This window comes from Pseudomonas sp. WS 5071 (assembly GCF_012985765.1).
Taxonomy (GTDB): domain Bacteria; phylum Pseudomonadota; class Gammaproteobacteria; order Pseudomonadales; family Pseudomonadaceae; genus Aquipseudomonas; species Aquipseudomonas lundensis_A.
Map to the genome: position 1 here is coordinate 1 of NZ_JAAQWY010000017.1, position 57,671 is coordinate 57,671.

General features: G+C 54.9%; 50 protein-coding genes and 1 pseudogene (1 of these 51 running past the window's edge). 34 read left to right on the top strand and 17 right to left on the bottom strand.

Going from position 1 to position 57,671, the window contains the following annotated elements; all coding sequences use genetic code 11:
• Positions 1 to 122 precede the first annotated feature (122 nt).
• The 7 genes from HBN61_RS22980 to dnaA all read right to left on the bottom strand — a co-directional run bounded on the left by HBN61_RS22980 (position 123) and on the right by dnaA (position 10,041).
• On the bottom strand, positions 123 to 503 hold the full coding sequence (locus HBN61_RS22980; RefSeq protein WP_170046866.1) for a TniB family NTP-binding protein: 381 nt from the start codon (positions 501 to 503) through the stop codon (positions 123 to 125).
• Positions 500 to 2,458 carry a TnsB C-terminal domain-containing protein gene (locus HBN61_RS12130; RefSeq protein ID WP_170046867.1) on the bottom strand — a complete coding sequence of 653 codons (1,959 nt, stop codon included), beginning with the start codon at positions 2,456 to 2,458 and terminating at the stop codon, positions 500 to 502. The genes HBN61_RS22980 and HBN61_RS12130 overlap by 4 nt, the downstream gene beginning before the upstream one ends.
• On the bottom strand, positions 2,439 to 3,077 hold the full coding sequence (locus tag HBN61_RS12135) for a TnsA endonuclease N-terminal domain-containing protein (protein ID WP_170046868.1): 639 nt from the start codon (positions 3,075 to 3,077) through the stop codon (positions 2,439 to 2,441). Before HBN61_RS12135 ends, HBN61_RS12130 begins: the two co-directional genes overlap by 20 nt.
• 756 nt (positions 3,078 to 3,833) lie before the next feature.
• A complete protein-coding gene (gene gyrB, locus HBN61_RS12140; RefSeq protein ID WP_094995133.1) occupies positions 3,834 to 6,251 on the bottom strand; it encodes a DNA topoisomerase (ATP-hydrolyzing) subunit B in 2,418 nt (805 codons plus the stop codon).
• A gap of 5 nt (positions 6,252 to 6,256) precedes the next feature.
• Positions 6,257 to 7,360: a DNA replication/repair protein RecF gene (recF, locus tag HBN61_RS12145; protein ID WP_094995129.1), complete on the bottom strand. Its 1,104-nt coding sequence runs from the start codon at positions 7,358 to 7,360 to the stop codon at positions 6,257 to 6,259.
• Positions 7,361 to 7,381: 21 nt separating this feature from the next.
• On the bottom strand, positions 7,382 to 8,485 hold the full coding sequence (dnaN, locus tag HBN61_RS12150; protein WP_047278985.1) for a DNA polymerase III subunit beta: 1,104 nt from the start codon (positions 8,483 to 8,485) through the stop codon (positions 7,382 to 7,384).
• A 38-nt stretch (positions 8,486 to 8,523) separates the two neighbouring features.
• Complete coding sequence (dnaA, locus tag HBN61_RS12155; protein ID WP_094995128.1) at positions 8,524 to 10,041, bottom strand: chromosomal replication initiator protein DnaA; 1,518 nt, start codon at positions 10,039 to 10,041, stop codon at positions 8,524 to 8,526.
• A gap of 563 nt (positions 10,042 to 10,604) precedes the next feature.
• On the opposite strand from dnaA, the gene rpmH reads away from it, so the two are divergent.
• The 21 genes from rpmH to glmS all read left to right on the top strand — a co-directional run bounded on the left by rpmH (position 10,605) and on the right by glmS (position 31,148).
• Positions 10,605 to 10,739 (top strand): 50S ribosomal protein L34, encoded by a 135-nt coding sequence (gene rpmH / locus HBN61_RS12160; protein WP_003213577.1) that lies wholly within the window; start codon positions 10,605 to 10,607, stop codon positions 10,737 to 10,739.
• 16 nt (positions 10,740 to 10,755) lie between these two features.
• The gene (gene rnpA, locus HBN61_RS12165) at positions 10,756 to 11,157 is read left to right on the top strand and encodes a ribonuclease P protein component (protein ID WP_202969404.1); all 402 of its coding nucleotides are present in this window, start codon (positions 10,756 to 10,758) and stop codon (positions 11,155 to 11,157) included.
• Positions 11,150 to 11,395 (top strand): membrane protein insertion efficiency factor YidD, encoded by a 246-nt coding sequence (yidD, locus tag HBN61_RS12170; protein ID WP_094995127.1) that lies wholly within the window; start codon positions 11,150 to 11,152, stop codon positions 11,393 to 11,395. Before rnpA ends, yidD begins: the two co-directional genes overlap by 8 nt.
• Positions 11,396 to 11,397: 2 nt before the next feature.
• Positions 11,398 to 13,083, top strand: a complete 1,686-nt coding sequence (yidC, locus tag HBN61_RS12175; RefSeq protein ID WP_094995126.1) for a membrane protein insertase YidC — start codon at positions 11,398 to 11,400, stop codon at positions 13,081 to 13,083.
• Between the two features lie 81 nt (positions 13,084 to 13,164).
• On the top strand, positions 13,165 to 14,532 hold the full coding sequence (mnmE, locus tag HBN61_RS12180; RefSeq protein ID WP_170046869.1) for a tRNA uridine-5-carboxymethylaminomethyl(34) synthesis GTPase MnmE: 1,368 nt from the start codon (positions 13,165 to 13,167) through the stop codon (positions 14,530 to 14,532).
• A gap of 778 nt (positions 14,533 to 15,310) precedes the next feature.
• On the top strand, positions 15,311 to 17,203 hold the full coding sequence (gene mnmG, locus HBN61_RS12185) for a tRNA uridine-5-carboxymethylaminomethyl(34) synthesis enzyme MnmG (RefSeq protein ID WP_094995132.1): 1,893 nt from the start codon (positions 15,311 to 15,313) through the stop codon (positions 17,201 to 17,203).
• Positions 17,200 to 17,844: a 16S rRNA (guanine(527)-N(7))-methyltransferase RsmG gene (gene rsmG / locus HBN61_RS12190; RefSeq protein WP_094995124.1), complete on the top strand. Its 645-nt coding sequence runs from the start codon at positions 17,200 to 17,202 to the stop codon at positions 17,842 to 17,844. The genes mnmG and rsmG overlap by 4 nt, the downstream gene beginning before the upstream one ends.
• Before the next feature lie 18 nt (positions 17,845 to 17,862).
• Positions 17,863 to 18,654 (top strand): ParA family protein, encoded by a 792-nt coding sequence (locus tag HBN61_RS12195; RefSeq protein WP_094995123.1) that lies wholly within the window; start codon positions 17,863 to 17,865, stop codon positions 18,652 to 18,654.
• A gap of 9 nt (positions 18,655 to 18,663) precedes the next feature.
• Positions 18,664 to 19,536: a ParB/RepB/Spo0J family partition protein gene (locus tag HBN61_RS12200; RefSeq protein WP_094995122.1), complete on the top strand. Its 873-nt coding sequence runs from the start codon at positions 18,664 to 18,666 to the stop codon at positions 19,534 to 19,536.
• Positions 19,537 to 19,683: 147 nt separating this feature from the next.
• Positions 19,684 to 20,091 carry a F0F1 ATP synthase subunit I gene (locus HBN61_RS12205; RefSeq protein WP_003437994.1) on the top strand — a complete coding sequence of 136 codons (408 nt, stop codon included), beginning with the start codon at positions 19,684 to 19,686 and terminating at the stop codon, positions 20,089 to 20,091.
• 16 nt (positions 20,092 to 20,107) lie between these two features.
• Positions 20,108 to 20,977 carry a F0F1 ATP synthase subunit A gene (gene atpB, locus HBN61_RS12210; protein WP_047279004.1) on the top strand — a complete coding sequence of 290 codons (870 nt, stop codon included), beginning with the start codon at positions 20,108 to 20,110 and terminating at the stop codon, positions 20,975 to 20,977.
• A gap of 120 nt (positions 20,978 to 21,097) precedes the next feature.
• The gene (gene atpE, locus HBN61_RS12215; protein WP_002555987.1) at positions 21,098 to 21,355 is read left to right on the top strand and encodes a F0F1 ATP synthase subunit C; all 258 of its coding nucleotides are present in this window, start codon (positions 21,098 to 21,100) and stop codon (positions 21,353 to 21,355) included.
• A 57-nt stretch (positions 21,356 to 21,412) separates the two neighbouring features.
• Positions 21,413 to 21,883 (top strand): F0F1 ATP synthase subunit B, encoded by a 471-nt coding sequence (locus HBN61_RS12220; protein ID WP_047279006.1) that lies wholly within the window; start codon positions 21,413 to 21,415, stop codon positions 21,881 to 21,883.
• Between the two features lie 12 nt (positions 21,884 to 21,895).
• Entirely contained in the window at positions 21,896 to 22,432 is a 537-nt protein-coding gene (locus tag HBN61_RS12225) for a F0F1 ATP synthase subunit delta (RefSeq protein WP_047279008.1), read from the top strand.
• A gap of 21 nt (positions 22,433 to 22,453) precedes the next feature.
• A complete protein-coding gene (gene atpA, locus HBN61_RS12230; protein WP_094995121.1) occupies positions 22,454 to 23,998 on the top strand; it encodes a F0F1 ATP synthase subunit alpha in 1,545 nt (514 codons plus the stop codon).
• A gap of 50 nt (positions 23,999 to 24,048) precedes the next feature.
• Entirely contained in the window at positions 24,049 to 24,909 is an 861-nt protein-coding gene (gene atpG / locus HBN61_RS12235; RefSeq protein ID WP_019409117.1) for a F0F1 ATP synthase subunit gamma, read from the top strand.
• A 27-nt stretch (positions 24,910 to 24,936) separates the two neighbouring features.
• Positions 24,937 to 26,313 carry a F0F1 ATP synthase subunit beta gene (atpD, locus tag HBN61_RS12240; RefSeq protein WP_047279012.1) on the top strand — a complete coding sequence of 459 codons (1,377 nt, stop codon included), beginning with the start codon at positions 24,937 to 24,939 and terminating at the stop codon, positions 26,311 to 26,313.
• Positions 26,314 to 26,366: 53 nt separating this feature from the next.
• Positions 26,367 to 26,786, top strand: a complete 420-nt coding sequence (locus tag HBN61_RS12245) for a F0F1 ATP synthase subunit epsilon (RefSeq protein ID WP_432760263.1) — start codon at positions 26,367 to 26,369, stop codon at positions 26,784 to 26,786.
• Positions 26,787 to 26,900: 114 nt separating this feature from the next.
• Entirely contained in the window at positions 26,901 to 28,268 is a 1,368-nt protein-coding gene (gene glmU / locus HBN61_RS12250) for a bifunctional UDP-N-acetylglucosamine diphosphorylase/glucosamine-1-phosphate N-acetyltransferase GlmU (RefSeq protein ID WP_170046870.1), read from the top strand.
• A gap of 267 nt (positions 28,269 to 28,535) precedes the next feature.
• Complete coding sequence (locus HBN61_RS12255) at positions 28,536 to 29,303, top strand: DeoR/GlpR family DNA-binding transcription regulator (protein WP_094995118.1); 768 nt, start codon at positions 28,536 to 28,538, stop codon at positions 29,301 to 29,303.
• 9 nt (positions 29,304 to 29,312) lie between these two features.
• Positions 29,313 to 31,148: a glutamine--fructose-6-phosphate transaminase (isomerizing) gene (glmS, locus tag HBN61_RS12260; protein WP_170046871.1), complete on the top strand. Its 1,836-nt coding sequence runs from the start codon at positions 29,313 to 29,315 to the stop codon at positions 31,146 to 31,148.
• 198 nt (positions 31,149 to 31,346) lie between these two features.
• Here the strand turns inward: glmS and HBN61_RS12265 are convergent, their stop codons facing one another.
• Entirely contained in the window at positions 31,347 to 32,309 is a 963-nt protein-coding gene (locus HBN61_RS12265) for a bifunctional GNAT family N-acetyltransferase/nucleoside diphosphate kinase regulator (RefSeq protein WP_169962480.1), read from the bottom strand.
• A 490-nt stretch (positions 32,310 to 32,799) separates the two neighbouring features.
• Between HBN61_RS12265 and HBN61_RS12270 the strand changes: the two genes are divergently transcribed.
• Positions 32,800 to 34,125, top strand: a complete 1,326-nt coding sequence (locus tag HBN61_RS12270; protein ID WP_094994083.1) for a serine hydrolase domain-containing protein — start codon at positions 32,800 to 32,802, stop codon at positions 34,123 to 34,125.
• Between the two features lie 181 nt (positions 34,126 to 34,306).
• Positions 34,307 to 35,494: a C17 cyclopropane fatty acid synthase CfaB gene (gene cfaB, locus HBN61_RS12275; protein ID WP_094994084.1), complete on the top strand. Its 1,188-nt coding sequence runs from the start codon at positions 34,307 to 34,309 to the stop codon at positions 35,492 to 35,494.
• A gap of 55 nt (positions 35,495 to 35,549) precedes the next feature.
• Here the strand turns inward: cfaB and cls are convergent, their stop codons facing one another.
• The gene (gene cls, locus HBN61_RS12280; RefSeq protein ID WP_094994085.1) at positions 35,550 to 36,989 is read right to left on the bottom strand and encodes a cardiolipin synthase; all 1,440 of its coding nucleotides are present in this window, start codon (positions 36,987 to 36,989) and stop codon (positions 35,550 to 35,552) included.
• Between the two features lie 137 nt (positions 36,990 to 37,126).
• Here cls and HBN61_RS12285 point away from each other — a divergent pair, with 137 nt between their 5' ends.
• Complete coding sequence (locus tag HBN61_RS12285) at positions 37,127 to 37,648, top strand: DUF3617 domain-containing protein (RefSeq protein ID WP_170046872.1); 522 nt, start codon at positions 37,127 to 37,129, stop codon at positions 37,646 to 37,648.
• Between the two features lie 41 nt (positions 37,649 to 37,689).
• On the opposite strand, the gene folE2 is transcribed toward HBN61_RS12285, so the two are convergent.
• Positions 37,690 to 38,592 carry a GTP cyclohydrolase FolE2 gene (gene folE2 / locus HBN61_RS12290; RefSeq protein WP_170046873.1) on the bottom strand — a complete coding sequence of 301 codons (903 nt, stop codon included), beginning with the start codon at positions 38,590 to 38,592 and terminating at the stop codon, positions 37,690 to 37,692.
• 141 nt (positions 38,593 to 38,733) lie between these two features.
• Between folE2 and zigA the strand changes: the two genes are divergently transcribed.
• The 3 genes from zigA to HBN61_RS12305 are packed head-to-tail and all read left to right on the top strand — an operon-like array spanning position 38,734 to position 41,586.
• Positions 38,734 to 39,942, top strand: a complete 1,209-nt coding sequence (zigA, locus tag HBN61_RS12295; protein ID WP_170046874.1) for a zinc metallochaperone GTPase ZigA — start codon at positions 38,734 to 38,736, stop codon at positions 39,940 to 39,942.
• On the top strand, positions 39,942 to 40,580 hold the full coding sequence (locus HBN61_RS12300; RefSeq protein WP_170046875.1) for a DUF1826 domain-containing protein: 639 nt from the start codon (positions 39,942 to 39,944) through the stop codon (positions 40,578 to 40,580). The genes zigA and HBN61_RS12300 overlap by 1 nt, the downstream gene beginning before the upstream one ends.
• 40 nt (positions 40,581 to 40,620) lie before the next feature.
• Complete coding sequence (locus HBN61_RS12305) at positions 40,621 to 41,586, top strand: CobW family GTP-binding protein (RefSeq protein ID WP_170046892.1); 966 nt, start codon at positions 40,621 to 40,623, stop codon at positions 41,584 to 41,586.
• 219 nt (positions 41,587 to 41,805) lie between these two features.
• On the opposite strand, the gene HBN61_RS12310 is transcribed toward HBN61_RS12305, so the two are convergent.
• Positions 41,806 to 42,213: a DUF3301 domain-containing protein gene (locus HBN61_RS12310; protein ID WP_170046876.1), complete on the bottom strand. Its 408-nt coding sequence runs from the start codon at positions 42,211 to 42,213 to the stop codon at positions 41,806 to 41,808.
• 114 nt (positions 42,214 to 42,327) lie between these two features.
• Here HBN61_RS12310 and pdxY point away from each other — a divergent pair, with 114 nt between their 5' ends.
• Complete coding sequence (pdxY, locus tag HBN61_RS12315) at positions 42,328 to 43,200, top strand: pyridoxal kinase PdxY (RefSeq protein WP_170046877.1); 873 nt, start codon at positions 42,328 to 42,330, stop codon at positions 43,198 to 43,200.
• A gap of 93 nt (positions 43,201 to 43,293) precedes the next feature.
• On the opposite strand, the gene HBN61_RS12320 is transcribed toward pdxY, so the two are convergent.
• Entirely contained in the window at positions 43,294 to 43,779 is a 486-nt protein-coding gene (locus HBN61_RS12320; RefSeq protein ID WP_047279223.1) for an acyl-CoA thioesterase, read from the bottom strand.
• 289 nt (positions 43,780 to 44,068) lie between these two features.
• Between HBN61_RS12320 and HBN61_RS12325 the strand changes: the two genes are divergently transcribed.
• Positions 44,069 to 45,829: a cation:proton antiporter gene (locus tag HBN61_RS12325; RefSeq protein WP_169962488.1), complete on the top strand. Its 1,761-nt coding sequence runs from the start codon at positions 44,069 to 44,071 to the stop codon at positions 45,827 to 45,829.
• Positions 45,830 to 45,933: 104 nt separating this feature from the next.
• On the opposite strand, the gene HBN61_RS12330 is transcribed toward HBN61_RS12325, so the two are convergent.
• The 4 genes from HBN61_RS12330 to uvrD form a co-directional block, all read right to left on the bottom strand.
• Positions 45,934 to 46,341, bottom strand: coding sequence for an SMI1/KNR4 family protein (locus HBN61_RS12330; RefSeq protein WP_034129154.1), 408 nt, complete (start codon positions 46,339 to 46,341; stop codon positions 45,934 to 45,936).
• A 135-nt stretch (positions 46,342 to 46,476) separates the two neighbouring features.
• Positions 46,477 to 47,325: a Tim44 domain-containing protein gene (locus HBN61_RS12335; RefSeq protein ID WP_094994092.1), complete on the bottom strand. Its 849-nt coding sequence runs from the start codon at positions 47,323 to 47,325 to the stop codon at positions 46,477 to 46,479.
• A gap of 178 nt (positions 47,326 to 47,503) precedes the next feature.
• Complete coding sequence (locus HBN61_RS12340; RefSeq protein WP_170046878.1) at positions 47,504 to 47,944, bottom strand: EamA family transporter; 441 nt, start codon at positions 47,942 to 47,944, stop codon at positions 47,504 to 47,506.
• A 38-nt stretch (positions 47,945 to 47,982) separates the two neighbouring features.
• Positions 47,983 to 50,166 carry a DNA helicase II gene (gene uvrD, locus HBN61_RS12345; protein ID WP_094994093.1) on the bottom strand — a complete coding sequence of 728 codons (2,184 nt, stop codon included), beginning with the start codon at positions 50,164 to 50,166 and terminating at the stop codon, positions 47,983 to 47,985.
• 397 nt (positions 50,167 to 50,563) lie between these two features.
• Between uvrD and HBN61_RS12350 the strand changes: the two are divergent.
• The 3 genes and pseudogenes from HBN61_RS12350 to HBN61_RS12360 form a co-directional block, all read left to right on the top strand.
• Positions 50,564 to 52,240 (top strand): annotated as a pseudogene (locus HBN61_RS12350) (putative bifunctional diguanylate cyclase/phosphodiesterase); the annotation flags it as partial.
• A gap of 156 nt (positions 52,241 to 52,396) precedes the next feature.
• Positions 52,397 to 53,263 carry a transcriptional regulator HexR gene (locus HBN61_RS12355; protein ID WP_047279049.1) on the top strand — a complete coding sequence of 289 codons (867 nt, stop codon included), beginning with the start codon at positions 52,397 to 52,399 and terminating at the stop codon, positions 53,261 to 53,263.
• Between the two features lie 135 nt (positions 53,264 to 53,398).
• On the top strand, positions 53,399 to 53,611 hold the full coding sequence (locus tag HBN61_RS12360; protein WP_094994095.1) for a PA3496 family putative envelope integrity protein: 213 nt from the start codon (positions 53,399 to 53,401) through the stop codon (positions 53,609 to 53,611).
• Here HBN61_RS12360 and HBN61_RS12365 read toward each other — a convergent pair.
• Positions 53,553 to 54,515 (bottom strand): LysR family transcriptional regulator, encoded by a 963-nt coding sequence (locus HBN61_RS12365; protein WP_094994096.1) that lies wholly within the window; start codon positions 54,513 to 54,515, stop codon positions 53,553 to 53,555. The genes HBN61_RS12360 and HBN61_RS12365 overlap by 59 nt on opposite strands.
• Positions 54,516 to 54,705: 190 nt before the next feature.
• On the opposite strand from HBN61_RS12365, the gene HBN61_RS12370 reads away from it, so the two are divergent.
• Together HBN61_RS12370 and oadA are read left to right on the top strand one after the other, a co-directional pair.
• The gene (locus HBN61_RS12370) at positions 54,706 to 56,121 is read left to right on the top strand and encodes an acetyl-CoA carboxylase biotin carboxylase subunit (RefSeq protein ID WP_094994097.1); all 1,416 of its coding nucleotides are present in this window, start codon (positions 54,706 to 54,708) and stop codon (positions 56,119 to 56,121) included.
• 11 nt (positions 56,122 to 56,132) lie between these two features.
• Positions 56,133 to 57,671 carry the 5' portion of a sodium-extruding oxaloacetate decarboxylase subunit alpha gene (gene oadA, locus HBN61_RS12375; RefSeq protein ID WP_094991127.1) on the top strand. The gene runs 270 nt beyond the window's last position, so the window shows 1,539 of its 1,809 coding nt (coding positions 1-1,539); the start codon lies at positions 56,133 to 56,135; its stop codon lies off the right edge, out of view.

The following is a 57,671-nucleotide window of genomic DNA, read 5'->3' on the forward strand; positions in this document are numbered from 1 at the left end:
GCGATATCAGCCACTTCTTGATGCATCGGTACAACTGGGTTCGACCCCACCAATTCAACGGTGGGTTGGCGCCAGCCCGGGCCGAAGAAAAACTTAACGTCGTGTCCGGGATTAGTTGACCACTACATCATGAGTAGAATGATGCGAGCGAACTTGACCTCTGCAGAATGACCGCGAGCATCCGCGTACGGGTCCTTTAGTGCTGTCAGCATCGCTGTTGCCAAGTTTTTCTTGGTGGGTGACGAGGGAATCTCAACTACCAAGACCGTCCGCTTCCCGGACCCCGAAGGTTCCGCTGCCTCCAATTCCCTCACGTACTCCTTGATCAAAGTGCTTTTTCCCACCCCGCTCGGACCTTGGATGACCAAGCCTTTGCTCGCCCCGGTACGCCGGGTATCACCGTGCACCTCACCCAAGCGTGTCAAGGCTAGCTCGGCCTGGGGGCTGTGAATGAAGTGATGACGCAGAGAGAAGGGGGGAAAGCTTTGTACTAAAGCGTTCATGGTCGATCACCTGCTGGCGGACGGTAGGAAACCTTGAAAGTGGAGGGGGCAGTTGGCGGTGTGGATGACCTATCCACCCACTCCATCTCAGCTACGACTACCGGAGGAGGATTCGCCTCGGCCTTACGACCCTCCCTATCCAACTTGGCCCGCGCTGCCTCCCGACGCACTCGCAGCTTTTGAGAGCGACGAGCTTCGTCAATGTCTTCTCGCAGCTCTTGATAGCATCGGTGAAGCTCGTCAAAGCTTGGTTGCTCTCCTCCAGCATCTCTAAGCGCTTTCTGGGCCGCCTTCCACATTTCGCGGCTCTTACCGATCATCCGCTTGTCCTTCACCGGCACCAGTAGGAATACGTTTCGAAACCGATCATGAACCCAGACATGTCCAGCTTCGTCTCGATAACGAACATTGACTTTCTCATCAGGCTTTAAGAGCAGTCTTAACTGCGCGAGCTCAGCCGAGTGGTAACCGATACTGTCAACTTCAATTCCGTAGTGATGAACCTTAACGGAGGTTCGTCGAGCAAGAATGCATTCAAGGGCATCAAGATCCACGGGCAGTCTGACCAAAGTCTGAGCCTCATCAATTGCCCAGGCTTGGGCGGGGGTCATCTTCTTGAGGCCTCGGTGCGGCGTTTGGTGGTAGCCATCCACGATCCATTTAACGACTACGGCTTCCAGCTGCGACAAGGTGAAGCAGGCATGCTTTTCTGACTTGTAATCTCCTTTCTCCTGGATATTGGAGAATGTTGTACCCGGGAGGTTGTGGATAAGTCCCAGATTCTGAGTGCTAAAAAAGCGCTCGACCGCGCCCTTCATTTCAGGTGCCCTGGAGGCGGGATACATAATCTCGATGCCTAGATCGTTGAACCCCAAAATCAAATCATCAGCATGAAATTCGGCAGCATTGTCCGGAACGATCCGCGCCGGCATACCATGGGCTCGCCACTCATTCTTTACTTTCGGAAAGCGTTGTAACAGTTCTGCTTTGGGACGGATCGAACGCTCAATGACTCGTAGAACAGATTCAGTGTTTGGCGCAGACAGGTGTAGGAGGTACCCCATGATCATTCGAGAGTACCTATCTAACACTATCGTCAGATAGGGTCGTCCGATAACCAAACCAGTCTCTTCGTCCACAAGCAGCACATCCAATAGGGTGTGATCGATCTCCCACCTCTCGAGGATCTGATTTACCTGGAGCACACCCGCAGCCACACGGTGCTTTTTATTAGCGGCATGCTTAGCGAGACGAGCAACATCCACCAAGAAGGGATCTAGCCTGGCAATGTATCTGCGGACGCTCATCCCACTGGGGAGGATGAACTGTTCAGAGGGCAACCGTTCCCGATTAAGGCCCTCAAGTCTGAGATGGTATTCACCTATGACCTTTGAAACTTTTGGCCGAGTCTCTTTTAGATAAAGTTCATCAATGACACTCGCTAGTATGCCTTCAAGCTCACCTGTAATGGCGGCTGTCCGGCCTTTTTTATTATGTTTAGGTACCAACCTTATTATGTTGTTTCCAATGTACCTCGATGCCCAACGCCTGACAGTTGATATTGAAGGCGCACATACATCACCTATTATTTTTGCTATTTTTTTCAATTCTTCCAACATGATTTCTTCACTCGGCAATTTTGATTGGTCCTTCCCCATTACCCCCTCAAGATACCGGCGCCGACGTAAGGCTTCTTGACTGTGATTGGCTGGAAAGCACGTAAGATCAGGGGCTACGTTCCGTACGAATGGCACTTCTCCGAGAAATGGTTGATCCGCGCAAATTTCAATTTCACGCTTTTCATACCCAACGTAGAACTCGGCCTCTGTCAACTTTGTGGGTTCACCTAACTCATCAAAAAAGAGTAGTCGTCGATCAACTAATCTCCGTTGGAGAACCATCAAAACGCCTTTTACGGATACGGCTAATTTTGCTTTAAGCGAAAAAATCTGCATGGCGATGCCCTCCTGTTAAGAAGACTTCAGAGTTGCTGCTAATAGTCTCACCGAGACTGATACCAACAATGCCTAAGCCCAATAAACGCCATGCCTCCATATCACCAAAAGTCGTGATAAGTGCGCTCAAAGTCTTCGGCTCATGAGTATGAAGAAGCTCGCGAACCTCATCGACTTGGGAAGTCGAAAGCATAGGCCCGCGACGGTGATACATAAGCTTTTGAAGGTTCCTAGCCAACGGTTCGCTATGAATCAGATCATTCGTGACGACAGTAAAGTTGCGATTACTGGCGGCAAAGTGTGCCTTAGCAGCTTCCAGCCGTTGATCGATACTGGCGATCAAAAGGCGCTTTTTCGGCTTCACTTCGAACCACCACTCCCTGCCATCCGTGAGAAATACATGGAGGTCAGGAAAATATTTTATGGTTGCCGAGTCGAGCGATACGATCTCTCGGCTGGGCTGAATGGTGTAGCTGTGAACCTGAGGTGACAGCTCCAGAAGCCGGAAAAACCCACCTTCCAGCTGGGATTCCCAAGGGGTAGGTTTGCCATTTTTCAGGGAGGGAAAGTAGCCTCTGAAATGGCAAGACCGCCGGGTTACAACCTTTCGCACTGACATCGAACACCTCCATCAATTCAGAGACGAGCGTCGTCGCTGCACCTAAAAATGCTGGTGCAGAGTAGGGCTCTGGGAGGTCTTTCAACGGGCAACACTGTGCCCTCGAGAAACCTCGCTAAAGTCGAAATTTTGGGAGAGGATTGACAAGCGCCAAAAAAAGGCAGAGATTGCGCGGGATCGTACGCAAGATGTACCTGGTTGTGGCGCTGTCAGAGCCCCTGGTTTTGCAGTATCTACATTTCTCGATACCTCCTTTGGGAGTCGTCGACGAAAGCAGCCATACTTCTGGACCTCTATTTCGAGATAGATGTCCAAAGCAGAAGCTGTTACCGGTGGCCGTTAAGAACTTGCTTCAACAAGTTTACGTAACCGGCTGATTTATTTGGCACGCTATTACTGCGTAATAGCGTGCCAAATTCTACTCCAGCCATTCGTCTTTCTCCACGAAATTATTCATCCAGCCTCTTGACATTTTTCTAATCTCATTATTCGTACGCGTATAGAATCTGTTTCTATCCCGCTAGTATTATTCGAGCGTGTTCTCCTTCTTCGCTCTCCCCACCGTTCAGTTCACCAACGTCCGCGCCTGCCTTTTAGCGGCCCTCAAATCTAGCACTCCCCGAACCTTGCCAGCAGAACCGCAGACCAAATTTCTTGCGCACAAAAAAGGCCAATTCAAAGAATTGGCCTTTTCTGCTGAAGTCGTCGAATCATCTATTTGTGAAAATGTTCAACTATTTTGTGAACCTACACGCATCAGAAGTCCAGGTTGGACACTGCCAATGCGTTGCTCTCGATGAACTCACGACGAGGTTCTACGGCGTCGCCCATCAAGGTATTGAAGATCTGATCGGCGCCGATCGCATCTTCAATAGTGACCTTCAACATGCGACGCACGCTTGGGTCCATTGTGGTTTCCCAGAGCTGATCGGGGTTCATTTCACCCAGACCTTTGTAGCGCTGAATGGTGTGACGCTTGGTGCTTTCAGCCATCAACCAGTCCAGTGCTTCCTTGAACTCGGTGACTTGCTTGCGGCGTTCGCCACGCTGAATGTAGGCACCCTCATCCAGCAAAGTACTCAGTTGCGCACCAAGGGTCACAACGGTTTTGTAGTCGTTGCTGCCGAAGAAATCACGGTTGAAGGTGATGAACGTCGAGTGGCCGTGGGAAATCAGTTCGACTTCCGGCAGCCATACGTTGCGCTCTGTGTCTTCGCGCAGGCTGGCCTTGTACACCAGGCCCGATTTCTCAACCAGACGCAGACGCTCTTCAAACTTGGCCATCCACGCCTGCATGGCTGCGTGGTCACCCAGTTGCTCAAGCGAAACAGCCGGCAGGTAGATGAAGTGCTCGGTCAGCTCCTGAGGGTACAGGCGCGAGAGACGCTTGAGGGTTTTCATCACCATGCGGAAATCGTAGACCAAACGCTCCAGCGCTTCGCCAGAGATGCCCGGGGCGTCTTCGTTCAAGTGCAGACTGGCGTCTTCAAGGGCCGACTGCGTCATGTACTCTTCCATGGCGTCGTCGTCTTTGATGTATTGCTCTTGCTTGCCCTTTTTCACTTTGTACAACGGCGGCTGAGCGATGTAGATGTAGCCACGCTCGATCAGCTCCGGCAACTGACGGAAGAAGAAGGTCAGCAACAGGGTACGGATGTGCGAACCGTCGACGTCAGCATCGGTCATGATGATGATGTTGTGATAACGCAGTTTGTCGATGTTGTACTCTTCGCGGCCAATACCGCAGCCCAGCGCTGTGATCAAGGTGCCAACTTCTTGCGAAGAAATCATCTTGTCGAAGCGGGCTTTCTCAACGTTGAGAATTTTACCTTTCAACGGCAGGATCGCTTGGGTACGGCGGTTACGTCCCTGCTTGGCGGAGCCGCCAGCAGAGTCACCTTCCACCAGGTACAGTTCGGACAGCGCCGGGTCTTTTTCTTGGCAGTCAGCCAGCTTGCCAGGTAAGCCTGCGATATCCAGCGCGCCTTTACGGCGGGTCATTTCACGGGCTTTACGGGCCGCTTCACGGGCACGCGCGGCGTCGATCATCTTGCCGACAACCAACTTGGCTTCGTTCGGGTTTTCCAACAGGAAGTCCGAGAAGTACTTGCCCATTTCCTGTTCAACAGCGGTCTTCACTTCGGAAGACACCAGCTTGTCTTTAGTCTGGGAGCTGAACTTCGGATCTGGCACTTTCACCGAAATAATCGCAGTCAACCCTTCACGGGCATCATCGCCAGTGGTGGCGACCTTGTGCTTCTTGGCCAAACCTTCGGCTTCGATGTACGTGTTGAGGTTACGCGTCAAGGCAGAGCGGAAGCCCACCAAGTGCGTACCGCCATCGCGCTGCGGAATGTTGTTGGTGAAGCACAGCAGATTTTCGTTGAAGCTGTCGTTCCACTGCAGAGCAATCTCTACGCCGATACCGTCTTCACGTTGTACGTTGAAGTGGAACACCTGGTTGACTGGCGTCTTGTTGGTGTTCAAGTAGTCAACGAATGCACGCAGGCCACCTTCGTACTTGAAGAGCTCTTCCTTGCCACTGCGCTCATCCTTAAGGACGATACCAACACCGGAGTTCAGGAAGGACAGTTCGCGAATACGCTTGGCCAGAATGTCCCAGCTAAAGTGAATATTCTTGAAGGTTTCTGCAGACGGTTTGAAATGGATCTGGGTACCGGTGGTTTCGCTTTCGCCCACGATCGCCATCGGTGCCTGAGGCACACCGTGGACATAAGTCTGTTCCCAGATCTTGCCGCTGCGGCGTACGGTCAGCACTAGAATTTCGGACAGGGCGTTAACAACCGACACACCTACACCGTGCAGACCGCCGGAAACTTTATAGGAGTTGTCGTCGAATTTACCGCCAGCGTGCAGCACCGTCATGATGACTTCAGCTGCGGAAACGCCTTCTTCTTTGTGCACATCAACCGGAATGCCACGACCGTTGTCGCGAACGGTGATGGATTCATCCGGATGAATGATGATGGTGATGTCGTCGCAATGGCCAGCCAGTGCTTCGTCGATGGAGTTATCGACCACCTCGAACACCATGTGGTGCAGACCGCTGCCATCGTCGGTGTCACCAATGTACATACCGGGACGTTTGCGTACGGCATCCAGGCCTTTCAGCACTTTAATGCTCGTTGAGTCGTACGTATTTTCTTCGCTCAATGCCTTCACTCCCGATGGTCGTGGGTCTGGGTGATACAGCCCTGTTCCACGTGGAACAGAGCAACTGGCGTTTCCGTCTGCCAGCCTTCCCTCAATAATTCGTGATCTACACAGGTGATAAACACCTGGCAGCGTAAGTCTTCCAACAAGCGACACAGTGCGTGGCGATGTTGCTCGTCGAGTTCAGACGGCAAATCATCCACCAGATAAATACATTGGCCGCGCCGTGCCTGGCTGACCAAATGCCCCTGAGCAATCCGCAAGGCGCAGACCACTAACTTTTGCTGTCCACGCGAAAGGATTTCTGCGGCATTGTGTCCGCCCAGCTTCAGACGTAAATCAGCACGTTGCGGTCCCGCTTGGGTATGACCCATTTGCTGATCGCGGTGGACGGACCCGGCGAGCACTGCGCTCAGCTCACGGTCTTTGTCCCACCCACGGTAATAACTCAGCGTTAACCCTTCGAGCTCCAACAATTCGCTCAGGGTCTGCTCAAAGACTGGTTTCAAGGCTTTGATGTAGGCGCGTCGGTATTCATCGATTTCATCACTGGCCAAGCACAGTTCCCGGTCCCAGGCCGCTTGTGAAACGGCGTCGAGTGTACCATGCCGCAGCCATGAGTTCCGCTGCCGCAGGGCCTTCTGTAGCCGCTGCCAGGTCGACATGAAGCGCGGTTCGACGTGGAACACGCCCCAATCCAGAAACTGCCTACGGATCTTAGGTGCGCCTTCCAATAGACGAAAGCTGTCCGGGTTGATCAATTGCAGCGGTAATATTTCTGCCAGTTGCGCAGCACTGCGCGCATTCTGACCGTCGATGCGAATCTGAAACTCCCCCTGCCGGTCCCGTGAGATACCCAGCGCACTGTGCCCGCCTTCAGCCAACTCAACCTGACCGAACACGGTGCACGTCTGTTGTTCATGCTGAATAACGGGGTTTAGCCGCACGCTACGAAACGAACGGGCCAGCCCCAGCAAGTGGATAGCTTCCAGCACACTGGTTTTTCCGCTGCCGTTGGCGCCGTACAAGATATTGATGCGGGGGGAGGGGGAGAACGTCACCGGGTGCAGGTTACGCACCGCGGTGACTGTGACACGACTGAGGGACATCTAGCGCAGGCTGTGCATAAGTTACAGGCGCATCGGCATGACAACGTAGGCCGAGTCGTCGTTGTCCGACTCTTGCACCAGCGCACTGCTGTTAGAGTCCGACAGGATCAGACGCACTTGCTCAGTGGTCATTACGCCCAATACGTCCAACAGATAGCTCACGTTGAAGCCGATCTCCAACGAACCACCGTTGTAGTCAACACCCACTTCTTCTTCCGCTTCTTCCTGTTCCGGGTTGTTGGCCTGGATTTTCAGCTGACCATTAGCCAGCTGTAGACGGATACCGCGGTATTTCTCGTTGGACAGAATCGCCGTGCGGCTGAACGCTTCACGCAGCGCCTGACGATCACCGATGACCGTTTTGTCGCCACCTTTAGGCAGCACGCGCTCGTAGTCCGGGAATTTGCCGTCTACCAGTTTGGAGGTGAAGGTGAATTCGCCTGTTGTTGCGCGGATGTGATGAGCCCCCAACACAATGCTGACTTCACCATCCGGCTCTGTCAGCAGGCGAGCCAGCTCCAGGATACCCTTACGCGGCACAATGACCTGGTGACGATCCGGCTGACCGATATCGGCTTTCATCGAACACATGGCCAGACGGTGACCATCGGTGGCGACGGCACGGATGATCCCGGCCGAAACTTCGAGCAACATACCGTTGAGGTAGTAGCGCACGTCTTGCTGCGCCATAGCGAAGCTGGTGCGCTCGATCAAGCGACGCAGCTTGCTCTGCTGCAGGTTGCACGTCAGTGAGCCTGGGCCTTCTTCGACGGTCGGGAAGTCATTGGCAGGCAGTGTAGACAGCGTAAAGCGGCTACGCCCGGCTTTGACCACCAGCTTTTGATCATCAAGCTTGATGTCGATCAGCGCATCGTTGGGCAAACTTTTGCAGATATCCATCAGCTTGCGCGCAGGTACGGTGATTTCGCCGGGCTCGGCCGGCTCTTCCAATTGCACGCGACCAACCAGCTCGACTTCCAGGTCGGTACCGGTCAGCGACAGTTGCTGGCCTTCGACAACCAACAGCACGTTGGACAATACCGGCAAGGTCTGGCGGCGTTCAACAACGCCTGCGACCAGTTGCAGGGGTTTCAACAGGGCTTCGCGTTGAATGGTGAAATGCATGGTCTAGTCCCTTGCCTTAATAAGCTGCGCTGGTGTCATCAGGTGGTCAGAGTTCGCAGCAGGTTCTTGTAGTCCTCGCGGATGTCCGCGTCGGATTCCTTGAGTTCGTTGATCTTGCGGCACGCATGCAAGACCGTCGTGTGGTCGCGGCCACCAAACACGTCACCGATTTCCGGCAAACTGTGGTTAGTCAGCTCTTTGGACAATGCCATGGCGACCTGACGGGGACGCGCCACCGAGCGCGAACGGCGCTTGGATAGCAAATCCGAGATCTTGATCTTGTAGTACTCCGCGACCGTGCGCTGGATGTTATCCACAGAGACCAGTTTGTCTTGCAGCGCAAGCAAGTCTTTAAGGGATTCACGAATCAGCTCGATGGTGATGTCGCGGCCCATAAAGTGCGAGTGAGCAATCACCCGCTTGAGCGCACCTTCAAGCTCACGCACGTTGGAGCGAATGCGTTGAGCAATAAAGAAAGCGGCATCGTGGGGCAAATCGACTTTGGCCTGATCGGCCTTTTTCATCAGGATCGCCACACGTGTTTCCAGTTCCGGCGGCTCGACGGCCACGGTCAGGCCCCAGCCAAAACGTGATTTAAGACGTTCTTCCAGGCCTTCAATTTCTTTCGGGTAACGGTCGCTGGTGAGAATCACTTGCTGACCGCCTTCAAGCAGGGCGTTGAAGGTATGGAAAAACTCTTCCTGAGACCGCTCCTTGCGCGCAAAGAACTGAATGTCATCGATGAGCAATGCATCCACCGAGCGGTAGAAGCGCTTGAACTCATTGATTGCGTTGAGCTGCAGGGCTTTGACCATGTCCGCTACAAAACGCTCGGAATGCAGGTACACCACCTTGGCATTCGGGTTCTTCTTCAGCAGGTGGTTGCCCACCGCATGCATCAAGTGAGTCTTACCCAGACCTACACCGCCATACAGGAACAGCGGGTTGTAACCGTGTTTGGGGTTATCCGCCACTTGCCACGCCGCAGCGCGGGCCAGTTGGTTGGATTTACCCTCGACAAAGTTTTCAAAGGTGAACGTGCGGTTCAGGTAACTGGTGTGCTTGAGCGCACCTTCAACTTGAACGGTACGTTGTTCGGCGCGTACCGGCGCTTGTTGCGAACTGGCGCCAGCCATTGGATCGAAGCTGTCTCGCGACGGCTCTTCACTCGTCTGGGTAGCAGGCTTGTGCACAGGCGCAGGTGCTACAGCTGACTGGGCAGGAGCACTCGGGGCCACGGAGGGTGCGGCCACCTGTTGCGAGGCAGCAGCAGCCAACGGCGCATTGGGGGCCGCACGAGGTGCCGAACTGCGCTTGCTGCCTATTAATAAGGACAGCGCAGGGGCCATGCCATTGCTGTGCTCATTCAACAGCTCAAGCAAACGGCTCAGGTATTTTTCGTTCACCCAGTCGAGGACAAAACGGTTGGGTGCATACACGCGCAACTCGTCGCCTTCGGCTTCGACCTGTAGTGGACGGATCCAGGTGTTGAATTGCTGGGCAGGCAGTTCTTCGCGCAAAAGCTCTACGCACTGCTGCCAAAGTTCCACTGACACGGATATCCCCTAAGTTGAAAGCCGGTGAGGCAAAAACAGGCGCCATTGTAGCGAGCACGCGTTCACTTATCCACATGTAGGTTGCCTGTCTATAAGGAGGGAATGCGGTTTTATCCCTGAACAAAGCGACAAATGGTAGGTGCATAAGCTCTGTGGATAAGCGGGCCTAAGCCCGTTGTACAAGTGGGGGCGAAACTCTGTGCATAAGTCGACTGTGGATAAGTGGCCCTTTCATACACAGCTTTTCCGAAGGAGCAGCACAGGCAGAGCACCGCTTGTGGACAACCTTTTGAATCGCTGGAAGCTCGAATTTATAAGGCCTGTAGCGTTTTATCCACAGATTTTGTGCTCAGTAAGAGTAGTAAGTTCTTTAAAAGAGCTTTAAATAAACCGTTCTTTAATTTCTATAGCTGCGCAGAGAAAGGTCTGTGTAAAAAAGCCCACATCTATTTACCAGGAAAGGTTGGTTGGAAATTGACCTATTGGCTTGCATTCTCTAGAATCGCCGGTCTCTTAAAACGGGGGCCATTCCGGCCCGTTGTGGACGAACCAGGTAGCACGACATGAAACGTACTTTCCAACCAAGCACTATCAAACGCGCCCGCACTCACGGTTTCCGTGCACGCATGGCTACTAAAAACGGCCGTGCCGTCCTGTCGCGTCGCCGCGCCAAAGGCCGTGCGCGTCTGGCAGTTTGATAATCAGACAATGGTGGTGAGTCAGGACTTCAGTCGGGAAAAGCGGTTACTCACTCCCCGGCATTTCAAGGCAGTCTTTGACTCCCCCACCGGCAAGGTACCGGGGAAAAATCTCCTGCTCCTTGCGCGCAGTAACGGTCTCGATCACCCCCGCTTGGGGTTAGTGATCGGTAAAAAGAGCGTAAAGCTCTCCGTTCAGCGCAATCGCCTTAAGCGTTTGATGCGTGAATCGTTTCGTCTCCACCAGGATTCACTGGTCGGTTGGGATATCGTTATCGTCGCGCGCAAAGGTTTGGGTGACGTAGAGAACCCCGAATTGATTCAGCATTTCGGCAAACTCTGGAAGCGCCTGGCGCGTAATTCGCCAGTTCCAGCGGTTAATTCCGAAACTGTAGGGGTAGGCAGTCCTGATGCGTAAACTGGCACTCGTTCCGATCCAGTTTTATCGTTATGCCATTAGTCCTTTGATGGCCAGCCACTGCCGTTTCTACCCCAGTTGTTCCTGCTACGCGTTGGAAGCCATCGAAAATTATGGCGTTCTTCGCGGCGGCTGGCTGACCTTTCGTCGTTTAGGTCGCTGTCACCCGTGGAATCCCGGTGGTTATGACCCGGTTCCACCTATCCCTACCTCCCGTTCTTCTTCGATGGCCGAGTAATCATGGATATTAAACGCACGATCCTGATCGTCGCCCTGGCAGTCGTGTCCTACGTTATGGTTCTCAAATGGAACCAGGACTATGGTCAGGCTGCTCTGCCGACTCAGAATGTTGCCGCCAGCAGTACCACCGCGCCGGCTTTGCCCGACACGGTTCCAGGTAACAACGCTTCCAACAGTGCTGATGTCCCTAGCGCCACTGCTGATACCAGCACGCCGACCGAAACCCCGGTTGCTGCTAGCAAAGACTTGATTCACGTAAAAACTGACGTGCTGGATATCGCAATTGATCCACAGGGCGGTGACATTGCCCAATTGCGTTTGCCGCTGTACCCGCGCCGCCAGGATCACCCGGATGTTCCATTCCAGTTGTTCGATAACGGCAACGAACGTACCTACCTGGCGCAAAGCGGCCTGACAGGCGTGGATGGCCCGGATGCTCGTTCTTCCGGTCGCCCGGTTTTCAGCACTGAGAAAAAAACCTATGAGCTGGCCCCAGGCCAGGATCAATTGGTTGTTGACCTCAAGTTCAGCGAAAACGGCGTCAACTACATCAAGCGCTTCACACTCAAGCGTGGCCTCTACGATGTACAAGTCACGTATTTGATTGATAACGAGAGCGGCAAGCCGTGGAACGGCAACCTGTTCGCGCAATTGAAGCGTGACGCCAGCTCCGACCCATCTTCCAGCACCGCTACCGGTACTGCTACCTACCTGGGCGCCGCCCTGTGGACAAGTGCAGAACCGTACAAAAAAGTGTCGATGAAAGATATCGACAAGGGTCAGCTGAAAGAGACCGTTCAAGGGGGTTGGGTAGCCTGGCTGCAACACTACTTTGTGACCGCGTGGATTCCTCAGAAAGGCGATAACAACGTCGTTCAGACCCGCAAAGACAACCAGGGCAACTACATCATCGGTTTCACCGGCCCAACGTTGACCGTTGAACCGGGTAAAACTGCTGAAACCAGCGCAACCCTGTATGCAGGTCCAAAGAGCCAGGGTGTACTCAAAGAGTTATCCCCAGGCCTGGAACTGACAGTTGACTACGGCATCCTGTGGTTCATTGCCCAGCCGATTTTCTGGCTGCTGCAACATATCCACAGCATTGTGGGTAACTGGGGTTGGTCGATTATCTTCCTGACCATGCTGATCAAAGGGATCTTCTTCCCTCTGTCGGCCGCCAGCTACAAGTCGATGGCTCGCATGCGCGCCGTGGCGCCAAAACTGGCCGCTCTGAAAGAGCAGTTCGGTGATGACCGTCAAAAAATGTCGCAAGCCATGATGGAGCTGTACAAGAAAGAGAAGATCAATCCACTGGGCGGTTGCTTGCCGATTCTGGTGCAGATGCCGGTCTTCCTGTCCTTGTACTGGGTACTTCTGGAAAGTGTTGAAATGCGCCAGGCGCCGTTCATGCTCTGGATTACTGACCTGTCGATCAAAGATCCGTTCTTCATTCTGCCGATCATCATGGGCGCAACCATGTTCATCCAGCAGCGTCTGAACCCGACACCGCCGGATCCGATGCAGGCCAAGGTGATGAAGCTGATGCCAATCATCTTCACCTTCTTCTTCCTGTGGTTCCCGGCAGGTCTGGTGCTGTACTGGGTTGTGAACAACTGCCTGTCCATCGCTCAACAGTGGTACATCACGCGTAAAGTTGAAGCTGCTACCAAAAAAGCAGCCGAGTAACTTACTCTGGTGAGCACCACTCAAAACGCCCCCTAGTGGGGCGTTTTGCTATCTGTCACTTTTGTTTTCGAGGCCTGTTTTATGAGTGTTCCGGCTGAAACCATTGCCGCTGTGGCAACCGCCCAAGGGCGAGGTGGCGTGGGGATCGTGCGCATTTCCGGTCCGCTCGCGAGCAAGGCTGCGCAGGCGTTCAGTGCTCGCGAGCTCAAACCGCGTTATGCCCATTACGGGCCGTTCTTCGGTGAAAACCGGGAAGTGCTGGATGAAGGGATCGCGCTGTATTTCCCCGGCCCCAACTCTTTTACTGGCGAAGACGTCCTGGAATTGCAAGGTCATGGCGGCCCTATCGTGCTCGACATGCTGCTGCAACGCTGCATTGAGTTGGGTTGCCGCCTGGCGCGTCCGGGCGAATTCAGCGAGCGCGCGTTTTTGAACGACAAACTCGACCTGGCCCAGGCCGAAGCTATTGCTGACCTGATTGAGGCGAGTTCTGCACAGGCCGCACGCAATGCACTGCGATCATTGCAGGGCGCCTTTTCACAGCGTGTGCATAACTTGACTGAGCAACTGATCAGTTTGCGTATCTACGTAGAAGCCGCGATCGATTTCCCGGAAGAAGAAATCGACTTTCTCGCCGATGGTCATGTGCTTGGCATGCTGGATAAGGTCCGCGAAGAGTTATCCACCGTTCAACGGGAAGCGGGTCAGGGTGCCTTGTTGCGCGATGGGATGACAGTCGTGATTGCCGGTCGGCCAAACGCAGGAAAATCCAGCTTGCTCAACGCGCTGGCCGGGCGTGAAGCGGCCATCGTTACCGAAATCGCAGGGACTACACGTGATGTGTTACGCGAACATATCCACATTGATGGCATGCCACTGCATGTGGTCGACACCGCGGGATTGCGCGACACCGAAGACCACGTCGAGAAGATCGGTGTACAACGTGCCCTCAAAGCCATTGGCGAGGCCGACCGTGTGTTGCTGGTCGTCGATGCGACGGCTCCGGAAGCTGATAACCCGTTTGCACTGTGGCCAGAGTTTCTGGAGCAGCGTCCTGATCCGTCAAAGGTCACGTTGATTCGTAACAAAGCTGATCTGACCGGGGAAGCCATTGCATTGGAAGTCAGCGCTGATGGCCATGTCACCATCAGCCTGAGCGCCCGCTCCACTGAAGGTCTGGATTTACTGCGTGACCATCTCAAAGCCTGCATGGGGTACGAACAAACCTCTGAAAGCAGTTTCAGCGCTCGCAGGCGACACCTTGAAGCCTTGGGGCATGCCAGTGCTGCGTTGGAGCATGGTCGGTCGCAACTGACCTTGGCCGGCGCAGGAGAACTGCTGGCTGAGGACTTGCGACAGGCCCAACACGCATTGGGAGAAATCACAGGCGCATTTAGCTCAGATGATTTGCTGGGCCGAATTTTCTCCAGTTTTTGTATCGGCAAATGATCTGAAAAGCTGCTGGTTAAATTCGCGGCTGTGTCCATTTGCGCAGCCGCCGCAGTCCCCGTTACTGATAGGCACCCTGTACCTTTTCAGCTGCTAGGGGTCCTTCATTCCCCCAGAGGTATTAGTCCAGTCCGCCATTGATCCCGCCACGATGTGTGCGCCAGTTCTTGCTTCCCTCACAGCAGGGGTAGTTCTGGGCATCTTTGGAATGCGTAAGACTTACCCCACCTATGTGACGATGGGAGGCGTTCTTTTCATTTGCCTGCTGGCAAAACACGTCTGCTTGATGAACCGTTCATCGTCAAAATCGCCCTTGGATTCAAATAACGTCTGCCCCTGATGGGGGCAGGCGTTTTTTTTGCTGCCTGAAATGCAGGCACAGGGCTATTTTCTGTGGTTTAAGCCCTGTGTATAACTGGCCTTCAGGTCAGTGGGTAAGTAGGGGTCAAAACTGAAGATAACCCCACCTGTGGATAAGTGGCGTTAATATCCACAGGCTTAAGGCAGTTATCCAAACACCTCATTGCTACATGACCACAGACTTTTGATCCTCTGTACAGTACGAGAAATAAGGCTCTTATGGATCTATCCACAGAAAAGTGGCTGTATAGAAATAAACATAAAAACAAAGCTTTAATAAATTTCTTCTTTATTTATTTTTCTATCTTGCCTTATCCACAGCTGGTTAAATTTTGTGCAAAGGGTTCTTTAAGAAGGGCGAAGTCCCTATACTTCGCGGTCTATCCAAAACTCCCTAGAAACAGGCACGAGGTGCGTGGTGAATTTCCCTTCCCGTTTTGCAGTGATCGTCATCGGTGGCGGTCACGCCGGAACCGAGGCTGCACTTGCTTCAGCACGCATGGGCGTAAAAACCCTGTTGCTGACCCACAACGTGGAAACCCTCGGGCAAATGAGCTGCAATCCTGCAATCGGCGGGATCGGCAAAAGTCATCTGGTTAAGGAAATCGACGCCCTCGGCGGCGCGATGGCAACGGCTACCGATAAAGGCGGAATCCAGTTCCGCGTACTCAATGGCCGCAAAGGGCCTGCGGTACGGGCAACACGTGCTCAGGCTGACCGCATTCTCTACAAGGCCGCAGTACGAGAAATCCTCGAAAACCAGCCCAACCTGTGGATATTTCAACAGGCTGCTGATGATTTGATCGTCGAACAGGATCAAGTGCGTGGCGTCGTGACCCAAATGGGTCTGCGTTTCATGGCCGATGCCGTGGTGTTGACCACCGGTACATTCCTGGGCGGACTTATCCACATCGGTATGCAGAACTATTCGGGCGGACGAGCCGGTGATCCACCGTCTATCGCCTTGGCTCAACGCCTGCGTGAATTGCCTTTACGGGTTGGACGATTGAAAACCGGTACGCCACCGCGTATCGATGGCCGCTCTGTCGATTTTTCGGTCATGACAGAACAACCCGGGGATACGCCGATTCCGGTGATGTCGTTCATGGGCAATAAGCAACAGCACCCGGCCCAGGTCAGTTGCTGGATTACCCATACCAACGCGCGGACCCACGAAATCATTGCTTCCAACCTGGATCGCTCGCCGATGTATTCGGGTGTAATCGAAGGTATCGGGCCACGTTATTGCCCATCCATCGAAGACAAGATTCATCGCTTTGCCGACAAAGAGAGCCATCAGGTCTTCATCGAACCGGAAGGTTTGACCACGCACGAGTTGTACCCGAATGGCATTTCCACATCCTTGCCGTTCGATGTGCAAATCCAGATTGTGCAATCGATCCGTGGTATGGAAAACGCACACATCGTGCGTCCGGGTTATGCCATCGAGTACGACTATTTCGATCCACGTGACCTGAAATACAGCCTTGAAACCAAGGTGATCGGCGGCTTGTTCTTCGCCGGTCAAATCAACGGTACTACCGGTTACGAAGAGGCTGGCGCCCAAGGTTTACTGGCGGGAACCAACGCCGCGTTGCTTGCACAAGGCAAAGAAAGCTGGTGCCCGCGCCGCGACGAAGCCTACATCGGCGTGTTGGTAGATGACCTGATTACCTTGGGCACTCAGGAACCGTACCGGATGTTTACATCCCGCGCGGAATACCGTTTGATCCTGCGTGAAGACAACGCCGACATGCGCTTGACTGAAAAAGGCCGTGAACTTGGGCTGGTTGATGACGCTCGTTGGGCAGCCTTTTGTGACAAGCGCGAAAGCATTGAGCGCGAAGAACAACGCTTGAAAAGCACGTGGGTTCGGCCGGGCACGGAACAAGGTGATGCAATTGCTGCCAAATTCGGTACGCCGCTAACCCACGAGTACAACTTGCTGAATTTGCTGACCCGTCCTGAGATCGACTATGCCGGCTTGGTGGAAGTGACCGGGCAGGGGGCAATTGATCCGCTGGTCGCTGAGCAAGTTGAAATCAAAACCAAATACGCCGGCTACATTGATCGCCAACAAGATGAAATTGCCCGGTTACGGGCCAGTGAAAATACCAAATTGCCTGTGGATATCGATTACACGACCATTTCCGGTCTGTCGAAAGAGATCCAGAGCAAGCTGGGTGCCACGCGCCCCGAGACACTGGGTCAGGCTTCGCGTATCCCCGGCGTCACCCCGGCTGCGATTTCCCTGTTGATGATTCACCTGAAAAAACGCGGCGCAGGCCGCACGTTGGAGCTAAACGCTTGAGTTCGCTGGTCACTGCACAACACGCCGAAGAGTTATCCACAGGTGCACGCCAACTGGGCGTAAATCTGACAGAAATCCAGCATCAGCAACTGCTGGGTTATCTGGCCCTGTTGATCAAATGGAACAAGGCCTACAACCTCACGGCTGTGCGTAATCCTGACGAGATGGTGTCGCGCCATTTGCTCGACAGCTTGAGCGTCATGTCTTTCATCGAGAACGGCCGTTGGCTGGATGTTGGCAGTGGCGGAGGCATGCCTGGCATCCCTCTGGCGATTCTGTTTCCTGGCTCGCAAGTCACTTGTCTGGACAGCAACGGCAAGAAAACCCGTTTTCTGACCCAAGTGAAACTTGAGCTCAAGTTAGACAATCTTCAAGTTATCCACAGTCGGGTTGAAGAGTATCAACCTGAGCTGCCGTTCACTGGAATTGTGTCTCGAGCTTTCAGCAGCATGGAGAACTTCACCCACTGGACCCGTCATCTGGGCGACAGCGATACACGCTGGTTAGCCATGAAGGGCGTTCATCCTGCTGATGAGCTGGTAGCATTGCCCACTGATTTTCGTCTAGATAGCGAACATGCCTTGACCGTTCCGGGTTGCCAAGGCCAACGCCATCTGCTGATACTGCGCCGCACGGCATGATTGGGAACGCACGCAAGAATGGCTAAGGTATTCGCAATAGCGAACCAAAAAGGGGGGGTGGGTAAAACCACCACCTGTATCAACCTCGCGGCATCGCTGGTCGCTACCAAGCGTCGAGTGTTGTTGATCGACCTTGATCCACAAGGCAACGCCACCATGGGTAGCGGTGTGGATAAACACGGTCTTGAGAATTCGGTCTACGACCTGTTGATCGGTGAGTGCGATTTGGCGCAGGCCATGCACTACTCCGAGCACGGTGGTTACCAACTACTGCCGGCCAACCGGGATCTCACGGCTGCAGAAGTCGTGCTGCTTGAGATGCAGATGAAAGAAAGCCGTCTGCGTACAGCACTAGCGCCGGTTCGAGAAAGTTACGATTACATCCTGATCGATTGCCCCCCGTCATTGTCGATGCTGACCTTGAACGCGCTGGTGGCCGCCGATGGCGTCATCATCCCGATGCAGTGCGAATACTTTGCGCTGGAAGGGCTGAGCGACCTTGTGGATAACATCAAACGCATCGCGGAACTGCTGAACCCTAACTTGAAGGTCGAAGGCTTGCTTCGGACCATGTACGATCCGCGCCTGAGCCTGATGAACGATGTTTCGGCGCAGCTCAAGGAGCATTTCGGCGGTCAGCTCTATGACACGGTGATCCCGCGCAACATTCGTTTGGCCGAAGCACCGAGTTACGGTATGCCGGCGCTGGCGTATGACAAAAATTCTCGTGGCGCGATTGCTTACCTGGCCCTGGCGGGCGAGCTGGTTCGTCGTCAACGTCGTAGCCCCCGCACAGTTCAGCCAACTTAAGGAAATCCCATGGCCGTCAAGAAACGAGGTCTAGGACGCGGACTGGATGCACTGCTCAGTGGTCCTACGGTCAGCTCGCTGGAAGAGCAAGCGGTCAAGGTTGATCAAAGTGAATTGCAGCATTTGCCCCTGGACCTGATCCAGCGCGGCAAATATCAACCGCGCCGTGATATGGACCCGCAAGCCCTCGAAGAACTTGCCAATTCGATCAAATCTCAAGGCGTGATGCAGCCGATCGTTGTGCGCCCGATCGACGGCAACCGTTTTGAAATCATTGCGGGCGAACGTCGCTGGCGTGCAAGCCAACAAGCGGGCAAAGAGACCATCCCGGCGATGGTGCGCGATGTCCCGGACGAAACCGCCATCGCGATGGCACTGATTGAAAACATTCAGCGTGAAGACCTCAATCCGATCGAAGAAGCCATTGCCTTGCAGCGTTTGCAGCAAGAGTTTCAACTGACTCAACAACAAGTGGCTGATGCTGTGGGTAAATCCCGCGTGTCCGTGGCTAACTTGTTGCGGTTGATATCCCTGCCGGAAGTGATCAAAACCATGTTGTCCCACGGCGACCTTGAAATGGGTCATGCACGTGCGTTGCTTGGTTTGCCGGAAAACCAGCAGGTGGAAGGGGCGCGACACGTTGTCGCACGCGGGTTGACCGTACGTCAGACAGAAGCCCTTGTTCGACAGTGGTTGAGTGGAAAACAGGAACCCGCTGAACCGGTTAAACCTGATCCGGACATCGCACGCCTCGAACAACGATTGGCCGAACGCCTAGGCTCTGCGGTGCAGATCCGTCACGGAAAGAAGGGAAAAGGCCAATTAGTAATTGGTTACAATTCTCTGGATGAGCTCCAGGGAGTGCTTGCACACATCCGCTGAAACAATTCCTCGTGTAGCGCGCAGTCGGAAATCACTACCTGACAGTTGAATAGGGGATTAAGCGCCCCTATACTCTGCGCGCATTTTGTCGGCACAAATTATGCCAAGTTATTACTTTTGGCAGCCGGCCTTTGAGGAGCAGATGTGATGGAAACACGCACGCCAAACCGCTTGCCGTTCCATCGCCTAGCGGTTTTTCCGGTTTTACTGGCTCAATTTGTCGTTTTATTGCTGGCTGCTCTGGGGCTCTGGCAATGGCATGGAGTCGTCGCCGGATATTCGGGACTCTGCGGAGGCCTGATTGCTTTGCTACCCAATGTGTATTTTGCTCACAGGGCTTTCCGGTTTTCCGGCGCTCGAGCAGCGCAAGCCATCGTGCGGTCGTTTTACGCCGGCGAGGCAGGCAAATTAATTTTGACGGCAGTGCTGTTCGCGCTGACGTTTGCAGGTGTGAAGCCATTGGCGCCGTTAGCAGTATTTGGCGTCTTCGTGCTGACCCAACTGGTCAGCTGGTTCGCTCCCCTGCTAATGAGAACAACACTTTCGAGACCTTAGGGCGTTTGAGGCAACCATGGCAGAAACAACCGCTTCGGGCTATATCCAGCACCACTTACAGAACCTGACCTTCGGGCAGCTACCTGATGGCGGCTGGGGCTTTGCTCACACCGTTGCAGAAGCTAAAGAAATGGGCTTTTGGGCATTCCACGTCGATACACTCGGCTGGTCGCTGTTTGTAGGCTTGATCTTTATCCTCGTTTTCCGCATGGCGGCCAAGAAGGCAACTTCCGGTCAACCAGGCGCACTTCAGAACTTCGTAGAAGTGCTGGTGGAATTCGTTGATGGCAGCGTCAAAGACAGTTTCCACGGCCGCAGCGCCGTTATTGCTCCGCTGGCGCTGACAATTTTCGTGTGGGTGTTCCTGATGAACGCCATCGACTTGATCCCGGTGGACTGGATTCCTCAGTTGGCCATCCTGATCACTGGCGATGAGCACTTCCCGTTCCGAGCCGTACCGACGACTGATCCGAACGCTACCCTGGGCATGGCCCTGTCTGTATTTGCACTGATCATCTTCTACAGCATCAAGATCAAGGGTATTGGCGGCTTCATTGGCGAACTGACCCTGCACCCGTTCGGCAGCAAGAACATTTTCGTTCAAGCGCTGCTGATTCCGGTGAACTTCCTGCTCGAATTCGTGACGCTGATTGCCAAGCCAATCTCGCTGGCACTGCGTCTGTTCGGCAACATGTACGCTGGCGAACTGGTATTTATCCTGATCGCCGTAATGTTCGGCAGCGGCCTGCTTTGGCTTAGCGGTCTGGGCGTGGTGCTGCAATGGGCGTGGGCTGTTTTCCACATCCTGATCATCACCTTGCAAGCGTTCATCTTCATGATGTTGACCATCGTTTACTTGTCGATGGCGCACGAAGAGAACCACTAAGACCCGTTTCGGCGAGTCTGGTGCCCCTCTCGCTCCGGCGAGAGGGCGTCGCAAAATGATTTTGTTTTACCGCTTTAATCTAAAAACCTAAACCATACGACGTAAAAGTCGGGAGGAAAGATGGAAACTGTAGTTGGTCTAACCGCTATCGCTGTTGCACTGTTGATCGGCCTGGGCGCACTGGGTACTGCAATTGGTTTCGGCCTGTTGGGCGGCAAGTTCCTGGAAGGCGCAGCGCGTCAACCAGAAATGGTTCCAATGCTGCAAGTTAAAATGTTCATCGTTGCCGGTCTGCTCGACGCCGTAACCATGATCGGTGTTGGTATCGCACTGTTCTTCACCTTCGCTAATCCCTTCGTTGGTCAACTCGCTGGCTAATCACTCGAATTTTCGAGTTGATTAGAGTGATGGACAACGAACGAGCGAGGTGTTGGCGTGAACATTAATGCAACCCTGATTGGCCAGTCCGTTGCGTTCTTCATTTTTGTACTGTTTTGCATGAAGTTCGTGTGGCCTCCGGTCATCGCGGCATTGCAAGAACGTCAGAAGAAGATTGCGGCTGGACTGGACGCTGCTAACCGAGCAGCTCGCGACCTGGAGTTGGCCCAAGATAAAGCGGGTCAGCAACTGCGCGAAGCTAAGGCTCAAGCAGCTGAAATCATTGAGCAAGCCAAGAAACGCGGTACTCAGATCGTAGACGAAGCCCGTGAACAGGCTCGCGTTGAAGCTGACCGTGTGAAGGCTCAGGCTCAGGCCGAGATCGAACAGGAACTGAACAGCGTTAAAGACGCCCTGCGTACCCAATTGGGTGGCCTGGCTGTCGAAGGTGCTGAGAAGATCTTGGGTGCCACAATCGATCAAAACGCGCACGCGGAGCTGGTTAATAAACTGGCTGCTGAAATTTAAGCGAGGGCGATCATGGCAGAATTGACCACGTTGGCCCGACCTTACGCTAAGGCAGCCTTCGAGCACGCCCAGGCCCACCAGCAACTGGCCTCTTGGTCAGCCATGCTCGGCCTGGCTGCAGCAGTGTCGCAAGACGACACTATGCAGCGCGTGCTCAAGGCCCCGCGACTGACGAGCGCAGAAAAGGCCGCCACATTTATTGATGTGTGCGGCGACAAGTTCACTGTAGAAGCACAGAACTTCATCCATGTCGTTGCCGAAAACGACCGTCTCCCGCTGTTGCCGGAGATTGCCGCTCTGTTTGACCTGTACAAGGCTGAACAAGAGAAGTCGGTAGACGTTGAAGTGACCAGTGCTTTTGCATTGAACCAAGAACAGCAAGACAAACTCGCCAAGGTTCTCAGTGCACGACTCGACCGGGAAGTGCGCCTGCAAGTTGCGGAGGATGCCAGCCTGATAGGTGGTGTCATCATCCGCGCCGGCGACCTGGTTATCGATGGCTCGGTTCGCGGGAAACTCGCAAACCTTGCCGAAGCATTGAAATCTTGAGTTTGAAGGGGCAGCAGAGCAATGCAGCAACTCAATCCTTCCGAAATAAGTGAAATTATCAAGGGCCGCATCGAAAAACTCGATGTGACCTCTCAAGCCCGCAACGAAGGCACTGTCGTCAGCGTATCTGACGGCATTGTGCGGATTCACGGTCTGGCCGACGTAATGTACGGCGAAATGATCGAGTTTCCGGGCAGCGTCTTCGGCATGGCTCTTAACCTCGAGCAAGACTCTGTAGGTGCCGTAGTATTGGGCGCATACACGACTCTGGCTGAAGGCATGAGCGCCAAGTGCACTGGCCGCATTCTGGAAGTTCCGGTTGGTAAGGAACTGCTGGGTCGCGTAGTCGACGCACTGGGTAACCCAGTTGATGGCAAAGGTCCGCTGAACAACACCGAGACCGATGCGGTCGAGAAAGTTGCTCCAGGCGTGATCTGGCGTAAGTCGGTAGACCAGCCTGTACAGACTGGCTACAAGGCTGTCGATGCCATGATCCCTGTCGGCCGTGGCCAGCGTGAGCTGATCATCGGTGACCGTCAGATCGGTAAAACCGCTCTGGCGATCGACGCGATCATCAACCAGAAAGACAGCGGCATTTTCTGTGTATACGTAGCGATCGGTCAGAAACAATCGACCATCGCTAACGTGGTTCGCAAGCTGGAAGAAAACGGCGCGTTGGCTAACACCATCGTCGTTGCAGCCAGTGCTTCCGAATCCGCAGCGCTGCAGTTCCTGGCACCGTACTCCGGTTGCACCATGGGCGAATACTTCCGCGACCGCGGTGAAGACGCGCTGATCGTTTATGACGATCTGTCCAAGCAAGCAGTGGCTTACCGCCAGATTTCCCTGCTGCTGCGCCGTCCACCAGGCCGTGAAGCTTACCCAGGCGACGTGTTCTATCTCCACTCCCGTCTGCTGGAGCGCGCATCCCGCGTTTCTGAAGAGTACGTTGAGAAGTTCACCAATGGCGCAGTGACCGGCAAAACCGGTTCCCTGACCGCACTGCCGATCATCGAAACTCAGGCTGGCGACGTTTCCGCGTTCGTTCCGACCAACGTGATTTCCATCACTGACGGTCAGATCTTCCTGGAATCGGCCATGTTCAACTCGGGCATCCGCCCTGCAGTGAACGCCGGTGTTTCGGTATCCCGTGTGGGTGGTGCCGCTCAGACCAAGATCATCAAGAAGCTGTCCGGTGGTATCCGTACCGCTCTGGCTCAGTACCGTGAACTGGCGGCATTCGCTCAGTTTGCATCTGACCTGGACGAAGCGACCCGTAAGCAACTTGAGCATGGTCAGCGCGTTACCGAGCTGATGAAGCAGAAGCAATATGCACCAATGTCGATCGCTGACATGGCGCTGTCGCTGTATGCCGCTGAGCGTGGGTTCCTGACTGACGTCGAAATCACCAAGGTCGGCAGCTTTGAACAAGCGCTGATTGCTTACTTCAACCGCGATCACGCCGACTTGATGGCGAAGATCAACGTGAAGGGTGACTTCAATGACGAGATCGACGCTGGCATGAAAGCCGGTATCGAGAAGTTCAAGGCCACCCAAACCTGGTAAGCCGCAGCGGGAGCCGCAAGGCTCCCGCTTGCTAACCTGATAGGTGTTACATGGCAGGCGCAAAAGAGATTCGCAGTAAGATTGCGAGCATCAAAAGCACGCAAAAAATTACCAGCGCCATGGAAAAAGTGGCGGTCAGCAAAATGCGCAAGGCACAAATGCGCATGGCTGCTAGCCGTCCTTATGCGGAGCGCATCCGCCAGGTTATTGGGCATTTGGCCAACGCCAACCCGGAATACCGCCACCCTTTCATGATCGACCGCCCTGTTAAGCGCGTTGGTTATGTTGTAGTGAGCAGTGACCGTGGTTTGTGCGGTGGTTTGAATACCAACCTGTTCAAGGCTTTGGTCAAGGACATGGCGGTAAACCGCGAAAACGGCGCCGAGATTGATCTGTGCGTGGTCGGCAGCAAAGGTGCGGCTTTTTTCCGTAACTTCGGCGGTAACGTCGTCGCTGCCATCAGCCATCTGGGTGAAGAACCGTCGATCAATGATTTGATCGGCAGCGTTAAGGTGATGCTGGATGCTTACCTGGAAGGCCGTATTGATCGCCTGTCCGTGGTGTCCAACAAGTTCATCAACACCATGACGCAACAGCCGACTGTGGAGCAATTGATTCCACTGGTGGCGACCCCGGATCAAGAACTCAAGCACCACTGGGACTACCTCTACGAACCAGACGCCAAAGAGCTGCTTGACGGCTTGATGGTGCGTTACGTGGAATCGCAGGTATACCAGGCGGTGGTCGAGAACAGTGCAGCTGAACAAGCTGCGCGGATGATCGCAATGAAGAACGCCACTGACAACGCCGGTGATTTGATCAGCGATTTGCAGCTGATCTACAACAAGGCGCGTCAGGCTGCGATCACCCAAGAGATCTCGGAAATCGTCGGCGGCGCTGCCGCGGTTTAACGGTTCAAATATTCAGAGGATCCAGCTATGAGTAGCGGACGTATCGTTCAAATCATCGGCGCCGTGATCGACGTGGAATTTCCACGCGAAAACGTACCGAGCATCTACAACGCGCTGAAAGTACAAGGCGCGGAAACAACTCTGGAAGTTCAGCAGCAGCTGGGCGACGGCGTTGTTCGTACCATTGCGATGGGTTCTACCGAAGGCTTGAAGCGCGGTCTGGACGTTATCGACACTGGCGCAGCCATCTCCGTACCGGTCGGTAAAGCGACACTGGGCCGGATCATGGACGTACTGGGCAACCCGATCGACGAAGCTGGCCCGATTGACACCGAAGAGCGTTGGGGCATTCACCGTCCTGCACCGTCCTTCGCTGAACAAGCTGGCGGCAACGATCTGCTGGAAACAGGCATCAAGGTTATCGACCTGGTTTGCCCGTTCGCAAAAGGCGGTAAGGTTGGTCTGTTCGGTGGTGCCGGTGTAGGCAAAACCGTAAACATGATGGAACTGATCCGTAACATCGCCATGGAACACAGCGGTTACTCTGTGTTCGCTGGTGTGGGTGAGCGTACTCGTGAGGGTAACGACTTCTACCACGAGATGAAGGATTCCAGCGTACTGGACAAAGTGGCACTGGTTTACGGTCAGATGAACGAGCCGCCGGGTAACCGTCTGCGCGTAGCACTGACCGGCCTGACCATGGCCGAGAAGTTCCGTGACGAAGGTAACGACGTACTGTTGTTCGTTGACAACATCTACCGTTACACCTTGGCCGGTACTGAAGTATCCGCACTGCTGGGCCGTATGCCTTCCGCAGTAGGTTACCAGCCGACCCTGGCCGAAGAGATGGGTACTCTGCAAGAGCGTATCACTTCGACCAAAAGCGGTTCGATCACCTCCATCCAGGCGGTATACGTACCTGCGGATGACTTGACTGACCCGTCGCCTGCAACCACGTTTGCCCACTTGGACGCGACCGTTGTACTGTCCCGTGACATCGCCTCCCTGGGTATCTACCCAGCGGTTGATCCACTTGATTCGACTTCGCGCCAGCTGGATCCGAACGTAATCGGCCAGGAACACTACGACACCGCGCGTGGCGTTCAGTACGTATTGCAGCGTTACAAAGAACTGAAGGACATCATTGCGATCCTGGGTATGGACGAGCTGTCGGAAACCGACAAGCAGTTGGTATCCCGTGCTCGTAAGATCCAGCGTTTCTTGTCTCAGCCGTTCTTCGTGGCTGAAGTCTTCACTGGCGCTTCGGGTAAATACGTTTCCCTGAAAGACACCATTGCTGGCTTCAAAGGCATCCTCAACGGTGACTACGACCACCTGCCAGAACAAGCGTTCTACATGGTCGGCGGCATCGAAGAAGCGATCGAGAAAGCCAAGAAACTGTAATTCGGGCGCCCGGAAACGGGCGCTAATCAGGTTGAGGCAATCAGATGGCTAATATGACAGTCCATTGCGATATCGTCAGCGCGGAAGGAGAAATCTTTTCCGGTCTGGTTGAGATGGTGATTGCGCACGGCAGCCTGGGTGATCTTGGTATCGCTCTGGGTCACGCTCCGCTGATCACTGAACTCAAGCCAGGTCCGATCCGCCTGATCAAACAGGGTGGGGAAGCCGAGGTGTATTACATCTCCGGTGGTTACCTCGAGGTTCAGCCGAACATGGTCAAGGTGCTTGCCGACACCGTGCAACGTGCTGCCGACCTGGATGAAGCCTCCGCTCAGGAAGCCGTCAAGGCTGCCGAGAAGGCCCTGAACGAAAAAGGCGCAGACTTCGATTACGGAGCTGCGGCTGCACGACTGGCCGAGGCCGCAGCTCAGCTGCGCACCGTCCAGCAGATCCGCAAGAAGTTCGGCGGCTAAGTCTCCTGCTTATTGTGTGATTGATTAAAAAGGGTAGCCTCGGCTACCCTTTTTCTTTTTCCGCGAAATACTTTTTGGTCGCATCCGCTGACCACCCAGGATTGGTAGCCAGTCATGTCTCTCGATATCGTAATTCTCGCAGCAGGTCAGGGCACCCGTATGCGTTCGGCCTTGCCCAAGGTTCTGCACCCGGTGGCCGGCAACTCCATGCTGGGCCATGTTATCCACAGCGCCCGCCAACTAAAGCCAACCGGTATCCATGTCGTCATTGGTCACGGTGCAGATCAGGTGCGCGAGCGCTTGGCTGCTGACGATTTGAATTTTGTTCTTCAAGACAAGCAATTGGGCACGGGCCACGCAGTGGCTCAAGCGCTGCCATTTTTGACCGCTGAGAATGTACTGATCTTGTACGGCGACGTGCCGTTGATTGAAGTCGACACGTTGCAACGTTTGCTTAAGCAAGTTACGCCGCAACAGTTGGGCTTGCTCACCGTAAACCTGGACGACCCGACCGGATACGGTCGCATCGTGCGTGACGCAGCAGGCAAGGTGTGCGCGATTGTTGAGCACAAGGATGCAACTGAGGCTGAGCGCACTATATCCGAAGGCAATACCGGCATTCTCGCGGTTCCGGCCAACCGTCTGGGTGACTGGATGAGCCGGTTGTCTAACAACAACGCTCAAGGTGAGTATTACCTGACCGACGTAATTGCCATGGCCGTTAACGATGGTTTGGTCGTCGCGACGGAACAACCGCACGACGCGATGGAAGTGCAGGGCGCCAATGACCGCAAGCAGCTTTCGGAATTGGAGCGTCATTATCAGCTACGTGAAGCGCGTCGCTTAATGGCGTTGGGTGTCACCCTGCGCGATCCGGAGCGTTTTGATGTGCGTGGTGACGTGACTGTCGGACGTGATGTGCTCATCGACATCAACGTTATTCTCGAAGGTCGTGTGGTCATTGAAGATGACGTGGTGATTGGCCCCAATTGCGTGATCAAAGACAGCGTTTTGCGTAAAGGCGTAGTGGTCAAAGCCAACAGCCATCTCGATGGTGCCGTCATGGGCGAGGGCAGTGATGCCGGGCCCTTCGCACGCTTGCGTCCCGGTAGCGTTCTCGATGCGCGGGCCCATGTGGGTAACTTTGTCGAATTGAAAAACACCCATTTGGGTGAAGACGCCAAATGTGGTCATCTGACCTATCTTGGCGACGCCGAGGTTGGCGCGCGCACTAACATTGGTGCCGGTACCATTACGTGCAATTACGATGGCGCGAATAAGTGGAAAACCGTAATGGGGGCTGATGTGTTTATTGGTTCCAACAACTCCCTGGTCGCGCCTGTGGATATCTCAGATGGCGCGACAACGGCTGCCGGTTCGACCATCAATCAAAACGTACCTGCCGAGCAACTTGCCGTTGGTCGGGCGCGTCAGCGCAACATCGAAGGATGGCAGCGCCCGGTAAAGCTACCAAAGGCGTAATGCTGCGTTACCCACAGGGCAAATTCGTGCAGTGTGGGTAATTTTTATTGTTACAAATCCCTTAATAATCAGTAGTTTAAAAAAGCCCTTATCCATGAGCTGTGGATAAGGGCTTTTTTCATCCAATCGACCTGATTCTGCATGGCCTCTGATTATGGGGATTAGGCGAGTTATTCACAGGCAAAAAATCCAGAATTCCGTTGACGTCGAATTCGAGATCGGGTCTCATTGCTTTCGTTATCTTTCGAAACGAAACTTAAGGCGTTTATGTCAAAGCGCAATACTCCACAACGTAGACATAACATTCTTGCCCTGCTCAATGCGCAAGGCGAAGTCAGTGTGGATGAGCTGGCTAAACGCTTCGAAACTTCCGAGGTTACGATTCGCAAGGATTTAGCCGCACTCGAAAGTAATGGCCTGCTTTTGCGTCGTTACGGTGGTGCGATCACCTTACCGCAAGAGTTAGTGATGGACCCGTCCCAGTCGGTGTCGCTCTATAAGCAGGCGATTGCCCGGGCGGCAGTCAGTCTGCTCAAAGAGCATGCGCGCATCATCATCGACAGTGGCAGCACGACGGCTGCAATGATTCCTCAACTCGGTTTGCAACCGGGCCTGGTGGTCATGACCAATTCACTTCATGTCGCTAATGCCTTGAGCGAACTGGAACATGAGCCCGTGTTGCTCATGACTGGCGGAACCTGGGACCCGCACTCTGAGTCTTTTCAGGGCCAAGTGGCCGAACAGGTGCTGCGATCCTACGACTTTGATCAATTATTCATTGGCGCTGACGGCATCGATTTGCAGCGCGGCACCACCACGTTCAACGAGTTGCTGGGGTTGAGCCGGGTCATGGCCGACGTCGCGCGCGAAGTGATCGTGATGGTGGAGGCCGACAAGATCGGTCGCAAAATACCCAATCTGGAACTGCCCTGGAGCAGCGTCCATACCCTTATTACTGATGATCGCCTGCCGCAAGAAGCGCGCGAACAGATTCAGGCCCGAGGCATAACCTTGTTATGCGCGGCACTTAGTTAGGAGAACGTTATGTGTGGAATTGTTGGCGCAGTCGCTGAACGGAATATCACGGCCATTCTGCTCGAAGGCTTGAAGCGTCTTGAATACCGCGGGTATGACAGTGCCGGTGTCGCCGTATTTACGAATAATGGCACGCTGGAGCGTATGCGTCGCAACGGTAAAGTGGCAGAGCTTGAACAGGCACTGGCCGGCGAACCGTTGATCGGGCGTCTGGGTATCGCCCACACCCGCTGGGCCACACACGGTGCTCCCTGCGAGCGTAATGCGCATCCGCACTTTTCGGGTTCCGATCTTGCAGTTGTGCACAACGGCATCATCGAGAACCATGAAGCCCTGCGCGAACAACTCAAGGGGCTTGGCTACGTATTTACCTCGGACACTGACACCGAAGTCATTGCGCACCTGCTTAACCATAAGCTCAAAGATAATAACGACCTGACTGCTGCGCTCAAAGCCACCGTCAAAGAGTTGCACGGGGCTTATGGTTTGGCCGTTATCAGTGCCAAACAGCCGGACCGCTTGGTCGCTGCACGCAGCGGCAGCCCATTGGTGATTGGCCTGGGTCTGGGGGAAAACTTCCTGGCCTCTGATCAGTTGGCCCTGCGCCAAGTCACTGACCGGTTCATGTACCTGGAAGAAGGCGATATTGCTGAGATCCGTCGGGACAGCGTGCAGATCTGGGATGTGAACGGCCAAAACGTCCAGCGTGAAACCGTTCAATACACCGATGGCGCTGAAGCAGCAGACAAAGGCGAGTTTCGTCACTACATGCTCAAGGAAATTCATGAGCAGCCTTCGGTCGTCCAACGCACGTTGGAAAACCGCTTGGGTCAGGATCACGTCTTGGTTCAGGCCTTTGGTCCACAAGCAGCCGAGCTGTTTGCCAAGGTCCGTAATGTTCAGATCGTTGCTTGTGGCACCAGCTATCACGCGGGCATGGTCGCGCGTTATTGGCTGGAGTCGCTGGCGGGAACTCCTTGTCAGGTCGAAGTGGCCAGCGAATTCCGCTACCGCAAAGTGGTGGTCCAGCCAGACACATTGTTCGTTTCCATCTCGCAATCTGGCGAGACCGCTGACACCTTGGCAGCCCTACGTAATGCTAAAGAGCTGGGTTTCCTGGGCAGTCTGGCCATTTGTAACGTGGGCATCAGCTCGCTGGTGCGTGAGTCTGACCTGACACTTCTGACCCAGGCAGGTCGCGAAATTGGTGTGGCTTCCACCAAAGCCTTTACCACCCAATTAGTCGGGCTGCTGCTGCTGACGCTGTCGCTGGGGCAAGTACGCGGTACGTTGGAGGAGGGTGTTGAAGCCCAATTGGTAGAAGAACTGCGTCGCCTGCCTGCACGTCTGGGGGAGGCGCTGGCAATGGATGCGACCGTCGAAAAAGTTGCGGAGTTGTTTGCTGACAAACATCACACCCTGTTCCTGGGTCGTGGTGCTCAGTTCCCTGTGGCGATGGAAGGTGCGCTCAAGCTGAAGGAGATTTCGTATATCCATGCTGAAGCGTATCCGGCAGGAGAGTTGAAACATGGTCCGCTCGCGCTTGTGGATAACGACATGCCGGTGGTCACGGTCGCGCCGAATAACGAACTGTTGGAAAAATTAAAATCCAACTTGCAGGAAGTACGTGCGCGCGGTGGCGAACTGATTGTATTTGCAGACGAGCAGTCAGCCATGAGCAATGGGGAAGGCACGCATGTGATTAACATGCCGCACATCCATGATGTACTGGCGCCCATCCTCTACACCATACCGCTGCAGTTGTTGTCGTACTACGTTGCTGTACTTAAAGGGACAGACGTAGACCAGCCACGCAATCTGGCGAAATCCGTCACTGTGGAATAAATGCCCCGACGAGAAACAACGTTGAATTTAGAGCATTAAAACTGCCGCAGGAGCCGGTCTGTCCGACCGCCTCCTGCGTTTGACGTTTGGCGGCGCGCCAACCGGCAACCATTCAACGGGGCGCGCAGGCAAAAAAAGCGAGATCCCATCTTTGGGGATACTCGCGCCTGATGGACGAACACTGAGTTTAAAGCGCACTTACAGGTGGAAATCGCCTGCAGCTTCCGGCTGGTAAAGCACTTTTCTGATCTCAATCCGGCGAGTCCGATCAGAAATTCGCCAGTCGATGGCATCCCCTTCCTGATACCCCAAGATAGCGGCGCCGATGTCGGAGTACACGGAATGCTTGCCTGCGGTGCTGTCCGCATCTTCAGGGTAAACCAAAGCCACTTCGATCTCTTCGTCGTCCAACTGCAGCAATGCTCTGGAGTTCATCGTGACGACATTGCTTGCCACCTGCTGCGGTTTGACAACAATGGCTCGCTCAAGCTCATGTTCGAGTTCAACAACGGCCGGGCCAGACTCGAGCGCGATTAGACTCTCGAGCCTGGCCTTGTCGATTTCAGTAATGTAGATCTTGGTGGTGTCGCCAACGGCGCCTTCGCGCAAGCTCTGGAGATAGCGCCCCACCGTCATGGAAAACGACTTCAATGTTGGCGTTTCGCTTTCAAGCACAAAGCCGCTGCGCAGAAAGGCTTTCAGCGAGCGCGTGTTGTCTGGGTGAATCTTGGCGATGAGCTTCTTGGCCCGCATATCGAGAAAAGCCAGTTTCATCCCTTCACGGATCGTGCGAGCACCGAGGTTCTGGCCCCATTTTTCGCTGTCTCCGATGGCCAGGACTATCTCGCAATTTGAACCAGTCTTGATGAGACGGACAAAGCCCACCGGGGCGTCATGCCGGTCATAGGCCATAAAGAAACGGCCGCCCTGGTTGAATAGATGGGTCAGGATCGGCAATTGAGTCCGATCAATAGCGTGCTCGATGGAGCGGGAGACATGACGCGAATCGCTCAGATAGCAGGTGACGCGTTCATCTTCCAACCAATCCATCAGCGTTAGCGCGTGCGCCCGAGTCACTTCCGGGCACAGCGAAATGAAAGGCTTGTTCATCTTCACCACATTTATTTCTAAAGGATGAAAGCCTGTCATGGCTATGACCATGATGGTTCTTTCGGCAACCGGCTATGTTAAGACATAACGCGAGTAATGCCGAACAGCTCGGAGCGTTCGGATAGTTGGGCGTACGAGCAAACCATCGTTTTACTGAGGTCTGGATTTAACCAGTCAAACGCTCCTGCCTGGATGAAGCTGACCATCAGCGAGAACGATCATCGCTGATTTTTTCTGACCCTTTGATCCGACCTGGCAGGCTCGGGAACACAGGCACCTTCACGACAGCTTTTATTCTTTATACGCACTCATCGCCGGGCCTTGGCGGGGTTAGTGCTGCAAGGCAGATAAATAATCACGGTGGAGAGTGAGTGACAGCCTGTCGACGCAGGTATAAAAACGCATCTGGGGTTGATTAACCTCTATTCAGGCTATGCAAACTCACTTCTTTTCCCGCAAGGTGGTGTGCGGCCATGAATCGGGCAGGGAACATTCGATTCAGCACTTGGCCAATGTCTTGTTCCTCTACAGAGGTCTCTTCATGCTCAAGCGTTTATCCAGACCCGCTCGAATCAGTGCATTTTTACTTTCAACGTTGGCCGCCTCTGTCGCCTGCGCCGCTGATACCACTTACCCGGATGCAGCTGCTAGCGATCCCGCAAAAATGGGCTGGATGGTTGGGGCTCCACCGCCACCTGACCGCATCATTCGTTTTGCCGATGGCAGTTATTTCAAATTTCCGGCCATGCGCTGGAGTGTGTCCAACTTCCGCCAATTGATGCCGACCACCAACGTATCCCGTGGTTTAGGCGCTCCAGTACCGTTAGCGCGTGCGTTGCGTACAGACATTGATCAACTGACGTTCATCCCGACAGGCAGCAAAGAACCCATGACATGGGAGCAATCCTTGGCAGCCAATTACACCGACGGAATTGTGGTGTTGCATCGCGGGAAGGTGGTGTACGAACGGTATTTTGGTGTGTTGAATCCTGAAGGTGAGCACGCCGCCATGTCAGTGACCAAATCGGTGGTCGGGACAATGGGTGCAATGTTGATTGCAGATGGCACGCTGGATGCCAATAAAAAAATTGTCGATTACGTGCCTGAACTGGCCAACTCTGCGTTTGCCAGTGCAACGCTGCGTCAAGTACTCGACATGACCACCGCGCTCAAATTCAGTGAAGACTACGCCGACCCGAAGGCTGAAGTCTGGCAGCACGCTATGGCCGGTAACCCCTTGCCCAAACCTGCGGGCTACACCGGACCGCAAACCTACATGGAATACCTGCAAACGGTTCAACCGCTGGGTGAACATGGCAAAGCCTTCGGGTACAAGACCGTCAACTCAGATGTATTGGGTTGGGTCATCGCGCGGGTAACGGGGCGCAATGTGGCCCAGTTATTGTCGGAAAAAATCTGGCAACGTCTGGGGGCCGAGCAGGACGCCTACTTTACGGTGGACTCTATCGGTACGCCGTTTGCGGGTGGCGGCTTCAATGCCGGACTGCGTGATATGGCGAGGTTCGGTGAGTTAATGCGCAACGACGGTAAATATTTGGGGCAACAAATCATCCCTAAAGCTGTGGTGGATGATATTCGAGCGGGTGGGGATAAAGCGGCTTTTGCCAAGGCTGGCTACGACCAACTCAAAGGTGGCAGCTACCGCAACATGTGGTGGGTGACACATAACGCCGATGGCGCCTACATGGCGCGGGGCGTTTATGGGCAGCGTATTTACATCGACCCTAAAGCCGAGATGGTGATTGTGCGTTTTGCCTCCAACCCCATTGCCAGTAATTCGGCCAATGACCCTGTGACCATTCCCGCTTTCGAAGCATTGGCCAAACAGTTGATTGCTCACCCCTAATTACTCAAGGCGTGACTAATCCGGTTTGAGGGTTAGTGTTTGAATGATTCAACGTCTGGGGCGGTGAAACTTAAAAAAGGTTTCATCCGCTCTAGATCAAACCTTTTGGCCCGTGAGCCTGACAGTTTCAGTTAATCGACTACCCTTATTTTTTGACGTCTGAAATGAGGGAGGACTCCTGATGCTCGCGCAACTGCCACCAGCTTTACAGAATCTTAAAATTCCACTTCGCCTGAAGCTATGGGATGGTCTCGAATTTGATTTGGGCCCGGCTCCCAGCGTAACGATTGTGGTCAAGGACCCGACCATCGTTTCAGAAATCACACATCCTACGCTCGACTTATTAGGCAGCGCTTTTGTAGAAGGGCGCCTGGAGTTGGCTGAGGGCTCCATCAGTGAAGTCATTCGCGTGTGCGACGAGCTCAGCCAGGCGCTATTGGTTGAGGATGATGACACCACGCCCGCACGTCATTACCACGACAAGGCCACAGATGCCGAATCGATCTCCTATCACTACGATGTTTCCAACGCGTTTTACCAGCTCTGGCTGGATCGAGAAATGGTGTATTCCTGTGGCTATTTTGAGACGGGCGAAGAAAGTCTCGAGGAGGCGCAGCAGGCCAAGTTTCGTCACTTGTGCCGTAAATTGCGACTCAAGCCAGGTGAGTACCTGTTGGACGTCGGGTGTGGTTGGGGCGGGCTTGCGCGCTTCGCGGCACGCGAATTCGGGGTCAAAGTGTTCGGTATCACCTTGAGCAAGGAGCAACTTGCCCTGGCTAAAGAGCGCGTTAAGGCTGAAGGTTTGCAAGATAAGGTCGACCTGCAACTGTTGGATTATCGTGATCTGCCTCAGGACGGCCGTTTCGACAAGATTGTCAGCGTGGGCATGTTTGAACACGTCGGGCATGCCAATCTGCGCGAGTACTGCCATATTCTGTTCAATGCCGTGCGTGAGGGTGGCCTGGTAATGAACCACGGTATCACCGCCAAGCACACCGATGGTCGTCAGGTCGGACGCGGGGCAGGCGAGTTTATTGAGCGTTATGTGTTCCCCAATGGTGAGTTGCCGCACTTATCCATGATCACCGCGCAGATCAGTGAGGCCGGGCTGGAAGTGGTCGATGTCGAGAGCTTGCGCCTGCATTACGCGCGCACGCTTGAGCATTGGAGTCAGCGCCTGGAGCAGAACCTCGATGCAGCGGCCAAGGAAGTACCTGAACAGATTTTGCGTATTTGGCGACTCTACCTGGCAGGTTGTGCCTATGCATTTGCACGTGGCTGGATCAACATCCATCAGATTCTGGCGACTAAACCCTATGCCGATGGATCGATCGAATTGCCTGCGACGCGTGCAGATATCTATCGCTGAGCGTCTATGCCCTGAGATCTATTGAAAGCCGTGTCACTGAGTGACACGGCTTTTTTTATAGAACGGGCGAAACCAGTCTGGCAATGCGCATGCCCAGTTGCTGTAAATGGTGAGTACTTTTGATGTCGTCTTCAGTGATTTCCCGAGCCAATGCAAAGTCGTCATGCAGCATGTGTTCGACTTCTCTAGCAAAGGTTTCATCGACCGTCAGTAACATTACTTCAAAGTTAAGGCGGAACGAGCGGTTATCCATATTGGCGCTGCCGATGGCACTGATTTCGTTGTCGACCAACACGACCTTTTGATGAACGAACCCTGGCTGATAACGGAATATTTTCACCCCTGCTCGAACAGCTTCGAAGGCATAGAGACTTGAAGCGGCGTACACAATTTTGTGGTCCGGGCGCGAGGGAATCAGAATCCGTACATCGACCCCACGCAATACGGCGAGTCGAAGTGCCGAAAAAACAGCTTCATCCGGCACGAAGTAGGGCGTCGTAATCCATACGCGTTCATTAGCAGCATGAATAGCTTCGACGAAAAACAGGGAGCAGGTTTCGTAGGCGTCGGCAGGACCACTGGCCAAGAACTGACACAGCACGCCTCCGTCAGGGTAGGTCTGTGGCAAGATCAGCGGCGGCAATTTACGTGCAGCCCAGAACCAGTCTTCGGCAAATGACTCTTGCAAGCAGGCCACTACCGGGCCAGTCACTTCGACGTGAGTATCGCGCCACGGCGACAAGGGAGGCTTCGCACCCAGGTATTCATCCCCGACGTTGTGACCGCCCACAAAACCGATGACGCCATCGACCACAACCACTTTTCGGTGGTTGCGAAAGTTAACCTGGAAGCGACTGATCCAGCCACCTCGTGTGGCAAACGCTTTTGCCTGAACACCACCTGCGCGCAGGGTTTCACCATAACTGCCGGGCAAGGAGTGGCTGCCGATACTGTCGTATAATAAATACACCTGCACGCCTTGCGCGGCTTTTTTCAGCAACAAGGCGTGCAGTTTCTTACCCAGCTCATCGTCATGGACGATAAAAAACTGTACCAGCACCACCTCTTTGGCCGCTTCAATGGCTGCAAAAATGGCATCGAACGTGGCGGCTCCATTGATGAGTAATCGAACCTGATTGTTGGCCAGGCAAGGCATGCGGCCTAACTTTGGCATTGCCCGAAGCGAGGCATAGGCTTTTGAATTGCGTGCTGCCAGCGCTTCTTCTACCCAAGGCCTCCAGTCCAGATTGGCAATGGCTTCACGCATTTCCTGGTTGGCCTGTCGACGCGCTTTGATGTAATCGTCGAACGTACTGCGTCCAAAAATCAAATAAGGAATGAGGGTGAAGTAGGGGATGAAGAACAACGACATGGCCCAGGCAATTGCACCTTGCGCAGTTCTCACCGTTAATACCGCATGCACGGCGGCAATCAAACCCAGGGTGTGGATCAATAAAATCAGATAACCAAAAACGTGCGGGCCGAGATAATCCATGCGTATCCTTGCTCCTCAATGTTTAACGCCAAGTACATAAAAGACCACGTTCTGGGATGAACGTCCCTAATTGTTTGCTGATGCAACACCCGCTGCTTTGTAACCGCTAAGACTGACTTATCAAAAGGAGCTGCTTGATGAATGTTCGTTTGCTTGGGCTTTTCATGGCCTTTGGTTTATCGATCCCTGTGGTGGCTCAAGCCCAAATGCTGCAACCCGGTCTTTGGGAATTGACGTCGAGCAATATGCAGGTGGACGGCAATCAACTTCCCGATTTTCAAATGATGGTGGGACAAATCAAAACCATGCTAACTCCTGTGCAATTGGCTCAACTGGAGAAGCAAGGTATCAACATCGGCGGGAAAGGTGTTCGCGTATGCCTGACCCCTCAACAAGTGAAATCCGATTCCATCCCGCTGACTGATCCTCAGTCTGGATGTAAGCAGCAGATCACTGAGCGTAGTGGAAATCAGTGGAAGTTTCGCTTTAGTTGTCCAAAAGCTCAGGGGGCCGGGACGGCGACATTTGCGAGTGACCGTGAGTTCACGACCCATGTCACGGGCACCTTCAATGCGACGGGGCTTAAGCAAACGGGCAGTATGGATTCCGAGGCAGTATGGCTGGGTACTGATTGCGGAGCAGTAAAGCCTCGCGCTTAAACGTATAGGCCGCGCGCTGGACCGTCAGCGCGCGCCCCGCACTACACTGTTTGGCAAAGCCAATTCCAACGGCTCTGCGCTACAGCATCATGGCTGTGCAAACTCTCTGCATGCACCACCTTCAGATTGAAACCTTTCACCGTTGATGTGGACTTCAGTGCGACATGCAACCGACGCACCGCATCCTCGCAAAACATTAAATTCTGTCCATTGGCTAACGCGAAGGCTTGTTCATCCTCGCGTTTAACCGCAGTTTGAACTGCAGTGCCGAGCGCCTCCTCTGCCTTATCAATGACATGTTCGATAGGGAAATCGACCACTTCCTCGCTGAGGTTCAATTGCAGGTAGGCTGTACTTCTCTGGCTATGTGGGGTGGCCACGATCCCTTGCGTGCTTCCCAGCCAATCTAAAATCTCTGCGTGCAGAAGTGTTTTGTTAGCAAAGTCATCAATAAATTTATGCTGAATGAGTTGTCGCACCAATGCAGCCGAGCAAGGGCACGTTGATGAGTATTTGACGTCGACGTTTAGTTCCACGTGGAACATTCCGTTTTTCAAAGATGCCTTGATGGTTACGGGATAGCTTTTCCACCCACTGAGCGGGCTGACCAATGCTGGGCGATTAAACAGCATCTGAGTGTGGATATTCAGGTAAGCACAAATCGATAAGTCGTCATGCGTGTCTAAAAAGCGCTGCAAAATTTTCTTCAAAAGTAACGGGTTCAGGGGCTGCGAATCCAAAACTTTGAGCGCTAAAAATAAGCGTGACATGTGGATGCCGCGCACTTCGCCATCCTCAAGGCTGACCCCAGCATCAGCTATTGCAGTTAATCGTTGCCCGTCAATGAGAATGGGCAACGCAATCCCACACATCCCAACCCAGTCCAGCGGAATGTTTTGAGATGCATTTTGTGAAGCAACGTCAGGCAAGGAGTGTGAGGTCATAAGGCTACCCGTGTAGGAAAGGTCGTTGTGATACATAGTAACAATTCACGGTATGTATTGTTATAGTGTAACGACTTGAGCGATTTTGCCGCGCGCTCTCCACGCGGGCGTTTGACCTGCTCACCCTGATGAGGAACTCCCATGCCCAACCGTCTTCCCGTAACAGTGTTGTCAGGTTTTCTCGGTGCAGGAAAAAGCACCCTGTTGAATCATATCTTGCGCAATCGCGACGATCTGCGCGTGGCAGTCATCGTCAATGACATGAGTGAAATCAATATTGATGGGGCCGAGGTTCAGCGCGATGTGACGCTGAACCGTGCTGAAGAAAAATTGGTTGAAATGAGCAATGGATGTATCTGCTGCACCTTGCGGGAAGACCTGTTGGAGGAAGTCAGCAAACTGGCTCAGGAAGGCCGTTTTGATTATTTATTGATCGAGTCTACTGGCATCTCAGAGCCCTTGCCCGTCGCAGAAACGTTCACCTTTCGGGATGACGCGGGTCAAAGCCTGGCTGATATTGCACGGCTGGATACCTTGGTGACGGTCGTGGATGGGCTTAACTTTCTGCGCGACTATCAGGCCGCCGAGCAGTTGGCGTCTCGTGGCGAAACCCTGGGAGAAGAAGACGAGCGATCCATCACGGACTTGCTGATCGAACAGGTCGAATTTGCGAACGTCATTTTGATCAGCAAGATTGATCTCATCAGCCGGGCCGAACGCGAAGAACTAAAGGCCATTCTTCAGCGACTCAACGCAGAAGCAGAAATTCTCCCAATGGTTATGGGAGAAATTGCGCTGAAAAAAATTCTCGACACCCGTCGCTTCGACTTTGACCGTGCCGCCCAGGCACCGGGTTGGTTAAAAGAAATGCGCGGGGAACATGTGCCTGAAACCCAGGAATACGGTATCGCCTCAACGGCCTATCGTGCGTTCAGGCCTTTTCACCCTGAGCGTTTTTTTAACTTTATCGACCGCCCGTGGACCAACGGTAAATTGCTTCGCTCCAAGGGTTTTTTCTGGCTAGCGAGCAAGTACCAGGAGGCCGGTAGCTGGTCTCAGGCAGGCGGTCTGATGCGCTATGGATACGCGGGCCGCTGGTGGCGCTTTGTACCCAAAGATCAATGGCCAGAAGACGCAGAAACCCGAGCCGAAATCCTTAAGAAGTGGCGACCTGAGACAGCAGATTGTCGTCAGGAGTTGGTGTTTATCGGCCAGCACATCGACTTCAACGCACTCACCGCCGAACTTGATGCCTGCTTGCTGACCGATGCTGAAATCGCGATGGGTCCTGATACGTGGCAACGGCTGAGCGATCCCTTTGGCGACTGGTACAGCGAGGTGGCCGCGTAATGAATACTGCCCCACGCCTTATTCGGCATGCACAGGGAACAGCCCCGGATGTGTTGACGCGTATCCATGAGGAGAGCGTGAACATGGCCGTTTGGCAGCGCGTACTGCCGGTTCATATCGCAGATTTCTGTGCGCTGTTGTTATCGTCCGGTGACCCCTTGGCGCACGCCCTGAGCCTTGAATTACCCGATGAAAATACGTCGCCCAATCTGCAAGGGCTTGCGCAGCGATTCAGCGACCTGGAAGGCTATACAGGCTTCATTGCTGATGTTGGCTGGTTAGTCAGTGCCTATGCGTGCCTGCTAGGCGTCAAGCGCGTTGGATTGCGTCTCAGAGCCTTGGATAACGCCATGTGTCCACGCTTTCATGTAGATCATGTGCCCGCACGGCTGGTGACGACGTATTCAGGGCCAGGCAGCGAATGGCTTGAAGAAGGCGTGATGGCTCGTCAGCATTTAGGCAATGATCAGGTTGAGGCCCCCGACAGAACGTCGATTCAGCAGATAAAAGCGGGAGACGTTGCGCTGCTTAAAGGCGAGAAGTGGCCGGGCAATCAGGGCGCCGGTTTGATCCATCGTTCACCGGCGTTGAAATCCGGGGAGCGGCGGCTGATTTTGACCCTCGACTGGCTCGCCTGAGGCATATTGCAGCCTTCGATTCCTACAGAAGCGGGCGATGATGTTGCACAACATTCCTACTCATGTAATCGCCGGGCCGCTCGGTGCAGGTAAAACCAGCCTGATTCAGCACCTGATGGCGCAGAAACCTGCACACGAGCGGTGGGCGATTTTAGTGAATGAATTCGGCCAAATCGGCCTCGATGCGGCGTTGATGAGTCCGGCAGATGATCAGGTTGCTATCGCCGAGGTTGCAGGTGGTTGCGTGTGCTGTGTGAACGGCGCGCCTTTTCAAATTGGCTTGAGCCGCCTTTTGCGTAAGGTAAAACCGCACCGCCTGTTCATCGAACCTTCTGGACTGGGCCATCCCGCACGCATAGTCGAGCAGTTAAGCGTTACTCCCTGGCTGGGTGTTTTAGCGCTACAGCCGTGCGTAATGGTCCTGGATACAGAAGCCCTCGCTCAGGGAAAACCTTTGCCCGATAGCCAGCGTGAAGCCCTGAAAATGGCCGGTTTATTGGTCATGAATAAATCTAATAGTGTCGAAATAACGCAACGTGAGCAGATTGCATCATGCCTGCCAAAGTGCCCTATTTTATGGACGGAGCAGGGCTACATCCCGCTAAATACGCTGCCTGCAGCCACTATGAGTGATATTCATGCTGTGGATAACTCGTTGATTTATAAGGATTTTAATTCGCTTGTCGACATTTTATCCGGCCCTGAGACGCCCATTATTTTGTTCAGCCAGCAGCCGGAAGGGTGGAGTGCAGGATGGAAATGGCACCCCGCGCGTCAATTTGATCTGCAAGCGTTGAGCCGATGGCTTCAAACCCTGAATTGGCAGCGCGCAAAGCTGGTTGTCCATGGGGTGAGCGGCTGGGTTTCATCGAATTCGCTGGAAAACAGGCTCGAACCTTGGAAAAACAGTGAATGGCGTAAAGATTCACGCGTTGAGCTGATCTTCGATGCCCCGCAGGACATGAATGCCCTCAAAGAAGGTCTCCTGAGTTGCCTTTCAAACTGAGTTCAGCAGGCAATTAGGCCAATTTGTACTGGTAAAGTTGTCCTACAATTTGTGCGGGGAGCAACGGTTTAACGTCAAAATATCCACTAGAAGGTGTCTATTTCGGGGCTTTCATGGGTTTTAATGTGTTTTTTGGAAAAGTTATCCACAGGCCGCGGGGGCGTCTGGGTGAGTACTGCACGTTTCAGGAGACCATCAGCTAGCTTCTGAAACGCGGCACTATTGGCGGGGTTTGGTGTGTTGCTGGCGCCATTGGCTCAGTTCGATGACTTGAGCGCTGGGGACATCGCGCTGTTCAGGCTCTGGGTCGGCCTTGAACGGGTAGGGGGCCAGTTCAATCTTGGCGCTGTGGGCACCAAATTGAGTAATGGTGCCAGCATGACGCTGATCACCGGTGACGGTAAATTCAAAGTTATACACACGGGCCAATCGCCGGTTGCCTTTAGCGTCAGCGATGAAGCCAATTTTCTTCAGGGCGACGTTTTCATCGAGTAACTCGATATCGAGCTTGTTGCAGTGCTGTTTGACGCGCTCCAGCGCTCGCTCGCGCATGCCGTGGTTATGCCACAGCCAGGCAGCGCCTGTTGCCAACAACATCAGCACAAACATATTTCCAAGGGTCAGCATCACATGTGCTCCAACAGAGTGGGCCCAGCTTAACTGCGTCTACAACCTGTCGTACAGGTTGCTTTTCGTCGCATACTGCGTGGCTTGAACCCCACACGCAGTCTGGAAACCGGCATGAAACGTACGCCTCACCTACTCGCCATCCAATCCCACGTAGTTTTCGGCCATGCCGGCAACAGCGCGGCCGTTTTTCCCATGCAGCGCGTGGGCGTAAATGTATGGCCTTTGAACACGGTGCAGTTCTCAAACCACACTCAGTATGGCCAATGGACTGGTGAAGTGTTGGCTCCGGAGCAAATTCCGGCACTGGTTGACGGCATTGCCGCCATCGGTGAATTAGGCAACTGCGACGCCGTGTTATCCGGCTACCTGGGCAGCGCTGCACAAGGGCGAGCAATTCTCAGTGGGGTAGCGCGGATCAAGGCCGTTAACCCCAATGCGCTGTACTTGTGTGATCCGGTCATGGGCCACCCGGAGAAAGGCTGCATCGTGCCGCACGAAGTCAGTGATTTTCTGTTGAATGAAGCGGCCGCCGTGGCCGACTTCCTGTGCCCTAACCAGTTGGAGCTGGACAGCTTCTGTGGTCGCCACCCGCAGTCGCTGTTCGATTGCCTGGCGATGGCGCGCAGCTTGTTGGCACGCGGCCCCAAGGCAGTTCTGGTTAAGCACCTGTCATACCCGGGCAAGCCTGAAGAAAGTTTTGAGATGCTGCTGGTAACGAATGAAGGTAATTGGCACCTGCGCCGGCCGTTACTGGCGTTTCCCCGTCAGCCCGTCGGTGTAGGCGATCTGACGTCCGGTTTGTTCCTGGCGCGGGTATTGCTGGGAGACAGCTTGGTTGCCGCGTTCGAATTTGCAGCCTCGGCCGTGCATGAAGTGCTGCTGGAAACCCAGGCCTGCACCAGCTACGAACTGCAGCTGGTACGTGCCCAGGATCGTATTGCTCACCCGCGCGTGCGGTTTGAGGCGATGCCGATCCACCTGTAAACCCGGGTGCTGGCGATCTAACCCACTCGATCATTCAAGATGACGAATAGCCTCAATCGCCGGCACGCCTGCTCCTACAGGAGCAGGTAAGGTTTACAGCGTTTCGTCTTTCAATTCCTGATAGCGTTTTTCCAGTTCCTGACGGATCTGGCGACGCTGTTTGCCCTGAATAAAGCGGCGTTTGTCTTCGCTGTTAACGGGCTGTAAAGGCGGTACAGCAGCCGGTTTACGATCGTCGTCCACAGCCACCATGGTGAAAAAACAGCTGTTGGTGTGACGGACTGAGCGTTCACGGATGTTTTCAGTGACGACCTTGATGCCCACTTCCATCGAGGTGGTGCCGGTGTAGTTGACCGAGGCCAGGAAGGTCACCAGCTCACCGACATGCACCGGCTCGCGAAAAATAACCTGGTCGACCGACAGGGTCACAACATAGCGCCCTGCATATCGGCTGGCGCATGCGTAGGCGACTTCGTCGAGGTACTTGAGCAGGGTTCCGCCGTGAACATTGCCAGAAAAATTGGCCATGTCCGGGGTCATCAAGACCGTCATCGACAGTTGGGCGTTTCCGGGTTCCATAGCAGCAGGCTCGCGGTAATGTTGCAGCAGTGAAAAAGGTATCTCTGTGGATACTTTTCGCGTTTTTGAAAGCTTCAACAACGGGACGCTGCCGCAGGGGCTGCCGTCACGCTCTGGCGCACATGTTTCCATATATTGCGCCGCCTTTCTGCGGTAAATCGCGGTGTTAACCTGCAAACACCCCTTTAGCGGGTATTTCCTACACTTCAAACGTCCGCCGCGCACAGAGTGATTCTCTGTGTCTGTCGTTCTGTTGCCGGACAGCACACACACAAGGAGGCGACACGCCATGCATGCCATCAGTTTTATTCAGGATTTGGCAGTCATCATGTTGGTCGCAGGTGTGGTGACCATTCTGTTTCACCGTTTCAAACAGCCCGTGGTGCTGGGTTACATCGTGGCGGGTTTCATCATAGGCCCACATACGCCGCCGTTTGGCCTGATTCACGACGAACAAACCATCAAAACCCTGGCGGAGTTGGGGGTGATATTCCTGATGTTCTGCCTGGGGCTTGAGTTCAGTCTGCGCAAACTGTTCAAAGTGGGTGCCACGGCGTTCATCGCGGCGTTCATGGAAATCACCCTGATGATCTGGATCGGCTACGAGATCGGTCGCTGGTTCGACTGGAACACCATGGACTCGTTGTTCCTGGGCGCCATTTTGGCTATTTCGTCGACTACCATCATCGTCAAGGCGCTAAACGACCTGAAGATGAAAAACGAACGTTTCGCACAGCTGATTTTTGGTGTGCTGATCGTCGAGGATATTTTGGGTATCGGGATTATTGCCCTGCTTTCCAGCATTGCCGTCAGCGGCAGTGTGAGCCCGGAGGAGGTGTTTTCGACCGTCGGCAAACTCTCGTTGTTCATGATCGTGGCCTTGGTCATTGGTATCTTGCTGGTGCCCCGTGTGCTGGCTTATGTGGCCCGGTTTGAAAGCAATGAGATGCTACTGATTACCGTGCTGGGGCTGTGCTTCGGATTCTGTCTGCTGGTGGTCAAGCTTGAGTACAGCATGGTGCTGGGCGCTTTTTTGATTGGCGCAATCATGGCCGAATCCCGGCAATTGCTGAAAATCGAAGGGCTGATCGAGCCGGTGCGTGATTTGTTCAGTGCGATTTTTTTCGTCGCTATCGGTTTGATGCTCGATCCCGCTATCTTGTGGGAATACGCTCTGCCGATTGTCGTCATTACCTGTGCGGTAGTTCTTGGCAAGATGTTGTCTTGTGGATTGGGTGCCTTTATCGCCGGTAATGATGGACGCACCTCGCTGAGAGTCGGGATGGGGCTCTCTCAGATCGGAGAGTTTTCTTTCATCATCGCAGCACTGGGCATGACCTTGCAGGTCACTAGCAGCTTCCTGTACCCCGTAGCGGTCGCTGTGTCGGTACTGACCACCTTGATGACCCCGTACTTGATTCGCGCCGCTGATCCGCTTTCGCTCAAGCTGGCGCAGGTAATGCCCAACCGGGTGTCTCGCGTGTTTGGGCTCTATGGCGAATGGCTGAGCAGTATTCAGCCGCAGGGCGAAGGGGCACTGTTGGCGGCGATGATTCGCAAAATATTGCTGCAAGTCGGCGTCAATCTGGCCCTGGTGATGGCCATTTTTTTCTCGGGCGGTTACTTCGCTCCTCGGATTGCGGCGTATTTGCAGGGGTGGGTGATGAAGTCGAGCTGGCAAAACGGCTTGATCTGGGGCGCAGCGTTACTGCTGTCGCTGCCGTTTCTGATCGCGGCTTACCGCAAGCTCAAGGCGCTGTCGATGCTCTTGGCAGAGATGGGGGTTAAACCCGAGATGGCGGGGCGGCATACACAGCGCGTACGTCGTGTGATCGCTGAAGTGATCCCGATTCTGTCGCTGCTGGTGATCTTCTTGCTGCTGTCGGCACTGTCCGCCAGCATCTTGCCGACCAATGAGCTGCTGATTGTGATTGGGGTGGTTGCTGCCGGTGTCGCGGCAGTGTTGTGGCGCTGGTTCGTGCGTATTCACACGCGCATGCAAGTGGCCTTGCTGGAAACACTCGACAACCACAAGGATCTGGGCCACTAGCAGGCCTGTTTTTTCTTCTGCAGGAGCAAGCTTGCCGCGTGATGGTGATTGGTGTTCAGACCATCTCGCGCAGGCTCACTCCTGCAAAGCCGCTGGTGGCTATATCAGCTTTCCAGCCAGACATCCCGTGCCCAGTGCCAGACGGATTCCCACGTCTCCTCGGTAACCAGCTCTTCTTCGCCAGACCACAGCACGACTGTGCCGTCTTCTTCGACGCAGTAGTAGTCGTCACCGTCCTGACAGATAGGGATCAGGCTGCGGTCAACGCCCGCATCCCATGCATTGGCCGCAACGTCTGGCAGGTAGGTATGCGATTGCGGGTCGGTCACAGTGACCGGCTCCAGGCTGCCATACACCACGTCGCTGACCGTCAGCAAAAACTCTCGGAAAACAAATGGAATATCGATGAACAGCTGTTCTTCGATTTCCACCAGCAAATCTTCGTCAGGCAGCTCCAGGGGAACCGGGACGGGTTCATTTGCCTCACGCAATTGTTCAATGATCTCTTCCACGACCTCAATCCTCATACTCTATGGCGCGGTTTTATATGACGCGCTTTATACAGTAGCTCGTTATAAGTGCAATCGTGAAATGCAAAGCCCCGGACAAGTCCGGGGCTTTGGTTACAACCTGTGAACCGAAATCGATCAGCCGTTCTGACGGATACCGGCTACAAGCCAAGGCTGGTTTTCACCTTGAACGCGTTCCATGTTCCAGCTTTCGCTGAAGGCTTCGCCCTGATCAAAACGTGACGTTTTGGAGATGCCGCTGAAGGTCAGGGTTGCGATGGTTTTGTCGGCGCGATCGTCCAGGCCGTCCAGTTGAACGGTCAGGTTGTCGATGTAAGTCGAATTGAAGCCATCCCCCAGATCAGCGCGCTCACGCTTGAGGAACTCAAGCATTTGCGGGGTCACGAACTCAGCGATCTTGTCCATTTCGTTCGCGTCCCAATGCTGCTGCAAGGACTGGAAATGGTTGCGCGCGGCTTCCAGAAAGCTCTGCTCATTGAACCAGGCTGGTGCGTTGATGACCGGGCGAGCCGTCGCAGAAGAACCGCCACCAAAGATCGACGCCGTGGCTGGCTTGGCGTCGAACGCTTCACGCTGCATCGGAGCGTGGCCGGCCGGGGCCAGGTCAGCCTGTTGCTTGCGGCGACGCGCGGCGATGAAGCGGAAGATCACAAACGCAATGACCGCCATAATCAGGATGTCGAAGATCTGCATGCCCTGGAAGCCGCCGCCCATGAACATGGAAGCGAGCAGGCCGCCGGCAGCGATACCGGCCAGAGGGCCAAGCCAGCGTGAAGCACCACCGGCTTTGGCAGCTGCGCCAGCAGCGGCAGGGGCTGCGGCTGGAGAGGCAGGAGCGGCTTGGCGAGTCTGGTGGCTAGGCGCCGAACCAAAACTTTTGCCGCCGCCGAAGCGCTTGGCATTTGCGTCGAGACTCATCGTCAAACCGATGCACAACGCCATGGCGATGCTAAGAAAACGTTTCATAAAGGGAATTCCCATTTGTGGATGACACGCGCGCCATGGTGCACAGGTGAGGTGTGACTGGCTAGCGGTGAAGTGTTTCGGGTTTTTGCCTAATTTAGAGTAAGACGTTTCTTTGTATTTTGTAGTTCACGTTGAAAAGACAGATTGTCGACTCAGTGGCACGCACGGTGCCGCGTCTCTAACGCTTCAGCGCCAGCATCACCACGCCCGCTGTGATCAAGCCGATTCCGCCCCATTGCCGCAGGTCGAGTTTTTCACCTAGCAGCAGTACACCGATGATGGCCACCAGTACCACGCTGAGCTTGTCCACCGGGGCGACGAGTGACGCGGGCCCCAGCTTCAAGGCGCGGAAGTAGCAAAGCCAGGATGCCCCGGTCGCCAGCCCCGACAACGCTAAAAACAGGTAGCTGCGTGGGGCGATCGAACTCAGCGGTTGATACTGGCCCGTGGCGTAAAGAATCAGCGCCAGGCTGACCAGCACCACGCCGGTACGCAGCAAGGTGGCGAAATCGGAGTTGACGTTCTCGATGCCGACCTTGGCAAAGATCGCTGTCAGCGCCGCGAACATGGCTGACAACAGGGCCCAGAATGTCCAGGAAGAAAAAAAGCCTGAGCCCATGTTGCCTACCTTATCGTCCGATGGCTGTCGGGTTGCTGTCAGACCGCCTCAAGTTTGGCGTAGCCCATCATCAGCCACTTGCTGCCTTCGGAGAAGTTGACCTGCACCCGGGCCTGCGCACCGGAGCCCTCGAAATTGAGGATCACCCCTTCACCGAACACCGCATGCTTGACCATCTGACCCAATTTGAATTCGGTTTCCGGAATCTGCGAACCACCAAATAGGGTGCTGGCGCTCTGCTGTTGACCTCCGCCGAAAGGGCGGCTGACGCTGTTGGACAAACGCACTTCCTGAATCAGGCCTTTTGGCACTTCACGTACGAATCGAGAAACCTTGTTGTAGGTCTCACTACCGTAAAGGCGTCGTGTCTCAGCATAGGTCATCACTAGGTTCTGCATGGCCCGAGTGATGCCCACGTACGCCAGGCGCCGCTCCTCTTCAAGACGGCCGGGCTCTTCAAGACTCATCTTGTGCGGGAACAGGCCCTCTTCCATGCCCACCAGGAACACATAAGGGAATTCCAACCCTTTGGCGCTGTGCAGGGTCATCAGCTGGATGCCGTCTTCGTGCTCTTGCGCCTGAGTGTCGCCAGCTTCCAGCGACGCGTGGCCGAGGAATGCGGCCAATGGCGTCAATTCTTCGTCGTCTTCAGTGTTCTCGAAGTTGCGCGCAGCGCTGACCAGTTCCTCAAGGTTTTCTACCCGTGCCTGGCCTTTCTCACCTTTTTCAGCCTGATGGTAGGCAATCAGCCCGCTCTGCTCGATAACGGTCTGGGTCATCAGATGCAAGGGCATCTCCATGACTTTTGCCGCGAGGTTCTCGATCAGTTCGATAAAGCCGGCAATGGCGCCCGACGCTCGGCCAGGCAGCGCCTTATTGGCGATCAGCTGGCGCATGGCTTCCCACATCGACACATCATTGTGGCGTGCGTGTTCACGAATGGCTTCGACCGTTTTTTCGCCAATGCCGCGAGCCGGGACGTTAATTACACGCTCCAGTGCTGCATCATTCCCACGGCCTTCAAGCAAACGCAGGTAGGCCATGGCGTTCTTGATCTCGGCGCGTTCGAAGAAGCGCTGGCCGCCATAAATCCGATAAGGAATACGCTCGCGCAACAACGCCTCTTCCAAAACCCGTGACTGGGCGTTGGAGCGGTACAAGATGGCAATGTCATTATGGGCAAGACCGGTTTTCAGCGCGCTTTCGATGGTCTCGACCACGTAGCGGGCTTCATCGTGCTCGTTGAATGCCGCGTACAAATTGATCGCTTCGCCATCGCCGCCGTCTGTCCACAGCTCTTTGCCCATGCGCCCTGTGTTATTGGCGATCAGGGCATTGGCGGCCTTGAGGATGCCCGCGGTGGAGCGATAGTTTTGCTCCAGACGAATGGTTTCGGCGTCCGGAAAGTCAGAGGAGTACTGGTAGATATTCTCAATCTTGGCGCCACGCCAGCCGTAGATCGACTGATCGTCATCACCGACCACCATCAAGCTGTCGCCGCCCTTGGCCAGCAAACGCAGCCAGGCATATTGAACGGCGTTGGTGTCCTGGAACTCGTCCACCAGAATGTGCCGGAAACGCTTTTGGTAGTGCGCCAGCAGCCCCGGGTTATCGCGCCACAGGTCGAGGGCTCGCAGCAATAGCTCGGAGAAGTCGATCACGCCTGCGCGCTGGCACGCGGCCTCATAGGCTTCGTAGATGCTGCGCATGGTGGCCAGGAATAAATCGCCGCTGGCCTGAATATGTTGCGGCCGCAGGCCTTCATCTTTTTGACCGTTGATAAACCACTGCGCCTGACGCACGGGCCAACGCTGTTCGTCCAGCCCCAGCTCACGAATCACACGCTTGACCAAGCGTTGCTGATCGTCGCTGTCGAGGATCTGGAAGGTCTGGCTCAACCCGGCTTCTTGCCAGTGAGCACGCAGCAGGCGATGCGCCAGCCCGTGGAACGTACCGACCCACATGCCAGCCGGGTTGATCCCCATGAGCTGTTCGATGCGATGACGCATCTCGGCAGCGGCCTTGTTGGTGAACGTCACCGACAAGACGGAGTGTGGTGAGGCGTTCTCGACCTGGATCAACCAGGCGATACGGTGCACCAGCACACGGGTTTTGCCGGAACCTGCGCCGGCCAGAACCAACTGACGCCCGACACTGGCCGTGACGGCCTGACGTTGGGCATCGTTGAGGGAATTCAATAAGAGAGAGAGATCTTCGCGCATCGGGGCATTCTAGGGTGCTGGCTCAAACCGGGCAAACGCCAATCCTGTTCCGGCGGGCCGTCTGTCGCTGCTCAGCGCCAGTCTTTTAAAAGAGCGGGATCTGATCCGTAAAGCGCAACGGCTCATTTCGTCTTTTTAATGACGTGTCTCAGTTTGGTCATGAGCATTGCTTGTGTATGCTCGGGCGACTTTTTTGGCTCATCCACTGATAAGAATATTGCCAATGATTCAGGGTCTTAGCGCGTCGGGTGTGTTGATCGGCACCGGACTCGGTTTTTTTCTGACGTTGCTGGGCGTTGTCGGCTGGCAAGTCAATCAGCACCGTCGTGGGAATGCTCAACCTTTGCAGGCACTGCCAGATGTGCAGTCCCCGGCTGCAGAGCGTTTACGCGAGCCCGAGCAGCGGCGTCTGGCGGCCACCGTATTTGAAGCGGCCAGCGAAGGCATTGTCATCCTCGATCCGGACTACAGGATGTTGGCGGTCAATCAGGCCTTCAGCCGCTTTAGCGGGTATGCGGTCGAAGACCTGGTGGGGCAATGCGTGAGTGAGCTGGCGTGCAGCCGCGATGCACTGCGTCACTTCCCGGTCATTCGGCCGGTGCTGGAGCAGCAGGACCGCTGGCAGGGTGAGTTGGTTGAAACGCGCAAAAACGGCGAGTTGTACCCGCAGTGGCTTCAATTGAAAGTGGTGCGTGACGACGACGGGCACGTCAGTCATATCGTGGCGTTTGTCAGTGACCTGTCAGCGCGACGCCGCTCCGAAGCCCGCGTGCGCCACCTCACGCACTTTGATGAGCTGACCGGGCTGGCCAATCGCTTATTGTTCAAGGAGCGGCTTGAAGAAGCCAATCAACGGGCTCGCCAAGGTGCGCGTAACCTTGCGCTGTTGTACATCAACCTGGATCGATTCAAGCTGCTCAACGACAGCCTTGGGCCAGAGCTGGCGGATCAGGTACTGCACAAAGTCGCCAGACGCCTGACCAAAGCGCTGCCTGAAGCCGACACCATCGCGCGGCTGTCCGGGGATGAATTCGCAGTGTTGTTTGATTCTTATGCCAGCCTCACCAGTCTGGCGCGGGTCGCAACACGGCTGCTGGCCAAGCTGGGCCGGCCGCTTATGATTGATGGCCATGAACTGGTAATCAGCGCGTCCATGGGGATCAGCCTGCTACCCGACAGTGCGCGGGACATCGCGACGCTGGTCAGTCAGTCCAATCAGGCCATGCTCCAGGCCAAGCATTTGGGCGGTGGCAGTTTTCAATTCTTCAGCCACAGCTTGCAGCACAGCACCCTGGAGCGCTTGCAGCTGGAAAACCAGTTGCGCAAAGCGATTGCCGAACAGCAACTGACGGTCTTCTATCAACCCAAAATGTGCCTGGCGACGGGCCGTCTGCACGGGGCCGAAGCGCTGGTGCGCTGGGACCACCCACAGTTAGGCAGCGTGCCGCCGGGCGACTTCATCGGGCTGGCCGAAGAGACGGGGCTGATCGGTCCCATTGGCGAGTTTGTATTGCGCCAGGCGTGTCGGCAGGCCTGCCAATGGCAGCGCGAAGGGCTGGCGCCGATACGGGTGTCGGTCAATCTGTCGGTGCACCAATTACGACAGGGCAAGCTGGTCAGCCTCGTGCGCCAGGTGCTCGATGAATCAGGGCTGGCGCCGCAGTACCTGGAGCTTGAATTGACGGAAAGCCAGTTACTCGACAGCGTCGAATCCATTATTTCGACCTTTGAACAGTTGCATCAATTGGGCGTCAAACTGGCGATTGACGACTTCGGCACCGGGTATTCCTCCCTCAGCTACCTCAAACGGTTTGCTGTGGATTACGTCAAGATTGACCAGACCTTCATTCGAGGCGTGGGGCGCTGCGCTGAAGACGAAGCCATCACCAAGGCGATCATTGCGATGGCCCATAGCCTTGAGTTAAAGGTCGTGGCAGAAGGCGTGGAAGAAGCCTCGCAACTGGCATTTCTCAAGGCGCAACAGTGCGACGAAGTGCAGGGATATTTGATCAGTCGTCCAATTAACGCCGCCGCTTTGGGCGATTTATTGCGCAGCGATGTAGTCTTTTTGTAGTGCTCAAACGGGCTACATAGAGCGCGGGCGGCCTGAATAGGGGAGAAGCCAGCGGTTTTAGTCATGGATTGGTTGGGCAGAAAACGAATTCTTGTAGTATAACTACAAGATTGCTACATCCTTGGCATCCCACCCTTTCAGACCGAGTCCTGCCCTTTGAACTTGCTGCAACATATCGCCCAGTCTCGCCACTTGTTACGTAAATCGGAACTCAAGGTCGCCGATCACGTGCTGCTTGATCCTGCGGCTGTAATGCACAGTTCCATGGCAGACCTTGCCCACAGCGTTGGTATCAGTGAGCCCACCATCGTGCGCTTTTGCCGGGCGATCGGTTGCTCTGGGTTTCAGGACCTGAAACTCAAGCTGGCGCAAAGCCTTGCGGCGGGTGCCAGCTTTGGCCAATTCGCGATCCACGAGGACGACTCGGTCGCTGACTACAGCCTTAAAATTTTCGACACCACACTCCATACGCTGATGGACGTGCGCGAAAAACTCGACCCGGTCGCTTTACAGCGTGCTGTGACAGCGATGTCTCAGGCCCAGCGCGTCGAGTTTTATGGCTTTGGCGCGTCGGGTGCGGTAGCGGCGGATGCCCAACACAAGTTTTTCCGTTTATTACTGACGGCTGCGGCCTATTCCGACCCGCACATGCAGGCGATGTCGGCTGTCACTTTGAAGCCTACCGACGTGGCGATATGCATTTCCCAGTCCGGGCGCTCGAAGGATTTGTTGATTACCGCCAATTTGGTGCGTGAAAGCGGCGCGACACTGATTACCTTGTGCCCGAGCCAAACGCCGCTGGCGGAACTGGCGACCGTCAATCTGGCGATTGATGTGCACGAAGACACCGAAATTTATACCCCGCTGACCTCGCGCATTGCGCACCTGGTGGTGATTGATGTGCTGGCCATGGGCGTGGCCATGGCGCGTGGACCGAGCCTGGTCAACCACCTTAAAAGCGTCAAACGCAGTTTGCGCAGCCTGCGCCTTTCGCCTAAATCGCTGAAAAACATCGAAGATTAAAGCCCCACCTGCTCTCCTTCCTGAAGAGAGAGCAGGTGCACGCAGCGTTTTCACGCACCTGTCATCTCAACGTCCCCAATTCGTCACAAACCAAGTCCATCGTAAAGCTCCCGTACACGCCTTGGGAGACTCGAAATGGCCCAGCCTTACGAAGAACGCAACAGCGCCGTCAAAACCCGCCGCCAACAGGAAGACCGGCGCCGCATGGCCTTCCGACGCGCGATTGAAGACCATACGGACCAGCGCCAATTGCGCCTGGAAACAGCCGATTACCCGGACCTGAGCGCCATCAACTATTGGCAAGCGTCGTCGGCAAATGGCCGTCGAAGCGCTCAACCAGCGCGCTGATTTGCAGACGCTCGCTGCGTATAAACCCCAGAAATGCATGCGCTACCGGTGACAGGCGCTTGGCTTTGGCCTGCACCACGCACCAACTGCGGTACAGCGGCAATTCCTCGACGGGCAGCTCGCGCAGCAAACCTGTCGCCAACTCCAGGCTGACGGCGTGGCGCGTCAATAGCGCCACGCCCAACCCTGCGACGGCGCACTCACGCTGGGCATCGGTCGAGGCCACCTCCAGCGTTTGATTGAAGTGCACGCGTTTCTCCTTGAAGTACTCTTCACACGCCATGCGCGTGCCCGAACCTTGCTCGCGCATTAACAGCGTGAAGGGTTCCAGGTCTTGCAAATGCAAGGTTTCGCGCTGGCTCAACGGATGGTCGGGCGGGGCAACGGCCACAATCGGGTTATTCAAAAACGGCAAAAATTCCAGCCCCAGGTCCAGCGGCACCATCGACATGATCACCAGATCATCGCGGTTGTCTGAAAGCCTGCGCACGGCTTGTGCACGGTTCACAACCGTGAGCTGCAAATTAACTTCCGGATGCTGGCGTTTGAACGCCGCGAACAGGTGTGGCACGAAATACTTTGCGCTGGATTCCACCGCCAATTTCAGTTGCCCTTGCAGTGAACCGAGCAGGTCGGACAACTGCATATCGAGGTTTTCCAAGCGTCCAAAAATATCGCGACTGGCACGCTGAAGCGCTTCAGCGGCTTCGGTCATGTACAGTTTTTTGCCCACATAATCGAACAACGGCTGTCCGATCAGCTCTTCAAGCTGACGAATTTGTAGACTTACGGCGGGTTGCGTCAGTGACATTTCTTCTGCCGCACGGCTGTACGAGCGCAGGTCACAGACTTCATTGAACACTTGAAGTTGGCGAAAAGTGATACGCATCAATGACTTACGCATTTTTATAGTTTTTCCTGAAGCAGCAAGTGCTCTGACTATAAGTGGTTACTTATGCACGACCCAAGAAATATTGATTTTTGTTTATCAATGCGCAGGTCTAGTGTGACGACACAACGGTTCAGACACATTTGGACACGTGCCGACCTGGTCTAGCAGGTCGTTTGTTCCATGGGCTTTAGGAAAAATCCAAGTGATAAAAAAGATCCTGATCGCCAACCGCGGAGAAATTGCTGTCCGTATCGTGCGCGCCTGCGCCGAAATGGGCATTCGCTCTGTAGCGGTCTATTCCGAAGCGGATCGGCATGCGTTGCACGTCAAGCGCGCCGACGAAGCGCATAGCATTGGTGAAGATCCGCTGGCCGGTTATTTGAACCCGCGCAAACTGGTGAATCTGGCGGTGGAAACGGGCTGTGACGCCTTGCACCCCGGTTACGGTTTCTTGTCAGAAAACGCTGAATTAGCGGACATCTGTGCAGAGCGCGGCATCAAGTTTATTGGTCCGGCTGCTGAAGTCATTCGCCGCATGGGCGACAAGACCGAAGCCCGCCGCAGCATGATCAAAGCCGGTGTCCCGGTCACGCCAGGCACTGAAGGCAACGTGGCCGATATCCACGAAGCGTTGCAAGAAGGCGAGCGCATTGGCTATCCGGTCATGCTCAAGGCCACCTCGGGTGGCGGCGGTCGCGGCATTCGCCGTTGCAACAGCCGTGAAGAGCTGGAGCAAGCGTTCCCGCGCGTGATTTCCGAAGCCACCAAAGCCTTTGGCTCGGCCGAAGTCTTCCTCGAAAAATGCATCGTGAACCCCAAGCACATCGAAGCGCAGATTCTCGGTGACAGCTTTGGCAACGTGGTGCACCTGTTCGAACGCGACTGCTCAATTCAGCGGCGTAACCAGAAGCTCATCGAAATCGCCCCAAGCCCCCAACTGACCCCGGAACAGCGCGCCTACATCGGCGACCTGTCAGTGCGCGCAGCCAAGGCCGTGGGCTATGAGAATGCTGGCACCGTGGAGTTCCTGCTCGCCGAGGGCGAGGTGTACTTCATGGAGATGAACACCCGGGTGCAGGTGGAACACACCATCACCGAAGAAATCACCGGCATCGACATCGTTCGCGAACAAATCCGTATCGCCTCCGGCTTGCCGCTGTCGATCAAGCAAGAAGATATTCAGCACCGCGGCTTTGCCCTGCAATTTCGGATCAACGCCGAAGACCCGAAAAACAACTTCCTGCCCAGCTTCGGCAAGATCACGCGCTACTACGCGCCCGGTGGTCCCGGCGTGCGCACAGATACGGCGATCTACACCGGCTACACCATCCCGCCGTTTTACGACTCCATGTGTCTGAAACTGGTGGTGTGGGCGCTGACCTGGGAAGAGGCGATGGACCGTGGCTTGCGCGCCCTTGACGACATGCGCCTGCAAGGGGTCAAAACCACAGCCGCGTACTACCAGGAAATCCTGCGTAACCCGGAATTCCGTAGCGGCCAGTTCAACACCAGCTTCGTTGAAAGCCATCCTGAACTGACCAACTACTCGATCAAGCGCAAACCCGAAGAGCTGGCATTGGCCATCGCTGCCGCCATCGCCGCCCACGCAGGCCTGTGAGGAACATAAGAATGTCCAAGAAGATTTTTGTAACTGACACCATCCTGCGTGACGCCCACCAGTCGTTGCTGGCTACCCGCATGCGCACCGAAGACATGCTGCCGATCTGCGACAAGCTCGACAAGGTCGGCTACTGGTCGCTGGAAGTGTGGGGCGGCGCCACGTTTGATGCCTGCGTACGTTTCCTCAAGGAAGACCCGTGGGAGCGCCTGCGCCAACTGCGCGCGGCACTGCCCAACACACGTCTGCAAATGTTGCTGCGTGGTCAAAACCTGTTGGGCTATCGCCACTACAGCGACGACGTGGTCAAAGCCTTTGTGGCCAAGGCTGCTGTCAACGGCATCGACGTGTTCCGCATCTTTGACGCCATGAACGACGTGCGTAACCTGCGGGTTGCCATTGAAGCGGTCAAGGCGGCTGGCAAGCATGCGCAGGGCACCATCGCTTATACCACCAGCCCGGTTCACACCACCGAAGCGTTCGTGGCACAGGCCAAGCAGATGGAAGCCATGGGTTGCGATTCTGTCGCCATCAAAGACATGGCCGGCCTGCTCACGCCGTTCGCCACGGGTGATCTGGTCAAGGCGCTGAAAGCTGAAATCAGCCTGCCGATTTTTATCCATTCCCACGACACTGCCGGTCTGGCAGCCATGTGCCAGCTCAAAGCAGTGGAAAACGGTGCTGACCACATCGACACGGCCATCTCCAGCTTCGCCTGGGGCACCAGCCACCCCGGCACCGAATCGATGGTTGCAGCCCTCAAAGGCAGCGAATACGACACCGGTCTGGACTTGGCGCTGTTGCAGGAAATTGGTTTGTACTTCTACGCCGTGCGTAAGAAGTATCACCAGTTTGAAAGCGAATTCACCGCCGTTGATACCCGTGTGCAGGTCAACCAAGTGCCTGGCGGCATGATCTCCAACCTGGCCAACCAGCTCAAAGAGCAGGGTGCGCTGAACCGCATGAACGAAGTGCTGGCCGAAATCCCGCGTGTTCGTGAAGACCTGGGCTTCCCGCCGCTGGTGACACCGACCTCGCAAATCGTGGGTACGCAGGCGTTCTTCAACGTGTTGGCGGGCGAGCGCTACAAGACCATCACCAACGAAGTGAAGCTCTACCTGCAAGGCGGCTACGGCAAGGCGCCGGGTGTGGTGAACGAGACGCTGCGTCGTCAGGCGATCGGCAACGAAGAGCTGATCGACGTGCGCCCGGCCGATTTGCTCAAGCCGGAAATGGTCAAACTGCGCGGTGAGATTGGTGCGCTGGCCACGTCCGAAGAAGACGTGCTGACCTACGCCATGTTCCCCGACATCGGCCGTAAATTCCTTGAAGAGCGTGCGGCGGGTGCCTTGGTGCCGGAAGCCCTGTTGCCGATCCCGGAAGCGGGCGGCGTGACCAAGGCGGGTGGCGAGGGCGTACCGACCGAGTTCGTGATCGACGTACACGGCGAAAGCTACCGCGTAGACATCACCGGGGTGGGTGTGAAAGCCGAAGGCAAGCGTCATTTCTACCTCTCCATCGACGGTATGCCGGAAGAAGTGGTGTTCGAG

What these genes read in the sequence shown, in the direction of transcription:
- HBN61_RS12320 (WP_047279223.1), bottom strand. Translation starts at nt 43,779, where the DNA reads ATGGAACCCGGAAACGCCCAACTGTCGATGACGGTCTTGATGACCCCG.
- HBN61_RS12200 (WP_094995122.1), top strand. Translation starts at nt 18,664, where the DNA reads ATGGCCGTCAAGAAACGAGGTCTAGGACGCGGACTGGATGCACTGCTC.
- atpG (WP_019409117.1), top strand. Translation starts at nt 24,049, where the DNA reads ATGGCAGGCGCAAAAGAGATTCGCAGTAAGATTGCGAGCATCAAAAGC.
- HBN61_RS12310 (WP_170046876.1), bottom strand. Translation starts at nt 42,213, where the DNA reads ATGCTGACCCTTGGAAATATGTTTGTGCTGATGTTGTTGGCAACAGGC.
- HBN61_RS12305 (WP_170046892.1), top strand. Translation starts at nt 40,621, where the DNA reads ATGTTGCACAACATTCCTACTCATGTAATCGCCGGGCCGCTCGGTGCA.
- yidC (WP_094995126.1), top strand. Translation starts at nt 11,398, where the DNA reads ATGGATATTAAACGCACGATCCTGATCGTCGCCCTGGCAGTCGTGTCC.
- glmU (WP_170046870.1), top strand. Translation starts at nt 26,901, where the DNA reads ATGTCTCTCGATATCGTAATTCTCGCAGCAGGTCAGGGCACCCGTATG.
- recF (WP_094995129.1), bottom strand. Translation starts at nt 7,360, where the DNA reads ATGTCCCTCAGTCGTGTCACAGTCACCGCGGTGCGTAACCTGCACCCG.
- HBN61_RS12225 (WP_047279008.1), top strand. Translation starts at nt 21,896, where the DNA reads ATGGCAGAATTGACCACGTTGGCCCGACCTTACGCTAAGGCAGCCTTC.
- HBN61_RS12340 (WP_170046878.1), bottom strand. Translation starts at nt 47,944, where the DNA reads ATGGGCTCAGGCTTTTTTTCTTCCTGGACATTCTGGGCCCTGTTGTCA.
- HBN61_RS12265 (WP_169962480.1), bottom strand. Translation starts at nt 32,309, where the DNA reads ATGGTCATAGCCATGACAGGCTTTCATCCTTTAGAAATAAATGTGGTG.
- zigA (WP_170046874.1), top strand. Translation starts at nt 38,734, where the DNA reads ATGCCCAACCGTCTTCCCGTAACAGTGTTGTCAGGTTTTCTCGGTGCA.
- cfaB (WP_094994084.1), top strand. Translation starts at nt 34,307, where the DNA reads ATGCTCGCGCAACTGCCACCAGCTTTACAGAATCTTAAAATTCCACTT.
- pdxY (WP_170046877.1), top strand. Translation starts at nt 42,328, where the DNA reads ATGAAACGTACGCCTCACCTACTCGCCATCCAATCCCACGTAGTTTTC.
- HBN61_RS12135 (WP_170046868.1), bottom strand. Translation starts at nt 3,077, where the DNA reads ATGTCAGTGCGAAAGGTTGTAACCCGGCGGTCTTGCCATTTCAGAGGC.
- HBN61_RS12300 (WP_170046875.1), top strand. Translation starts at nt 39,942, where the DNA reads ATGAATACTGCCCCACGCCTTATTCGGCATGCACAGGGAACAGCCCCG.
- uvrD (WP_094994093.1), bottom strand. Translation starts at nt 50,166, where the DNA reads ATGCGCGAAGATCTCTCTCTCTTATTGAATTCCCTCAACGATGCCCAA.
- HBN61_RS22980 (WP_170046866.1), bottom strand. Translation starts at nt 503, where the DNA reads ATGAACGCTTTAGTACAAAGCTTTCCCCCCTTCTCTCTGCGTCATCAC.
- rpmH (WP_003213577.1), top strand. Translation starts at nt 10,605, where the DNA reads ATGAAACGTACTTTCCAACCAAGCACTATCAAACGCGCCCGCACTCAC.
- glmS (WP_170046871.1), top strand. Translation starts at nt 29,313, where the DNA reads ATGTGTGGAATTGTTGGCGCAGTCGCTGAACGGAATATCACGGCCATT.
- HBN61_RS12360 (WP_094994095.1), top strand. Translation starts at nt 53,399, where the DNA reads ATGGCCCAGCCTTACGAAGAACGCAACAGCGCCGTCAAAACCCGCCGC.
- yidD (WP_094995127.1), top strand. Translation starts at nt 11,150, where the DNA reads ATGCGTAAACTGGCACTCGTTCCGATCCAGTTTTATCGTTATGCCATT.
- HBN61_RS12325 (WP_169962488.1), top strand. Translation starts at nt 44,069, where the DNA reads ATGCATGCCATCAGTTTTATTCAGGATTTGGCAGTCATCATGTTGGTC.
- HBN61_RS12205 (WP_003437994.1), top strand. Translation starts at nt 19,684, where the DNA reads ATGGAAACACGCACGCCAAACCGCTTGCCGTTCCATCGCCTAGCGGTT.
- HBN61_RS12285 (WP_170046872.1), top strand. Translation starts at nt 37,127, where the DNA reads ATGAATGTTCGTTTGCTTGGGCTTTTCATGGCCTTTGGTTTATCGATC.
- atpB (WP_047279004.1), top strand. Translation starts at nt 20,108, where the DNA reads ATGGCAGAAACAACCGCTTCGGGCTATATCCAGCACCACTTACAGAAC.
- cls (WP_094994085.1), bottom strand. Translation starts at nt 36,989, where the DNA reads ATGGATTATCTCGGCCCGCACGTTTTTGGTTATCTGATTTTATTGATC.
- atpA (WP_094995121.1), top strand. Translation starts at nt 22,454, where the DNA reads ATGCAGCAACTCAATCCTTCCGAAATAAGTGAAATTATCAAGGGCCGC.
- dnaN (WP_047278985.1), bottom strand. Translation starts at nt 8,485, where the DNA reads ATGCATTTCACCATTCAACGCGAAGCCCTGTTGAAACCCCTGCAACTG.
- HBN61_RS12270 (WP_094994083.1), top strand. Translation starts at nt 32,800, where the DNA reads ATGCTCAAGCGTTTATCCAGACCCGCTCGAATCAGTGCATTTTTACTT.
- HBN61_RS12245 (WP_432760263.1), top strand. Translation starts at nt 26,367, where the DNA reads ATGACAGTCCATTGCGATATCGTCAGCGCGGAAGGAGAAATCTTTTCC.
- HBN61_RS12195 (WP_094995123.1), top strand. Translation starts at nt 17,863, where the DNA reads ATGGCTAAGGTATTCGCAATAGCGAACCAAAAAGGGGGGGTGGGTAAA.
- atpD (WP_047279012.1), top strand. Translation starts at nt 24,937, where the DNA reads ATGAGTAGCGGACGTATCGTTCAAATCATCGGCGCCGTGATCGACGTG.
- HBN61_RS12130 (WP_170046867.1), bottom strand. Translation starts at nt 2,458, where the DNA reads ATGCAGATTTTTTCGCTTAAAGCAAAATTAGCCGTATCCGTAAAAGGC.
- HBN61_RS12365 (WP_094994096.1), bottom strand. Translation starts at nt 54,515, where the DNA reads ATGCGTAAGTCATTGATGCGTATCACTTTTCGCCAACTTCAAGTGTTC.
- mnmE (WP_170046869.1), top strand. Translation starts at nt 13,165, where the DNA reads ATGAGTGTTCCGGCTGAAACCATTGCCGCTGTGGCAACCGCCCAAGGG.
- HBN61_RS12335 (WP_094994092.1), bottom strand. Translation starts at nt 47,325, where the DNA reads ATGAAACGTTTTCTTAGCATCGCCATGGCGTTGTGCATCGGTTTGACG.
- HBN61_RS12255 (WP_094995118.1), top strand. Translation starts at nt 28,536, where the DNA reads ATGTCAAAGCGCAATACTCCACAACGTAGACATAACATTCTTGCCCTG.
- atpE (WP_002555987.1), top strand. Translation starts at nt 21,098, where the DNA reads ATGGAAACTGTAGTTGGTCTAACCGCTATCGCTGTTGCACTGTTGATC.
- folE2 (WP_170046873.1), bottom strand. Translation starts at nt 38,592, where the DNA reads ATGACCTCACACTCCTTGCCTGACGTTGCTTCACAAAATGCATCTCAA.